Source organism: Bradyrhizobium sp. USDA 4486 (assembly GCF_054057995.1).
The window spans coordinates 2420766-2477588 of sequence record NZ_JBSRZV010000001.1 but is presented as its reverse complement, the minus strand read 5'-3'; the positions used below and the strand labels follow the sequence as shown (position 1 = coordinate 2477588).

Here is a 56823-nt window from a genome sequence, read left to right as displayed (position 1 = left end):
TCAATCTGGCTGAGGAGCCGACTGACGTCGCCGACATCCTGATCGACCTCACCCAGCGAGAAACCCGTACGTTTTCAAACCGTTTCGCTCGCCTGTTGATGGCTGAAATGAAGTCGAGCGTGCGGATGCACAAGCATCCCCTGAAATCAGCCGGTTTCCGGGTCCTGAAGGCGCCTGACGTTCCGTCCGTCCTGGTCGAGATCGGCTACGTCTCCAACAAGGGCGACCTCGAGCACCTCGTATCGGAGGGCTGGCGGTCAAAGGCCGTGGCCTCGATGGCGCAGGCCATTGACGGGTTCCTGGCCAAGCGGATGGCCACCGCCGGCTCCTCGAATTAAAAGGGTTTTTCCGTCCCGCCGCAAAGGCCCTAGTTTGGCCACAGCGGACGCTTTATAAAAAATGCCGCAGGGGGTTCCGGAATCGGAGAGAATCCCGCTCGACAAGCGTCTTTAGGCCCAGCTTGATGTGATTGCGTAGGCCGTTGAATTCGCGACGTGAGGTTGGCGCCAGTTTTGGGTGCCGAGGGGCTGACTGGGCTGATCCAGACTTTTGAACGGATAAACACATAATGCGCTTGCTTGTGCGGTTCATGGGCTTCCTGTTCGCCGCGGGAACGGTGGTGTTCCTTGTCGGTGTCGGAGCCGTGGCAGGCCTGATCTGGCATTTCTCCAAGGACTTGCCCGACTACTCCCAGCTTCAGGACTACGAGCCGCCGGTGATGACGCGTGTGCACGCGGTCGACGGCTCGCTGCTCGGCGAATATGCCAAGGAGCGGCGTCTTTATTTGCCGATCCAGGCGGTGCCGAAGCTCGTGATCAACGCCTTCCTGGCGGCTGAGGACAAGAATTTCTACGAGCATGGCGGCATCGATTACACCGGCATGGCGCGCGCCGGATTGCTTTATCTGCAGAACTACGGCTCCAACCGCCGTCCGCAGGGTGCGTCCACGATCACTCAGCAGGTTGCCAAGAACTTCCTGCTGACCAACGAGGTCTCCTTCGCCCGCAAGATCAAGGAAGCCTTGCTGGCGATGCGTATCGAGAAGACCTATTCGAAGGACAAGATCCTCGAGCTGTACCTGAACGAGATCTATCTCGGCCTCGGCGCCTACGGCATCGCGGCCGCTTCGCTGGTCTATTTCGACAAGTCGGTGAACGAGCTGACGGTGGCGGAAGCCTCCTATCTTGCGGCGCTGCCGAAGATGCCGGCAACGCTGCATCCTGTGCGTAACCGCGACCGCGCCATCGAGCGCCGCAACTACGTGATCGATCGTCTCCTGGAGAACGGCTGGATCAAGCAGGCCGACGCCGACAAGGCGCGCAAGGAGCCGCTGGCCGTCACCAACCGCTCCAACGGCGCCCACACCTTCGCCGGCGAATATTTCGCCGAGGAAGTCCGCCGCGACATCTTCGAGCGTTACGGCGAGAAGAAACTGTATGAGGGCGGCCTCTCGGTCCGCACCACGCTCGATCCCAAGATTCAGGTCATGGCGCGCAAGACCATGGTCGCCGGCCTCGTGAACTACGACGAGCAGCAGGGCTATCGCGGCGCCATGAGCAAGCTCGACATCTCCGGCGATTGGGGCGTGAAGCTCGCCGAGATCAAGTCGCTGTCGGACATCTCGCCGTGGCGCATGGCGGTGGTGCTGGAGACAAGCGACCAGTCGGCGCGCATCGGCTTCCAGCCGAGCCGCGAACTCGGCGGCGCCGTCAGCAAGCAACGCGAGACCGGCCTCGTCACCCTCGACGGTGTGCGCTGGGCGAGAGCGGCCCAGGGCAATGCCAAGGGCAAGACACCGACATCAGTGGCGCAGGTGCTGGCGCCCGGCGACGTGATCTATGCCGATCCGCTCTACACCAAGGAAGGCCAGCCGGTCGAAGGCCAGTACCGCCTGCGCCAGATCCCAGAGGTGTCCGGCGCGATGGTGGTGATGGATCCCTGGACCGGCCGCGTGCTCGCGATGGTTGGCGGCTTCTCGTTCGACCAGAGCCAGTTCAACCGCGCCACACAGGCTTACCGGCAGCCGGGTTCGTCGTTCAAGCCGATCGTCTATTCGGCCGCGCTCGACAACGGCTACACGCCGTCGACCGTCGTGCTCGACGCGCCCATCGAGATCGATCAGGGCCAGGGTGCCGGCGTGTGGCGGCCGGAAAACTTCTCCTCGGGCAAGTTCCAGGGACCGGTGACGCTGCGCAACGCGCTGCGGCAGTCGCTCAACACGGTGACGGTGCGCCTTGCGCAGGATATCGGCATGCCCCTGATCGGCGAATATGCCCGCCGCTTCGGTGTCTATGACGAGCTGCCGAACTATCTCTCCTACGCGCTCGGCGCCGGTGAGACGACGGCAATGCGCATGGTGACCGCCTATTCGATGCTTGCCAATGGCGGCCGCCGCGTGAAGCCGACCCTGATCGACCGTATCCAGGATCGCTATGGCCACACCATCTTCAAGCACGACCAGCGCGAATGCCGCGGCTGCGACGCACCTGGCGGCTGGAAGAACCAGCCCGAGCCGCAGCTGATCGATCGCCGCGAGCAGGTGCTGGACTCCATGACCGCCTATCAGATCACCGAGCTGATGGAAGGCGTGGTGCAGGCCGGTACCGCGACCGTGGTCAAGGAGGTCGGCAAGCCCATCGCCGGCAAGACCGGCACCACCAACGAGGCCAAGGACGCCTGGTTCGTCGGCTTCTCGCCCGACGTCGCGGTCGCGATCTATATGGGCTACGACAAGCCGCGCGCGCTCGGTAAGGGCAACGCTGCGACCGGCGGTCATCTGGCTGCGCCGATCGCACGCGATTTCCTCAAGCTCGCGCTCGCCGACAAGCCCGCCGTTCCGTTCAAGGTGCCGGCCGGCATCAAGCTGGTGCGCGTCGTCGCCAAGACCGGCATGCGTGCCGGTCCCGGCGAGACCGGCGGAACCATCCTCGAAGCCTTCAAGCCCGGCACGGCGCCGCCGGATAATTATTCCGTCATCGGTGTGGCCGACGCCGACGCGCGCGGCGGCATGCCGGCCTCGCAGCAGCAACAGCCGGATTCGGGCTTCCTCATGCGGCCGGGCACCGGCGGGCTGTGGTAGCGGATAACACCTGATGCGGGCGAGGGGGCGGTTGCGCTTTGGCCCCGCCGCCGTTACATCCCCGGCGGGCGCGATGTTCATCGCGCTACGGATTTTGTTTTGCGCATGATCTTGCCGGGAAACCGCTCACACTTTCCCGGATCATGTGCGCCACGCGGACCAATTCCGCGAGACCAGAGAACGACATGCGCGCCGAAATCGAACGGTTGGTAGAAGAGATCAAGCAGTCAGTCGGGCTGCTGAGGAGGCATCTTTGACGTCGAGAAATCGACGGCCCGCCTCGCTGAGCTGAACAAGCTCGCAGAAGATCCCAACCTCTGGAACGATCCCCAGAAAGCCCAGAAGCTGATGCAGGAGCGCACCTCGCTTGAGGACGCGCTCTCCGGCATTGGCAAGGTCGAGCAGGAACTCGAAGACGATATCGGCATGATCGAGGGGCTCGGCGAGGCCGAGGGCGATGACGGCGTGGTGGCCGAGGCCGAAGCTGCGCTCAAGAACCTCAAGAAGGAGGTCGCGCGGCGCGAGCTCGAGGCGCTGCTCTCGGGCGAGGCCGACCGCTTCGATTCCTATCTCGAGGTCCATGCCGGCGCCGGCGGCACCGAGAGCCAGGACTGGGCGCAGATGCTGCTGCGCATGTACACGCGCTGGGCCGAGACCCACGGCTTCAAGGTCGAGGTGCTCGAAGAATCCGAGGGCGAAGAGGCTGGCATCAAGTCCGCGACCATCCAGGTCTCCGGTCACAACGCCTATGGCTGGCTGAAGACGGAAGCTGGCGTGCATCGCCTCGTGCGCATCTCGCCGTTCGATTCCAACGCGCGGCGGCACACCTCGTTTTCGAGCGTGCAGGTGTTTCCCGTCATCGACGACAGCATCAAGATCGACATCAAGGAGTCCGACGTCCGCATCGACACCATGCGCTCGGGCGGCGCCGGGGGCCAGCACGTCAACAAGACCGAATCCGCGGTGCGCCTGACGCATATTCCGACCGGCGTCGCGGTGGTCTGCCAGGCCGGCCGCTCCCAGCACAAGAACCGCGCGCAGGCGTGGGACATGCTGCGCGCGCGCCTTTATGAAATCGAGCTGAAGAAGCGCGAGGAGAAGGCAGCTGCCGACCAGGCCGCCAAGACCGATATCGGTTGGGGCCACCAGATTCGCTCCTATGTGCTGCAGCCCTACCAGATGGTGAAGGATCTGCGTACGGGCGTGCAGACCTCCGACACATCAGGGGTGCTCGGCGGCGATCTCGACGAGTTCATGGCCGCCACCTTGGCGCAGCGCGCCTTCGGCACCACAGCGGGCGACGTCGAGGACGTGGACTAGCGATGATGCGCGTAGCCTTCATCGGGCTTGGGCGGATGGGCCACGGCATGGCCGGCCGCTATCTCGATGCCGGCTTCACGGTGACGCTGTGGAATCGCAGCAAGGCAAAGGCCGAAGATTTGATCGCCCGCGGCGCGCTGTGGGCGACCTCGCCCGAGGATGCCGCGATCGATGCCGACGCGGTCGTGACCATGGTTGCCGACGACGAGGCCTCGCGCACGGTCTGGCTCGGGCCCGAGGGCGCGGCCAAGACGGCCAAGGCCGGCACCATCGCGATCGAATGCTCCACCGTCTCTTATGACCATGCCCGCGAGATGGGCCGTGAGCTCAACGCGCGCGGGCTGATCTATATCGATTGCCCCGTGACGGGCTTGCCGGATGCGGCAGCGGCCGGGAAGCTGACGCTGCTGGTCGGCGCCAATGCAGCCGATCTCGAACGCGCGCGCCCGTTCCTCGAACCGATCGGCTCGACCATCCGCCATTTCGGCGCGGTCGGCTCCGGCACCGTCTACAAGCTCATCAACAATCTCATGGGCGCGATCCAGATCGCAGGGCTCGCCGAGGGTCTCGCGATCGCCGAGCAGGCCGGGCTCGACATGAACCTCGTGCTGGAGTCGATCCAGGCGGGCGTTGCCGCGAGCCCGCAGGTGCAGCGGCATTCGAAGCGCATGGTCGCACGCGATTTCAGCGGCGCGACGTTTACGGCAGCGCTGCGGCACAAGGATGCCGCCTATGCGGTGAGGCTCGCCGAGAGCCTCCTGGCCTGCGAGCCGCTTGTCGCGCGCGCCGCGGTCGAGGCCTACGCGCAGGCGAAAGCGGCGATGCCGGATGACGATGAAGGCAAGATGATCGAGCTGGTGTCGCGGCCGAAGAAGCCGTCTTAGGTGGACGCATCGACATGGGGCAGCCCTGATGAGGACGCGGTCTCGGCGGTAGCGGCGGCTGCGCTCTCGAATTTCATCGGCAGCCTCGTCAGCCTGCCGCTCGCCCACGACATCGCCCATGTCGGCAGCCACGGCCTCGCGATCCTCGCGATGTGATCGGGGCGGTGGTCGCCGACATCGCAGGCGATGCCCGAACACGACGGTCCTCATCACGTTCTCGGAAATCGGGTGGCAAAGTTGGCTGTGACGTCCTAGGCGGCAGGCTTGGCCGCAGAGGCGATACGCATGTCCCCAAACGACCACCGGATCGATGCGCGAGACTGGTCGCTGCTCGCGGTGCTCTCGGTCCTCTGGGGCGGCTCGTTCTTCTTCAATGGTGCGGCGCTGCGGGAATTGCCGCCGCTGACGCTCGTGTTCTTGCGCGTCGCGCTCGGCGCCGCCATTCTGCTCCCGTTGCTCCGGATGCAGGGCATCAGTCTTCCAAAGGGTATCGGAGGCTGGAGGCCGTTCGTCGAGATCGGACTGCTCAACAATGTCATTCCGTTCTCGCTGATCGTGATCGGCCAGACCTTTGTTCCAAGCGGGCTGGCATCTATCCTGAATGCGACCACGCCGCTGTTCACGGTGATGGTGATGGCCACGGCCGGCGAGGAGGCCCTGCAGGTGCGGCGGCTCGCCGGAGTGACCCTGGGCATCGTCGGCGTGGTCATCCTGCGTGGATGGGGCATCGAGACGCGGCCGGGGCAGGGGCTCGGCATCCTGCTTTGCCTCGGCGGCGCGTTCAGCTATGGCCTTGCGGCCCTGGCGGCGCGGCGGCTGCCGAAGGACACAGCTCCACTTGGCACGGCGACCTTTCAGCTGATGGCGTCCACGGTGATGATGGCGATCGTCGCCAGCGCGGCGGAGCAGCCGTGGCGGCTTCCGATGCCAGGTCTTGCGACCTGGCTCGCGGTGCTTGGTCTTGCCGGGCCGTCGACAGCGCTCGCCTACATCGTCTTCTTTCAGATCCTGCGGCGCTCGGGTGCGACCAACGTCATGCTGGTGACGCTGCTCATTCCCGTCACTGGCATCCTGCTGGGTTGGCTGGTGCTGGCCGAGCCGATCTCCGCGCAAGAGATCGCGGGTGCGATCGTCATCGGCAGCGCGCTCTTGGTGATTGACGGACGCATGCTCGGCTTGCTGCGTCGCATCGCTTAAGTTCCGACGCGGCGTTTCATCCCGCGGAAAATCGCGGCGCTTGCCAGTTGCGGGCGTGCTTGCGACAGTGCCTGCAAAACAAGACTACAAAACATAGGGGAGAGACCAATGCCGGGTCGTCGCAAGAATCTCGCTGCCCTCGTCCTGCTTGTCGCCGGAGCGCTCGCCGCGACACCGGCCTTGGCGCAGAAGAAATACGATCCCGGCGCCTCCGACACCGAAATCAAGATCGGCAACATCATGCCCTATAGCGGGCCGGCGTCGTCCTATGGCGTGATCGGCAAGACCGAGGCCGCGTTCTTCAAGATGATCAACGACCAGGGCGGCATCAACGGGCGCAAGATCAACTTCATCAGCTATGACGACGCCTATTCGCCGCCGAAGGCGATCGAGCAGGCGCGCAAGCTGGTCGAGAGCGACGAGGTCCTCCTGATCTTCCAGGCGCTCGGCACGCCCTCGAACTCCGCGATCATGAAATACATGAACGCGAAGAAGGTGCCGCAGCTCTTCGTTGCCTCCGGCGGCACCAAGTTCGGAGACCCCAAGAATTTCCCCTGGACCATGGGCTTTCAGCCCAACTACCAGAGTGAGGGCCGGATTTACGCAAAATACATTCGCGATCGTTTTCCGAACAGCAAGATCGCGGTGTTCTGGCAAAACGACGACGCCGGCAAGGACCAGTTCAAGGGCCTGAAGGACGGCCTCGGCGACAAGGCCAACATGATCATCGCCGACAAATCCTATGAGGTGAGCGATCCTTCGATCGACTCGCAGATCGTGGCCTTGCACGATTCCGGCGCCGACATCTTCTTCTCATGGGCCGCACCGAAAGGTTCGGCGCAGGCGATCCGCAAGGTCGGCGAGCTCGGCTGGAAGCCGAAATTCTTCCTCGCCAACACCGCGACATCCATCGCCTCGGTGCTCAAGCCTGCCGGGCTCGAATATTCCAAGGACATCATCTCGACCGCGTATCTGAAGGATCCGACCGACCCGACCTGGGACAAGGATCCGGCGGTGATCGCGTGGCGTGCGTTCATGGACAAGTACTATCCCGAAGGTGACAAGACCAATGCCAACAACCTCTATGGCTATGTGCAGGCCGAAGCGATGGCGCAGGTCCTGAAGCAGTGCGGCGACAATCTCACGCGCGAGAACGTCATGAAGCAGGCCGCGAACCTGAAGGATTTCCACACCGACCTGATGCTCCCGGGCATCATGGTCAACACCTCGCCGGACGATTATTTCCCGATCGAGCAGATGCAGCTGATGCGCTTCAACGGGCAGGCCTGGGAGCTGTTCGGCGAGGTCATCACCGGCGAGGTCGGCCACGAGCGCAGCCAGTAGTGACGGCCCGGTAGCGTTCAGTCTTTGCCTGCAGCACCATGCTGAGCAGGAAAACCGCTGCGCGCTTTGCGCTCGCGCGGCCCTTCCGGGCCGGATTTAGCCCGCGCTGAGGCGCACGCCGGCGCGCAGGAATTTCTGCGGATCGACCGCTTCGCCGTCGATGCGGGTTTCGTAGTGCAGATGTGGACCAGTGGATCGGCCGGTCGAGCCGACGAGACCGACGACCTGGCCGATCTTGACGATCTCGCCGACCTTGACGCTGATCTCCGAGAGATGGCCGTAGCGGGTCGAAAGCCCGTTGCCGTGGTCGACCTCGACCATGCGGCCGTAGCCGCCTGACCAGCCGGCCGAGACCACCTTGCCATAGGCGGTGGCGCGAACGGGATCGCCTGTCGCGGCGCGGAAGTCGAGCCCGGTATGCATCGCGGGCCGGCCGAGGAAAGGGTCGCTGCGCACGCCGAAGCCGGAGGTGAACTCGACCTCGCCGATGACGGGCTTGCGATAGGGCACCAGCGCCAGCGTGCGATTGAGCCGGTCCATCTCGGCGCGGGTGACGTTGATGCGGTTGAGCTGCTTCTCGAACGGCCCGGCATTCGCTGAGAGTTTGACCGGCACGAACGGGCCGCCCATGGCGCTGCGCGGCACGGCGGCTTCGAGATTGGCGAGGTTCAAGCCGAGATCGCTGACCACGCCGCGCATCCGGCGCATCCGCGAATCCATGCCTTCCTCGACGGCGCTGAGCGCCGCCATCTGCCGACGCTCGACCTGGTCGAGAGAGCTCGTGAGCCGGACCAGGACGTTGTCAAAACCCTGGTTCTTGGCAAACTGGCTGGTCGGCGGAGCTGCCGCAGTCGGTGCGCGCGACTCGAGCCGCGCCTCGCGATCAGGCGGCGCTACGAAGATCACGGTATCGCTGATCGGTGACGGCTTGGGCGTGCCCTGCATCGTGCTCTGACCGGCATCGCCGCGCTGCGGGGCCGAGCGCGGGATCGATCCGGTCACGTCGGGCATGGCGCCGAGCGCCGTCGCCCGAGACTCCAGCGCCGTCTGGCGCTTCATGATCTGGTCGAGCTTCTGTTCGAACTGTTCCTGGTCGAGCAATTGCCGGCTGGTGGTGCGGTCGACCTTGGCACGCAGCTCGGCGATGCGGTCCTCATAGGCGTATTGCATCTCGGCCTGGCGGGCGATCAGCCGCGTCAGGACGTCGTCGCGAAAGGCAAAATAGGTGGCCGTGGCCGCCGACCACAGCCCGAGCAGCACGACGGTCCCGACCACGATCCAGAACACGACGGGGCCAAGGCGAACTTGCTTGCCGTGATGGACAATGGTGTAGGCGTCATCGGCTTCGGGGAGGGGAATCGCAGCAGTCGCTGCGACAGCGACGGGACGCCGGTGAAAAGCCCGTCCGTGATCGTGAGGATGATGTTGGGGGTACTGCGAGTATTGGGCAGAACTTTTCGACATCGGCACTCCCGCGCCGGTCGGATGGGTTCCTTGCGGCTCAATTGCCGCAGCAATCTGGGCTGGTCATGGTTAATTTTCCGGAAACGGAACCATTAGAACTTAACGGGCTGGTTAAAGACTTCTTGCTGCTTCGAGCACCTGCTCGGCGTGGCCGTCGACCCGGACGTTGCGCCAGATCCTGGCGATCTTGCCGTCGCTCCCGATCAAAATCGTGGTCCGAAGAATCCCGGCGAAGCTCTTGCCGTACATGGATTTTTCGCCCCAGGCTCCGTACGCTTCCAGCATCTCGTGTTTCTCATCCGAGATGAGAGGAACGCCGAGCTTGTGCTTATCGCGGAACTTCTCCTGCGCCTTTAACGGATCGGCGGAGATACCGAGCACGGCGGTGCCAGACTTGGCGAAGTCCTCGGCAAGCCGCGTGAAGTCGATCGCCTCCCTGGTGCAGCCGGGCGTGTCGGCGCGGGGATAGAAGAACAGGACGAGCTTACGGCCGGCATAGTCGGACAGCGTGACGACATCGCCGCCGTCGCGGGGCAGGCGGAACGCGGGGGCCTTCTCGCCCTCAGTCAGAGCGGCCTTCGCGGCTGCGCCCGATCTGGAGGAATTTAACTGTTTCGATGCGGCCCCATGTGATGCTGTCTTTGCTATGCTCGCGGGTGATTTGCTGGCCGGTGCCCGCCGGGTTTGGGCGCGCTTTGTTTGACTAGATGCCCGCGTTTTCAGGGTTCTCTTTTTAGCGGTCGGACTGCCGGAGGGCGTTTTGGACGATTTCTTTCGGGATTTCTTGGACATACGCCTTCCTTTCGACGCTTTCCGCGGGTCAACCAAAGCGGTATTGCAGCTCTCGTCCGGCACGCCGGATTCTCGCCCTTGGCTGGGCAAGTCTGACGGCGCCGGAATATGGTTACAAGGATTTCCACGCACCACCCCACTGCTCGTTGAACGCGCTCCCGGGGCGAAATGACGAACAGCAGGAATATTCGAGGTATGGCGGCAATGCCGGGGCGGGGTGCTTCGATCCCTGTCGACGGCTGCGGTCCGGGCGGCGCTCAATCCCATGATGGGCGCCTGTATCGAGAGACAATGGCAAGGAATACGTCGCCCCAGGATCACAATCGGGATTTCGATCGGCGCGGCGGCTATCAGGGGCCGCCGGAGTGGGACGAGGCCGACTGGGATCGGGATCAGGAGGAGGAGGCGGGCCATCGCGCGCGCCGCCTGCTCTCGCGCTCCAGTTCGCGCTTTCGCATCGGTGACAGCTTCTCGTCGTTTCGACGGGCGCTGCCGAGCGGACGCTGGTATCGCCGGATCGCCATCGTCGTAGGCACCCTGGTCGTCATTTTCGTCGGCTGTTTCGGCGCGCTGTGGTGGCGGCTTGGCGCCGGTCCGATCAATCTCGACATCGCAACGCCCTGGTTGGCCGCGGCGATCGAGGACAATATCGGTCACGGCAATACGGTTGAAGTCGGCGGCACCCAGATCGAGCGGGCCGGCCGGGTCCGTATCGCCGTGCGCATCCGCGACATCGTCGTCCGCGACCACGATCATGCCATCGTCGCCACCGCGCCGAAGGCGGAGGTGAAGCTGTCGGGCGCCGGCCTCCTGATGGGCCATTTGCGCGCCGAGAGCCTCAATCTCGTCGACGCCGAGCTCGCGATCCGCATCGCGCCGGACGGCACCGTCACCGTCTCTGCCGGCGACACCGCCAAACCGCTTGCAACCGGTGTTGCGTCCAAGAAGGACGCGGGCCTGCCGCCGACGTTCCCGCGCAATGGCGTCCCGCCGCCGCCGTTTGCGACCGCGCCTGCGACCCCGGATGCCTCGCAAGCCGCCCCTCAGGCAACCGCGCAGAGCGGCATCCTTCAAGGCCTCGACTGGCTCGACAGCCTGAGCATGACCGGTCTCGATGGCCAGAACCTCAACGAGATCGGCCTGAAGAACGGCAATCTGATCGTCGACGATCAGCAGCGCGGCAGCAAATGGACCTTTGAGAACATCACGCTCAGCCTGCGCCGGCCGAGCCGTGGCGGCGTCACGCTCAACCTTGGCGAGGAGGGCGCGCGTCCGTGGATGCTGCGGGCCACGATCGGTCCCGCCGAGAACGGCGTGCGCTCGGTCGACATCAAGGCCGACAAAGTCTCCACCTCCAACATCCTGCTGGCGTTGCGGGTCAAGGACCTCACTTACACTGCCGACCTGCCGCTGACAGGCGAGCTCAAGGGCGAGCTTGGCCGTGACGGTGTGCCGACCTTCTTCCGCGGCAAGATCGCGGTCGGCGCCGGCGACATCATCGACACCGATACGCCGGATTACCCGATGGCGATCGACCAGGCCGAGATCAACATCGAATGGGATGCCAATCGGCGGGTGCTGGTCGCGCCGTTCAAGATCCTCTCGGGCGCGAACCGTCTGACGCTGCTGGCCCATCTCGAGCCGCCGAACGGCACCGTCAATGACTGGCAGCTTGGCTTCAGCGGCGGGTCGATCCTGCTCGGCGGCATCGACAACGAGCCGCCATTGGTCTTCAACCGCATCGCGATCGGCTTTCGCTTCGACACCGACCACAAGCGCATCGTGCTGACGCAGGCCGACATCAGCAATGGCGAGATCGGGGTCGCCGGTACCGGCGCCATCGATTATTCCGGCGAGCCGCGCCTGACGCTGGGCTTTGCCGGCACGCCGATGTCGGCCTCCGCGCTCAAGCGGATGTGGCCGACGCTCGTCGTGCCCGAGCTGCGCGAATGGGTGATCGAGCGGATCGAGCGCGGCACGCTGCAGCGCATCGAGATCGGCATCAATTCGCCGACGAGGAACCTGCCGCGCAAGGGCCCGCCGATTCCCGACGACGGCCTTTCCGTCAACATCGTGGCGAGCGGCGTCGCGGTCCGGCCCGTGGATGGCATGCCCGTCGTGCACGATGCCGATCTGAAGGCGCGCGTCACCGGCCGCACCGCGACGGTGAACATCGGCCAGGGCATTGCCGACACGCCTGCAGGCCGCAAGGTGACGATCTCCGATTTCGTCTTCGAGGTGCCCGACATGGCGCCCAAGCCGTCGCCCTCGCGCACCAGGTTCCGCGTCGAGGGTCCGGTGCCGGCGGCAGCCGAAATGCTCGCCAATGATCGCCTCAGCGATCTGTCCGCGACGGTCGTCGATCCCAACACCAGCAAAGGGACGTTCACGGCGAACATTCAGCTCGGCTTGCCGGTCAAGGGCGAGCTGACCAAGGCCGATACCGTCTATGCCGTCACCGCCGATCTCAACGGCTTCTCAGCCGACAAGCTGGTGATGAACCAGAAGCTGGAGGCCAACAACCTCAAGATCACCGCCAACAATCAGGGCTATCAGGTCAAGGGCGACGTCAAGATCAACGGGCAGGCGGCCTCGCTCGACTACCGCAAGCCGGCCGAGGGCGATGCGGATGTACGGTTGCAGGCGACGCTGGACGATGCGAGCCGGGCGCGTTTCGGCTTCGATCTGAGCCCCGCCGTGAGCGGCTCGCTGCCGATCAAGCTGTCGGGCAAGATCGCCGGCGGTCCCGACCAGACCACCAAGCTCGGCATCGAAGCAGACCTGACCGCGGTCAGGCTCGACAACATCCTGCCCGGTTGGGTCAAGCCGCCGGGCAAGTCGGGCAGGGCCAGCTTCAAGGTGGTGCCGACGGCGCAGTCGACCCGTTTCGAGGACATCGTCATCGAGGGCGCCGGCGCTTCGATCAAGGGCTCGCTCGAGGTCGATCCGAACGGCGACCTCATGAATGCGAACTTCCCGACCTATTCGCCGTCCGACGGCGACAAGGCGTCGTTGAAGGTCGAGCGCAGCCAGGACGGCGTGGTCAAGGGTACGATGCGGGGCGACGTCTTCGACGGCCGCGGCTTCCTGAAATCGGCGATCTCGGGCAATTCCAAGGATGATTCCAAGAACAAGCTGAAGAACGTCGATTTCGACATCGACCTGAAACTTGGTGCCGTCATGGGTTTCAACGGCGAGGCGATGCGCAGCGTCGATGCCAAGATGTCGAAGCGCAGCGGGGCCATCAAGGCATTCACGCTGAGCGGCAAGATCGGCAACGACTCGCCGGTCGCGGCCGACCTGCGCGGCGGCCGGGCCCAGGGCAATCGCGAGGTGATCTACCTCCAGACCAACAATGCCGGCGCGCTGCTGCGCTTCACCGACACCTATACCAAGGCCCTCGGCGGCCAGATGGTGGTGGCGATGGAGCCGCCGACGGCGGAGCCGAACACCTCGCGCGAGGGCCTCATCAACGTGCGCGACTTCACGGTGAAGGGCGAGGCGCAGCTCGAGCGCGTCGCCGCCGGCGCGCCCAACGGCACCGGCAACGGCGTCTCCTTCAGTGCGCTCCGCGCCGAATTCACCCGGCAGAACGGCTCGCTTACCATCCGCGACGGCGTGGTGAAGGGCCCGATGATCGGCGCCACCATCGAAGGCTCGATCGACTATCCCGGCAACCAGGTGTGCATGAGCGGTACCTTCGTGCCGATGTACGGATTGAACAACATGTTCGGGCAGATTCCAGTCCTCGGCTTGTTCCTGGGCGGCGGCAATAACGAGGGACTGATCGGCGTGACCTACGAGGTTGTCGGCACGCCGGCCGCGCCCGTCATGCGCGTCAATCCGATCTCCGCGATCTTTCCCGGCGTGACCCGGAAGATCATGGAGTTCAACACCGGCAAGCAGAACTCGCCGTTCGAGGAATTCCCGTCGCAATCGAACGACGGCTCGACCGGCTCGAGCCGCCAGCTCTCAAACGGTTGCAGCCTCGCGCGGCGGTAGCGGCGAAGCGACTGCGTTGGAGCGCAGAGTTTCCTCAGCGTCATGGCCGGGACAGGTCCCCGCCATCCACATAAAGTTCTTACCAATCATGAATGTAGGCATGCGACGGCGCCGCGCGACACGGCATCTGCAGCCCTCTGCGCAAGTGTGCAACCATGTGTCGCCGTGCACCCGTATCTTTTGCGTGCACGTCATTCCCCAACTTTGGTGCTGATTGGGTTTAGCCGGAGCGACAATGAATCGATTCGTTCATCGCCTCATCATGTCCGTGCTGCTGGTCGCGGCCCTCGTACTGATCTGGAACGTGCTGGGCTCGCGGTAGGCGGCACCGGCGAAGCTGCCGGTGCCGTCGTTTACTTGCGCCGCAACTGCGCGTGCATCAGCGCCGCGCGAATTTGTCGCCGATCGGGCCGTTATTTCTTGCCCATCGCCGCATCGGCGCTGACCGGACCGCCGCCGGCCGACGAGAGATAGAGGCAGGCGAAGCAGAACAGGATCGCCGCGGTGCCGCCATTGAGCAGCGGCAGGAACACCGGCGTCTCGCCCTTGAACATGTGACCAATGAAGTAAGCGAAGGCCATCTCACCCGAGAGGATGAAAGCGCTGAGGCGGGTGAACAGGCCGATCATCAGCAGCGCGCCGAGTACGAGTTCGAGCGTACCGGCTGCATAGATCAGCGGCGGGATGTTCGCGAAGTAGGGAAGCACCGGAAACTTGAACAGCTTGGCGACGCCGTACTGGAACAGCAGCAGCCCGGTGATGAAGCGAAACAGGCTCAAGAGAACCGGTTGAAAGCGAACGAGATAGGGAAAGTCCATTGGTTTGTGCCCTCCATCCAATGCGCGACTTGGACCGCATTCAGTTCCAGCCTGCAAGCCGCTCGAGCCCAATTTGCGCTGACATTTTTGTCATGTCGGACAAAACACCACAGGTCGTGCTTTCAGCCAGGCGCGGCCCGCATTTTTTGCGCTTATTCCGTATCGCATCTGTCCGTAATTTTCCGGTGACGCGAATGCGCGCAGGTTACCCCTGTGAAACCTAGCGCCGCAAGGCGGGCACGATCAGGAACGGGATCATGCCGAGCACGACGCTCGCAAGTGCGAAAGCGAGCAGCGCATTGTAGCCGTGCGTCGCATCGTGGATCAGGCCGCCGCTCCAGGAGCCGAACGCCGAGCCGAGCCCGCTGCCGATCGAGATCGTACCGTAGATGGTGCCGACGCGCTTGCCCTGAAAGATCCGCATCGCGGTCGCGCTGATCAGCGGGCCGCGCGAGCCCATCATGCTGCCGAAGCAGATGACGAAGCCGCTCAGCAGCAGGATGTTCGGCGCATACTGCAACAGCCAGAGCAGCACGATGCCGAGGATCGAAATGGCGTAGCTCAGCAGCACCGACGGCCGGCGTCCGATCAGGCCATCGAGCGCGGACACGCCGAGCATTCCGAACACCAGCACGACGCCCGAAAATCCCCAGGCGGTCGCGGCCTGCAGCGGCGGGAAGCCGGCGTCGATCAGATAGGCCACGATTTGCGCGGCGATCGCATACATGCCGACGGCGGTGAAGAAGAAGGTCGAGAACAGCGCCCAGAAGGCGTGGTGACGCATGGCGCCGAGCAGCGTCCAGCCATTGTCGACAAAGTCCGGATCGGTCTTCTTCACCACATATGGCGAGCCCGCGGCGAACAGCCGCCACGGCAGCAGCAGGAGCGGCACCAGCAGGGCCAAGGCTGCGAATCCGAACAGCTGGTAGGTGTCGCGCCAGCCGATATGGTCGATCAGCAGTTGCGAGGCCGGCAGCAACGCCAGCACACCGCCGCCCATCGCCGAATACACTACCGACATCGCGGTCGGCAGGCGCGGCCCGAACCAGCGGCCGAGCAGGATCGAGTTCGGCACGATGCCGATGAAGGCGACGCCGATGCCGACGCAGAGGCCGATCGAGAGCTGGAACTGCCACAGATGCTGCGCGTGTGCCGCGATCAGGAACGCCACGCCGAGCAGCAGCAGGCCGAGCGCATAGACGATGCGCGGTCCGGAATGGTCGAACAGGCGTCCGACGAAGGGAGCGGTAAGGCCGCTTGCCAGCCAGGTGAGGGAGTAGACCGACACGATCTGCGCGCGGTCCCAGCCGAAGCTTTCGGAGATCGGCTTCAGGAACACGGTAAAGCTGTCGCCGAGGCCGCGGCCGAGAACCGCGAGCGTGAAGCAGAGCGCGAGCACGGTGAGTGCGGTGCGAACGGCGCCCTGCGCCGTCGCCGCGACGTTCTCCTTGCTCGTTTCCGCCGTCGTTTTCTTGGGCGTGTTCTGGTCCATTGCCCGTCAGGGAGCGCGCTTCGGCGCGCCCTGACAAGCATCAAAAGCTCATACGCCTATGCAGGTCTGATCAGGACGTGCTTCTTCTTGCCGAAGGACAGCTTGATCACGCCTTCCGGCGTCAGATTGCCGGCCGACAGCGCCATCTTCTCGTCGGCCACGGGCTCGTCGTTGACGCGCAGGCCGCCGCCCTTGATCTGGCGCCGCGCCTCGCCGTTGGAGGCGACTAGACCCGCCTTGACGAAGGCGTTGAGCACGCCGAGGCCAGCGTCCAATTCGCCGCGCGGAATTTCCACGGTCGGCAGGCTTTGCACCAGCGCGCCTTCCTCGAAGGTGCGGCGCGCGGTTTCGGCGGCCTCGTTCGCGGCGTCGCGGCCGTGCAGCAGCGCCGTTGCTTCGGTCGCGAGCACCTTCTTGGCCTCGTTGATCTCGGAGCCGCCGAGCGCCTCGAGCTTCCTGATCTCAGCTATCGGCAACGTCGTGAACAGCTTCAGGAACTTGCCGACGTCCGCGTCCTCGGTGTTGCGCCAGTACTGCCAGAAATCATACGGCGAGAACTGGTCGGCGTTGAGCCACACCGCGCCTTGCGCGGTCTTGCCCATCTTGGCGCCCGAGGCGGTGGTCAAGAGCGGCGTCGTCAGCGCGAACAGCTGGTGGGTGCCCATGCGGCGGCCGAGATCGACGCCCATGATGATGTTGCCCCACTGGTCCGAGCCGCCCATCTGGAGACGGCAGCCGGTGCGCTTGGCGAGCTCGACGAAATCGTAGGCCTGGCAGACCATGTAGTTGAATTCGATGAAGCTCATCTCCTGCTCGCGCTCGAGGCGCAGCCGTACGGAGTCCATGGTCAGCATGCGGTTGACCGAGAAGTGCCGGCCGACATCGCGCAGCATCTCGATCCAGTTCAGCTTGGTCAGCCACTCCGCATTGTCGAGCATGATGGCGTCGCTGTTGCCGTCGCCATAGCGCAGCACCTTTGCGAACACGCCGCGGATCGATTCCTTGTTGGCCTCGATCTCGGCGACGGTGCGCATCGCGCGCGTCTCGTCCTTGCCGGAGGGATCGCCGACCATAGTGGTACCGCCGCCCATCAGCGTGATCGGCTTGTTGCCGGACTGCTGGAGCCAGTACAGCATCATCATGGTCAGGTAGTTGCCGATGTGCAGCGAGCGGGCGGTGCAATCGTAGCCGACATAGGTGGTCGCCTCGCCCTTGGCGGCGAGCGCATCCAGCCCCTCGAAATCGGAGCATTGGTGGATGAATCCACGCTCTTGCAGGGTGTTGAGGAAATCCGATTTAAATGCAGTCATCTGTCGGCGTGCCTGATCATTCTTATTTTACGATCATTGCGGCAAGTTGCGGAACCAGCGCCAGCCGGGCTGCCGCAAAAATGCGCGCTGTGGCATTATAAGATGTACTTGTTTGATACAAGTCAGGCGTCGGGTAGGGGACGTCGAGGCCCGCTTGAGATGATGTTGACGGCACTCGGTTTGATGAGCGGCACCTCGCTGGACGGGGTGGATGTCGCGCTGATCGAGACCGATGGAAAACAGGTGAAGGCATTCGGACCGTCCGGCTACCGGCCCTATAACCCGGCGGAGCGCAATCTGCTGCGCCAGGCGCTCTCCGAGGCCGTGCACCTGCCGCGGCGCGATGCCCGCCCGGGCCTCCTGGCCGAGGCCGAGCGCGCGGTGACGCAGGCGCACGCCGAAGCGGTCGCCGCCTTCATCGCCCAGAACCGGATGCGGCCGGAGGACATCGACATCGTCGGCTTCCATGGCCAGACTGTGCTGCACCGTCCGGAGAAGCGGATGACGGTGCAGATCGGCGATGGCCCGGCGCTCGCCAGGGCGATCCATATCCCCGTGATGCATGATTTCCGCGCCGCCGACGTCGAGGCCGGCGGGCAGGGCGCGCCGTTCGTGCCGGTCTACCACCGCGCGCTCGCCAATTCGCTGGAGCGCGAAGGGCCGATCGTCGTGGTCAATATCGGCGGCGTCTCCAACATCACCTATATCGACGGCAACGACACGCTGATCGCCTGCGACACCGGGCCCGGCAATGCGCTGCTCGACGATTTCATGTACCGGACCATGAACCAGGCGTTCGATGCGGAGGGCAAGTTCGCCGCGCTCGGCAAGGTGGACGAAGCCTGGATCGCGCGGGCGCTGGAGCTGCCGTTCTTCGCAAGCCCCCCGCCGAAGTCGCTCGATCGCAACGATTTCGCCGCGCTCAAGCTCGGCGAGGTCGCGCCGGCCGACGGCGCGGCGACGCTGACCGCTTTCACCGCTGCGGCGATCGCCCGCGTCATTCCACTCTTGCCGCGGCGTCCGCGGAGCTGGATCGTCTGCGGCGGCGGCGCCCGCAACCTCACCGTGCTCCGTATGCTGCGCGAGCGGGTGGGCTCGGCCACCGTCGAGGCCGCCGAGACGCTGGGCTGGGCCTCCGACGCCATCGAGGCGCAGGCCTTCGGCTTCCTCGCCGCCCGCGGCCTGAAGGGCCTGCCGCTGTCCTATCCGGCCACCACGGGCGTGCCGATGCCGATGACGGGCGGGGTGATCGCGCGGCCTTGAGGCTGCCCGAGGTCACAGCCGGTTAATGCATATGCATCGATCTTGACGGATATATGCAAATGCATCTATCTTGGATGCAGTTGCATCTAACCACCAGGATCGCTGCCATGACATCATCGCTCAAGCTCATCAGCCACAAGCTTTGCCCCTATGTGCAACGCGCCGTGATCGCGCTGAAGGAGAAAGGCGTTCCATTCGAGCGGATCGATATTGATCTTGCTGACAAGCCGGACTGGTTTCTGAAACTCTCGCCGCTGGGCAAGGTGCCGGTGCTGGTGGTGACGACGGATCAGGGCGAGGTGGCCTTGTTCGAGAGCAACGTGATCTGCGAGTACATCGAGGAGACGCAAGCCGGCGCCAAGCTGCATCCGGCCGATGCCTTGAAGCGTGCCGAGCATCGCGCCTGGATGGAATTCGGCTCGGCGATCTTAGGCGATCTCTGGGGCTTGGAGACCACGACGGATCCGGCGACCTTCGAAAGCAAGCGTCAGGCGCTTGTCGCGAAATTCGCGCGGGTGGAGGCCGCGCTCGGCGTCGGGCCTTATTTCGCCGGCGAGGCGTTCAGCCTGGTCGATGCGGTGTTCGCGCCGGTCTTCCGCTATTTCGATCTGTTCGACGAGCTGGCTGAGCATGGCATCTTCAAGGATGTGCCGAAGGTCCGCGCCTGGCGCGTCGAGCTCGCGAAGCGGCCGAGCGTCCGCGCCGCGGTCGGAGCGGATTATCCGGAATTGCTCCGCGCCTTCCTCGTCCGGCACGATGCGCATCTGCTCAAGCTCGCGGCTTGAGCCGATGTCGTCATCCGTCGCTTGGCTCATGCTGGTGATCGCCGGCGCGCTCGATGTGGCCTGGGCGATCTCGATGAAGTACGCGGAAGGCTATACGCGCGTCGGCTGGAGCATCGCCTCGCTGGTGCTGCTCGCAGCCTTCGTGTTCCTGCTCGGGCGCGCCCTGAAGGTGCTCGAAGTCGGCGTCGCCTATTCGGTGTGGACCGGCATTGGAGCTGCCGGCACATTCCTGATGGGCCTCGTGCTGTTCGGCGAGACCTTGAGCGCGATGAAGCTCCTGGGCATCGTGCTCGTCTTGATGGGGATCGCGGCGCTGAAGCTCGCCTAAAGCGCGATGAGATCAGGATGAATCGTCATCGCGCTTTAGGTTATTGTTTGAGCATGATCTCTTCGAAAAACCGCTGCGCACTTTTCCGGATCATGCTCTAGCGCACGTTGGCGAGACGCATGTCCAAGTACGCCGTGATCGTCTCCATCAGCGGCTCGAGCTTGGCGTCGAAGAAGTGGTTGGCGCCGGGGATGATCTGCTGGTCGATCACGATGCCCTTCTGCGTCTTCAGCTTCTCGACCAGCGTGTTGACGTCCTTCGGCGGCACCACCGCGTCCTTCTCGCCATGCACGATCAGGCCGGACGAGGGGCAGGGCGCGAGGAAGGAGAAGTCATAGAGATTGGCCGGCGGCGCGATCGAGATGAAGCCTTCGACCTCAGGGCGGCGCATCAACAGCTGCATGCCGATCCAGGCGCCGAACGAGAAGCCGGCGACCCAGCAGGCACGCGCTTCGGGATTGATGGTCTGCGCCCAGTCGAGCGCCGCTGCGGCATCGGACAGTTCACCGGTGCCGTGATCGAACGAGCCCTGGCTGCGACCGACGCCGCGGAAATTGAAGCGCAGCACCGAGAAGCCGCGATGCGCGAAGGCGTAGTAGCACTGGTACACGATCTGATGGTTCATCGTGCCGTGAAACTGCGGATGCGGATGCAGGATCATCGCGATCGGCGCGTTCTTCTGCTTGGCCGGATGATAGCGGCCTTCGAGACGGCCCGCGGGGCCGGCAAAAATGACTTCAGGCATCGATGATCTCTTGATTGATGTGCTGGAGCGAGGTTCCTCGGCAATCAACCGATTGTGGCCTCATCGACTTTGATGTCGACGAAAGCGCGAATGAAGGATGACAAGGCGTGCGCCTGGCGGTGATGGCGCGCGGTGACTTGACGGGCGCGTTCTAACATAGGCTGCGGGGCAAAAAGCAAGCATCTTGAACATCACTCAATGGCCTCAAGACGTTAGCGTGTCATGGCGGCGTTATCGCCGGGCGCGGTTTCGGAATCATGGTTGCCAACGGCACGGCGGCGGCCCATGTCGGACGGCGAGGCCCGCCGACCGGGCTGCGCAATCCAAGGTAACATGATACTCAATGCAGCGCCGCGTTTATCTCGACTGGAATGCGACCACGCCGCTCCGCGCTGAAGCGCGGAACGCGATGCTCGCTGCCTGGGACCTGGTCGGCAATCCGTCCTCGGTGCATGCCGAGGGGCGCGAGGCGCGACGGCTGGTCGAGGAGGCACGTAACACGCTCGCGGCGGCCACCGGCGCGCTGCCACGGAACGTCGTCTTCACGTCCGCTGGAACCGAAGCCAATGTGCTGGCGCTGTCGCCCGGCCTGCGGGGCCCGTCCGGCGGCCCTGTCGAACGGCTGCTGGTGTCTTCTATCGAACATGCCTCGGTGCTGGCAGGCGGCCGGTTCCCGGCCGACAGGATCGATCAGATCCGGGTGACGCGCTCGGGCGTGATCGACCTCGATCACCTGAAGGCACTGCTCGGCGAGGGCCCAGCGGCGCTGGTCTCGATCATGGCGGCCAATAACGAGACCGGCACGCTCCAGCCGGTCAGCGAAGCCGCGCGGATCGTCCACGAGGCCGGCGGGCTCGTGCACGTCGACGCGATCCAGGCGCTCGGCAAAATTGCTTTCTATATTAACGCGGTAGGCGCGGACCTTGCGACCTTTTCTGCGCACAAGATCGGCGGCCCCAAGGGCGTCGGCGCATTGGTCGTCGCCGAGGGAATCGCCGGGCTGGAGCCAGTGCTGCGGGGCGGCGGGCAGGAGTTGAACCGCCGCGCGGGAACCGAGAATGTCGCAGGCATCGCCGGCTTCGGTGCGGCGGTGAAGGCAGCGCTTCAGACTCTTCCGCAAGATGTGGAGCGGGTGACAACCCTCAGGAATCGCTTGGAAAGCGGACTTCGCGGTATCGCCGGAGGCACCATCTTTGCGGACGACGTGGAGCGGTTGCCGAACACGGTTCTTTTCACCGCGCCCCGCCTGAAGGCCGAGACCGCCGTGATCGGCTTCGACCTCGAAGGAATCGCTGTGTCCTCCGGCTCGGCCTGCTCCTCGGGCAAGGTCCAGCCATCCCACGTGCTGTCGGCGATGGGGTATGATGCCACCGTCGCCCAGGGAGCGGTGCGTCTCAGTCTGGGCTGGTCCACCGAACCAGATGACATCAATAGGGCGTTAGAGGCTTGGCGAAAGCTGGGTAATACCCTACTTAAGGGCTAAGCGACGAAACACGGCTTGAACGGTTCTAAGCACGTGCTTTCGGCCAGAAAACATCGTAGTACTCGTCCGAGTTTGATCCACCGCGGTCCTTGAAACCGCGAGCGGAGGATGGAATGCCAGCCGTACAAGAGACGGTCGAGCGCGTGAAGCGCATCGACGTCGACCAGTATCGTTATGGGTTTGAGACCCTGATCGACTCCGAGAAGGCTCCCAAGGGGCTATCGGAAGAGATCGTAAAGTTCATCTCGCAGAAAAAGAATGAGCCCGCCTGGATGCTCCAGTGGCGGCTGGAAGCCTATCGGCGCTGGCTAACCATGACCGAGCCGACCTGGGCGCGCGTCGACTATCCCAAGATCGACTTCCAGGACATCTACTATTACGCGGCGCCGAAGCCGAAGAAGACGGTCTCATCGCTCGACGAGATCGATCCGGAGATCCTGAAGACCTACGAGAAGCTCGGTATTCCCTTGCGGGAAGTCGCCATGCTCGAAGGGGTCGAGCCCAAGGTGGGCGAGGAAGATCCCGCCCGTCGCAAGATCGCAGTCGATGCTGTGTTCGATTCGGTGTCGGTTGCGACCACCTTCAAGGCGGAGCTGAAGAAGGCCGGCGTGATCTTCATGCCGATCTCGGAGGCGATCCGCGAGCATCCCGAGCTGGTGCAGAAATATCTGGGGTCGGTGGTGCCGACCTCCGACAATTTCTACGCGACGCTGAACTCGGCAGTGTTCTCCGACGGCTCGTTCGTCTACGTGCCGCCGGGTGTGCGTTGCCCGATGGAGCTGTCGACCTATTTCCGCATCAACGAGCGCAACACCGGCCAGTTCGAGCGCACGCTGATCATCGCCGACAAGGGCTCCTACGTCTCCTATCTCGAAGGCTGTACCGCGCCGCAGCGCGACGAGAACCAGCTGCACGCGGCCGTGGTCGAGCTCGTTGCGCTCGACGAGGCCGAGATCAAATATTCGACGGTGCAGAACTGGTATCCGGGCAATTCGGAAGGCAAGGGCGGCATCTACAACTTCGTCACCAAGCGTGGCGACTGCCGCGGCAACAACTCCAAGATCTCCTGGACTCAGGTCGAGACCGGTTCGGCGATCACCTGGAAATATCCGAGCTGCATCCTGCGTGGTGACAATTCCCGCGGCGAGTTCTACTCGATCGCGATCTCGAACGGCTTTCAGCAGGTCGATTCGGGCACCAAGATGATCCATCTCGGCAAGAACACGTCGAGCCGGATCATCTCCAAAGGCATCGCCGCCGGCAAATCGCAGAACACGTATCGCGGTCTCGTCACCGCGCACCGTAAAGCGACCGGCGCGCGCAACTTCACCGCCTGCGATTCGCTGTTGATCGGCGACAAATGCGGCGCGCACACCGTGCCGTATATCGAGGCCAAGAACTCCTCGGCGACGTTCGAGCACGAGGCGACGACCTCGAAGATCTCCGAGGACGTGCTGTTCTACTGCACCCAGCGCGGGCTTTCGCAGGAAGAAGCCGTCGGACTCGTCGTCAACGGCTTCGTCAAGGATGTGCTGCAGCAACTGCCGATGGAATTCGCGGTGGAAGCGCAGAAGCTGATCTCGATCTCGCTTGAAGGATCGGTCGGCTAGCTCGGACCTCATCCTGAGGAGGCCGCGAAAGCGGCCGTCTCGAAGGGTGGATACCGGAAAGATTGGTGGCCTCAATCCTTCGAGACGCGCCTTGGGCGCTCCTCAGGATGAGGGGATAGATGGAAAAACATTATGGCTTTGCTTGAAGTGAAAGACCTCAAGGTTCGTGTGGAGGAGCGTGAGATCCTTCACGGGCTGACGCTGACCGTGAACGAGGGCGAGGTGCACGCGATCATGGGGCCGAACGGCTCCGGCAAGTCGACGCTCTCGCACGTCATCGCCGGCAAGCCCGGTTACGAGGTCACCGATGGCCAGATCCTGTTCAAGGGCGAGGACCTCCTCGAGATGGACCCGGATGAGCGCGCCGCCAAGGGCGTGTTCCTGGCGTTCCAGTATCCGGTCGAGATTCCCGGCGTCACCACGATGAACTTCCTCCGGACCGCGCTGAATGCGCAGCGCAAGGCGCGCGGCGAGAGCGAGCTGATGGTGCCGGACTTCCTGAAGAAGGTGCGCGAGGTCTCGAAGTCGCTCAACATTCCGCAGGACATGCTCAAGCGCGGCGTCAATGTCGGCTTCTCCGGCGGCGAGAAGAAGCGCAACGAGGTGCTGCAGATGGCGCTGTTCGAGCCGAGCCTGTGCATCCTCGACGAGATGGATTCCGGCCTCGACATCGACGCGCTGCGCATCGCGGCCGACGGGGTCAACGCGCTGCGCTCGCCGGGGCGCGCGATGGTCGTCATCACCCACTATCAGCGGCTGCTGAACTACATCGTGCCCGATTTCGTGCACGTGATGTCGAAGGGTCGCGTCGTGAAGAGCGGCGGCAAGGATCTGGCGCTGGAGCTGGAAGCCTCCGGCTACGCCCAGTTCGAGGATGCCGCGTAAGGAATTTTGCGATGAACGTTGCTGTGGCAAAGACCGGGAGCGGCCGCGCGGTGAGCAATCTCTTCGCCAGCGCCGAAGGCCGGCTGCCGGGTTCACCGTCCGTGATCGCTGCACGCCGCGAGGCGTTCGAGACCTATGAGCGTCTCGGTCTGCCGCATCGCCGGATCGAGGAATGGAAATACACTGACCTGCGCGCGCTGGTGGGCGAGATGCTGCCGCTGGCGGCCAGCCCCGATGCGGCGACGCTCAAGCGCGCCGCGGACGCGGTGAAGGCGCATGCGTTTGAAGGCGCCCGCAAGCTGGTGCTGGTCGATGGCGTGTTCGCGGCCGATCTCTCCGACGTCAAGGCGCTCGCGTCCGAAGTGAGCCTCAAGACGCTGCGCGAGATGCTGGCGAACGAGACGAATCCTGCCGCCGGCGATCTCCTCCAGACCGCCGCGACCGATGCCGTGATCTCGCTCAATGCGGCCATGGCGACGGATGGCGTGGTCGTCTCGGTGGCCGACGGAACGCAATTGTCCGCGCCTATCCAGGTCATTCACGTCGCGAGCGCGGCTGGCGCATCCGCGTTCACCCGTTCGCATCTGCGGATCGGCAAGGGCGCGCGCGCCACGATCATCGAGAGCTTCGTCGCGGCCGGGAAGGCGAGCGGCTACCAGGTCAACGATGCGGTGATCCTCTGGATCGGCGACAATGCCGACGTTGCCCATATCCGCCTGATGGACGATGCGCCTGATGCGGTGAACATCACCTCGCAGTTCGTCACCGTCGGCGCCAACACCAAGCTGAACTTCTTCAACATGACCAGCGGCGCGGCCGTCAGCCGGCTGCAAGGTTTGATCACGCTGGCCGGAGAGGGCAGCGAGCTCTCGGTCAACGGCGTGAATCTTCTCAAGAAGACCGAGCATGGCGACACCACGCTGGTGGTCGATCATGCCGTGCCGAACTGTGTCAGCCGCGAGACCTTCCGCGCCGTGATCGACGACCGCGCCCACTCGGTGTTCCAGGGCCGCATCATCGTCCGTCCCGACGCGCAGAAGACCGACGGCAAGATGATGACCCGGGCGCTCTTGCTCTCGGACGAGGCTGAGGCCGACAACAAGCCGGAGCTCGAGATCTTTGCCGATGACGTCTCCTGCGGCCACGGCGCCACCGCCGGCGCCCTCGACGAGAGCCTGCTGTTCTATCTGAAGGCGCGCGGCCTGCCGGAAAAGCAGGCGCAAGCGCTCCTGATCCAGGCTTTCGTCGGCGAAGCGATCGAGCAGATCGCCGATGACGGCTTGCGCGAGCACGTGATCGGCATCGCCGAGCGCTGGCTGGAGCGGCGGTCATGAGCACGCATCCGGCGGTCAAGAACGGCGCCTATGACGTCGCCCGCGTGCGCGAGGATTTTCCGGCGCTCGCCATGCAGGTCTATGGCAAGAAGCTGGTCTATCTCGACAACGCCGCCTCGGCGCAGAAGCCGAAGTCCGTGCTCGACCGCATGACGCAGGCCTATACCAGCGAATACGCCAACGTGCATCGCGGCCTGCATTACCTCGCCAACGCTGCGACCGAAGCTTATGAGGGCGGCCGCGCCAAGGTGGCACAGTTCATCAACGCGCCCCGTACGGAAGAAGTGATCTTCACCCGCAACGCGACGGAAGCGATCAATCTGGTCGCGTCGTCTTGGGGCGGGCCGAACATCAAGGACGGCGACGAGATCGTCCTCTCGATCATGGAGCACCACTCCAACATCGTGCCGTGGCACTTCCTCAGGGAACGCCAGGGGGCGGTGATCAAATGGGCGCCGGTCGACGACGAGGGGAATTTCCTCATCGAAGAGTTCGAGAAGCTCTTGAGCCCGAAGACCAAGCTGGTCGCGATCACGCAGATGTCGAATGCGCTCGGCACCATCGTGCCGGTCAAGGAGGTCGTCAGAATCGCCCACGCGCGCGGCATCCCCGTGCTGGTCGACGGCAGCCAGGGCGCGGTGCATCTGCCTGTTGACGTCCAGGATCTCGGCTGCGATTTCTACGTCTTCACCGGCCACAAGGTGTACGGGCCGACCGGCATCGGCGTGCTCTGGGCCAAGTATGACCATCTCGTCGCGATGCGCCCCTATAACGGCGGCGGCGAGATGATCCGCGAGGTCTCGCGCGATGTCGTCACCTATGGCGATCCGCCGCACAAGTTCGAGGCGGGCACGCCCGCGATCGTCGAGGCCGTCGGTCTTGGCGCGGCCATCGACTACGTCAATTCCATCGGCAAGGAGCGCATCGCCACGCATGAGCACGATCTCACCAATTATGCCCAGGAGCGGCTGCGCGAGATCAACTCGCTGCGGCTGATCGGCACGGCCCGCGGCAAGGGGCCAGTGATCTCGTTCGAGCTCAAAGGTGCGCATGCCCATGACGTCGCCACGGTGATCGACCGCCAGGGGATCGCAGTCCGCGCCGGCACCCATTGCGTGATGCCGCTTTTAGAGCGGTTCAACGTGACGGCCACCTGCCGGGCGTCGTTCGGCATGTATAATACGCGGGAAGAAGTCGACCATCTGGCACAGGCGCTGCTCAAGGCGCGGGATTTGTTCGCATGAGTGACACGGCAGAAATCAAGGCCAATCCGATGGAGACCCTCTCGGCGCTGCCGCCGGAGGAGACCGAGCGTCTGACCCGTGAGATCATCGCCGGCCTCAAGACGGTGTTCGATCCGGAAATCCCGGCCGACATCTACGAGCTTGGCCTGATCTACAAGGTCGAGATCAAGGACGACCGCTCGGTCGACGTGCTGATGACCTTGACGACGCCGAACTGTCCCGCCGCGGGCGAGCTGCCGACCATGGTCGAGAATGCGGTCGCCAGTGTCCCCGGCGTCGGCGTGGTCGACGTCAAGGTCGTCTGGGAACCCGCATGGTCACCGGAACGTATGAGCGACGAGGCCCGCCTCGTGCTCAACATGTGGTGACGGTCTCGGCCCGCATTGAATTCGTTCCGCAACGGACCACATAAATAACATGACCCAGGCGACAACAGCTTCGACACCAAAGCCCCGGCGGCCCCGCCCGCAGGTGATGCGGCTGACCGATGCCGCTGCCCAGCGCATCACCGAGCTGACCCAGCGCGCCGATTCCGAGATCGTGGGCTTGCGCGTCGGCGTGAAGAACGGCGGCTGCGCCGGCCAGTCCTACACGGTCGAATACGCGCACGAGATCCGTCCGACCGACGAGGTCGTGGAGGACAAGGGCGTCAAGATCCTGGTCGACCCCAAGGCCGTGCTATTCCTGCTCGGCACCGAGATGGACTACAAGGCCGACAAGATGCAGGCCCAGTTCGTCTTCAACAATCCCAATCAGGTCTCCGCCTGCGGCTGCGGCGAGTCGGTCGAGTTGCGTCCCGCGAAGATCGACGGGTAAGCTCCACACACGGCTCTCGTGTCCCGGACGCGGTGCAGCGCGCTTGCGCTGCTGCGCAGAGCCGGGACCCACGCTATACTTTTAGCTATAGAGCGACTGGGCCCCGGCTCGGCAGCGCATCGTTGTACGCTGCGCTGCGTCCGGGGCACGAGAGAGCGTGCGCATGGACCGCGAATTCCTGATGGACCTGTTCGCCGATTTCGGCCCCGTCACCATCCGAAAGATGTTTTCCGGCTACGGCATCTCCGCCGACGGCACCAATTTCGCGCTGTCCTTGCGCGCCGGCCTGTTCTTCCGCGCCGACGAGGTGACCATTCCGGAGTTTGAGGCCGAGGGGTCAAAGCCGTTCCAGTACTCGACCCGCGCCAAGACCGTGACGGTCAACTCCTACTGGGAGCTGCCGGCACGGCTGTTCGACGATTCCGCGGAGCTAGCGCAATGGGCGCGAGCGGCGCTTGCCGCGGCCCAGCGCGCCAAGGTGAAGAAGCGGCCGAAGGGGAAGAAGACGGCGGTGAAGAGGGCGGAGCCAAGAAAGGCTGTTGCGAAGAAACAGCCGGCCAAGAAAGCGGTTCGTAGGATGGGCAAAGCGAAGCGTGCCCACCTGTAGGGGTGGGAACGGGGCTATACGGCTTTGCCGCCGCCGTCCAGGCCGATCTCGGTGATGCGGTCCATCATCAGCATCGGCGGCGCCGGCAGTTGCGCGTTGCCCGGGCCGAAATAGCCGCCTTCGCTCGATCTCAGCAGCTCGCCCTTGGTGTAGGACGGCTGTGGCGTGTGAAAGTCATGCGGGTTGTTGGGCACAACGACGAATCCTCGATGCTCAGGCCGCGAGGAAGATGTCGTCCGCCAGAATGGAAGGTCAAGCGCGGCAACCAGCCGCTCAGGCCACGCGGCTGTGGCTCTCGACGGCGAATTCCGGATCGGCTTCGCAGATCACGCGATTGCGGCCGTTACGCTTGGCGGCGTAGAGGCAGGCATCCGCGCGCTCGATCAGCGCGTCGGTGTCGTCGCCTTCCTTGAGCATGGAGACGCCGACGGAGATGGTGACGCGGCCGAGGATCTCGCCGGTGGACTTCTTCTTCAATTCCTTCGCCATCACCGCGCGGCGGATATGATCTGCGACGGTGAGGGCCTGGCGCAGCGCCGTGTTGGGCAGCACGACCGCGAATTCCTCGCCACCATAGCGCGCCGTGATGTCCTGGCCCTTGATGGTCTGCTTCAGCGACAGGCCGACGAGCCGCAACACCTGGTCTCCGGTGAGATGGCCGTAGGAATCGTTGAACGACTTGAAATGGTCGATGTCGAACAGCAGCAGCGACAGCGGCTCGCCGCTCGCCAGCGCGCTCTGCACGGCCATGCCGATCATGCGGTCGAAATATTTGCGGTTGCCGAGGCCCGTGAGCGGGTCGGTCAGGCTCTCGGCGCGGATCGCCTCCAGACTCTGCTGGAGGTTGCTGATCTCGTTCTTCGACAGCGTCAGCCGATCTTCCAGCGCCTTGTTGGTCTCGCGCATCTCGCCGGTCGAGCGCAGCAGCGTTTCGACGATCGCCTTGATCTGGTCGCGGTTCTTGGCCGAAGCCAGCTTCCCGGTCGCGGCCGACAGGCTGGCGTCGTAGGAGCCGGTCATTCCGAGCGCCTCGCCAAGGACCTTCATCACGCCGTCGATCTCGCCGATGACGCGCGCGCCGACCTTGTCGATGCGGTCGGTGGTCTTGATGTGGGAGAGATAGGTCTCGTAGATCTGCTCGAGATCGGCTTCGGTCAGCTTGCCGTTGCGCGCCAGCGTCTCGTTGATGATCTTGTTGAGCGGCGCGTTGTAGCCGGTGGCGTACACGTACCAGATCTCGTAATTGCGGGGGATTGCCGTCTGCCGAAGCGATCGGATCTGACCGAGCGCTACCTCGGCGAACGCCATCGTGCGTTCGTGTTCGTCGAGCACCTTGACCACGGAACATTCCCCACGGCGATCGGTACGCGGCCGATCGCTGCAATCCTTAAATTATGTTCGTAGGCTAACGGACGATCGTGAACGACCCGTAAATATACGTTCTCGAATGCGTCTGAAAAAGTGTATGGACGTCTGTTTCAACCAAACTGAAGCATCGCGCTTCAAGCGCCCGCGGGCGAGCGAACCGGCCGCAACAGGAATGCGGGAAGATGCGAGTGATCGCCCGGCTCGGTGTCGACATCGCGCTGGCGGCGCGGCTCGGGCCGGCCAATCGACGGCACATGCGAGGTCGGGGCCTGTTGGCGCGAGCCGCGGCGCTGCTCGGGCGCATGTCTCGGCTCGGATGTGGTTTTGGGTTCGGGTGAAGGCCGTGCTTCGCCACGTGTCTCGCGCGGCTCCTGGCTGCGCTCGCGGTCGCGGCCCCGCTGCTTGCCGCGTCCGCCGCGTGAACGCTCACGACCGCGCTGCTCGCGCGGACGCTCGGTCGCATCCGTGGCTTCAGCGTGGACTTCGTAGTCGCCTTCGGCGCGCGGAATGCTCTGGCCGATCAGCTTCTCGATCGCCGCCATCGACTTCTGGTCGAGCGGCGTCACGATCGAGATCGCGGTGCCGGTGCGGCCGGCGCGCCCGGTGCGGCCGATGCGGTGGACATAGTCGTCGGCGTGATGGGGGACGTCGAAATTGAAGACGTGGCTGACCTCGGGGATGTCGAGGCCGCGCGCGGCGACGTCCGAGGCGACGAGCAGGGGCAGCTCGCCCTTGCGGAATTGGTCGAGCGCGGCCATGCGGGCCGGCTGGTCCATGTCGCCGTGCAGCGCGCCGACACTGAAGCCGTGCTTTTGAAGCGACTTGTGAACGATCGCGACCTCGCGCTTGCGGTTGCAGAAGATGATCGCGTTCTTGAGGTTCTTGGCCTCGCGCAGCAGGCGGCGAAGCAGCTCGCGCTTCTCATGCGCCTCGCGTCCGGCGGGCACCTGGGCCTGCGTCACGGTCACGGCGGTGGTGGCGGGTCGGGAGACTTCGACCTTCTGCGGATTGTGCAGGAAGGTTTCGGTGATGCGCCGGATCTCCGGCGGCATGGTCGCGGTGAAGAACAGGGTCTGCCGCGTGAAGGGGACGAGCTTGCAGATGCGCTCGATGTCGGGAATGAAGCCCATGTCCAGCATGCGGTCGGCTTCGTCAATGACCAACAACTCGACGCCGGTGAGCAAGAGGCCGCCTCGCTCCGTGTGGTCGAGCAGGCGGCCCGGGGTGGCGATCAGCACGTCGACGCCGCGCATCAGCTTGGCGTCCTGGTCGCCGAACGAGACGCCTCCGATCAGCAGCGCGACGTTGAGTTTCTGGCCGGCGCCGTAACGGTCGAAGTTTTCCTTCACCTGGGCCGCGAGCTCGCGGGTCGGCTCTAGGATCAGCGTGCGCGGCATGCGCGCCCGGGCACGACCCTTTTCGAGGATGGTGAGCATCGGCAGCACGAAAGCCGCGGTCTTGCCGGTGCCGGTCTGGGCGATGCCGAGCACGTCCTTGCGTGCGAGGACGTGGGGGATCGCCTGTTCCTGAATGGGGGTGGGGGTGGTGTAACCGGTGGCCGCCACTGCGGCGAGGACTTTTTCGGACAGTCCGAGATTTGAAAAGGACATTGAGCCTCTGGTCGAAACCGCCGTTCGGAATCGAGGGTAATAAGGCTGTCGCGTTCCACCCCGAAACGGCGCGCTCTCAAAGAAGCTGGGGGTGCTGACTCACGCGAACAAAGCGCCAGGCTCAGGAATCGGTCTCCGACCTGAGCCGCGTCGCTCCGGAACATAGGCAGGAATTGGCCAAAGTCAATGGAGCGGGCGCGGGAAGACCCTAAAAAACCTGAGGTTTTTAGCCAAATACCGGGTGCGTCTGGGGTTTTCCGCGAGGCCGGAACCGCCAAGACCCATGCTTAACGCCCCTCCTGCCCCTGAGCCCGGAAGTCGCCTGGAGCCATGCCGTAGGCGGCGTTGAAGACCCGGTAGTAGGTCGCAAGGCTCTCGAAGCCGCAGGAGATCGCGATGTCGGCGATCAGCCGTTCCGGCGCCTCGCGCATCAGACGGCGGCTCTGTTTCAGGCGCTCGTTGGTCACCGTCTGCGAGAAGCTCTTCTCGGCGGCCTCGAACAGCATGTGCAGGTGGCGCACGGACACGCCAAGCTGGTCGGACACCATGGCCGGTACCAGCTGCGGGTTTTGCAGATGGCGCAGGATCAGGTGCCGCGCCTGGGAGAGGCGGGCGGTCCGCAGCGCGGCTTGTCCGCGACGGCTGCCGGCCCGCACGATGCCGCGCTCGATCAGCGCGAGATGGGCGAGCGCCTGGACGAGCGACGTCGTGTCCGGTCGCGCCCTCGTCCGTGGCGGCCTCGACGAGATCGGTGAAGCAGGCCGCGAGCAAGGGCGCCAGAGCGTGGTCGTTGAAGGTCTTCGGCGCGAGCTCGCGCATCCGCTTGTCCCGGACCGGGATGCTGCTCATCGGGATCTTCACGATTCGCAGGTGGAAGCCTGCGGCGCCGAGCGGTGCGGTGCGGTAGGGCAGGTCGGTATGGCTGGTGGCGAAGCTGCCGTTGGCAATCGCGAAATCGCTTGTACGCATGCCACCGAACCAGCCGCCGCTGCCGAGCTGCTGGTAGACGCAGATGGCATCGCTAGGGGCGTAAGCGATGTCGCATGTGCTACGCTCGACCGTGTAGGGCGAGGCCTTCAGCTCGACAAGGCCGGCGCCGCCGAGCTGGCGCAGCGAGAACTCGCCGAAGAAGTCGGCGCGCCGTTCGCGCTCGAGCTCGGCGGTGACGCCGAACAATCCCTTGGCCCGCACCTCGCGCCAATAGTCGAAGCGGTCATGCGGTTCGACTTCGTCAGTACACCAGCGATACACGGCAGCCCCCGCTTGCAGCGCGACGCCCCAAAAGCGCGATGAGATTGGGATGAATCGTCATCGCGCTTTAGGTTGTTGTTTGAGCATGATCTTTCGGAAAACCGCTTCGCGCTTTTCCGGATCATGCTTTAGAAAAAGCAGATTCCGCCGGAATCTGCCATAGGCCAGATAAGCCCGGCGACCTTGAACCGCCGATATGGCTCGGCCGACTATCACATCAGCGGCGGAGGCTTCCAATGAACGACGTTCCAGGGAGCCCGGGGGGCCGGCCGTTCTGCAACGGGATTTATTTCGATGACGCGTCGGCTTTTCAGAATTCTGGCAGCCCTTGGTCTGGCGGTGAGCCTTGGCGGCTTCGCGCTGCCCGCATATGCCGAGAAGCGCGTCGCGCTCGTCGTCGGCAACAACGACTACCGCAACGTCCCGAAGCTGCTCAAGGCTGTCAACGACGCCCGCACCATGGGCGACACGCTGAAGCAGCTCGGCTTCCAGGTGATGATCGCCGAGAACCAGAACCGTCAGCAATTCTCTGAGACGCTGCTCGCTTTCGACCGGGTGATCGAGCCCGGCGACACCACGTTCTTCTTTTATGCCGGCCACGGCTTCGAGATCGCGGGCCAGAATTATCTGCTGCCGACCGATGTGCCGTCGGCGACCGAAGGTCAAGAAGAGCTGGTGCGCGACGCCTCCATTCTCGCGGACCGGATCGTCGAGCGGCTCCAGAACAAGAAGGCGCGCACCTCGATCTTGGTGTTCGACGCCTGCCGCAACAATCCGTTCGAGCGCGCCGGCACGCGCGCGGTCGCTGGCGGTGGCGGCCTCGCGCCGATGACGCAGCTGCCCGAAGGCGTGTTCTCGGTGTTCTCGGCCGGTCCCCGGCAGACCGCGCTCGACCGTTTGTCCAACGACGACGCCAACCCCAATTCGGTGTTCACGCGCACCTTCGCCAAGGAGCTGCTCCAGCCCGGCGAGAACCTCGTGCAGGTGGCGCAGCGCACGCGCCGCCTGGTCAGCGAGATGGCCGACACCGTCCGGCACAAGCAGGTGCCAGTTTATTTCGATCAGATGGTCGACGATGTCTTCCTCAGCGGCATGGCCAAGGACGCCGCCGCGCGTCCCGCCGAGCCGCCGCAGAAGATCGCCGCGCTGCCGCCGGTCGCGGTGCCGCGCCCGCCGAAGGAGGAAATCGCCAACGCGCCGATCGCGAGCTTCTCGCGCCATAATGGCGGCTGGAGCGTGGTGTTCTCGTTCGCCGATCCGACGCTCGGGATTTCCTGGCGCATGGCCGGCAAGGGTGAGTTCCGCGAGACCGGCTTCATCGACACGCTCGATCCGCGCACTCGCAAGCGGATGCCGAACCCGTCGATCGAATTGCCGCCGGATGCGCAGGCCGGCACCATCGAGGTCCGCTATGTCGACCAGTCCGGCGACATGCAGGGGCCGTTCCCGATCAGATTCGATCCCGAGGCCGCGCTCATCCGCGACCAGCGCAAGATCCTCGACATGACCGCGACCAGCTGGCTGTCATTCCGCGAGTTCAACGGGCTGCTGGTCTATTACACGCATCTCGTGTCCTACCGCTGCGCCATCCGCGAGGTGCGCATCGGCATCGACACCGCTGTCCCAAATCAGGTGCTGAAGATGCCGAATTGCGACATGCGCGATCCCAGTGCAATCACCGCCGGCATGCCGCTCTACATGAAGCTCGCCCCCGGCACACAATTCGTTTCGGTGGAGCTGACTTATCGTGACGGCAGCGTGTCGGAGATCAAGAGTTTCCGCACGGCAAACCGCAGCAACAATTAACGCGGCTCTGTAATCAGCCGTCGTCACGCTCTGAACCGTCGAACACCCCGCGAGCGTGAACCATGATCTACACAACGGCCGCCGCCGTGAGCACAGGCTGCTCAGACGATACGCAACCTTAGAATGACGGCTACGCTGGGGAAAACCTGCAAAGCTATGCTTTTTGCAAGTTCCGGTAGCGGAATGTGCGCCAGATATTTCAGGCCTTTTCGTCATTGCCAGGCTGCCGCCCGGCGCTTTCCTGGCTGTCGGCTGGACGCAACATTCCTGCGCCATACTCCGTCACCGGAGGTGAGACATGTCGAACATGGCTAGTCAGCCCAGCTTGGGTGCGGACATCGATGCCGAGAAAATCGCTGGCAACAAGACGCCGATCCGCGAGCGTGCCTTTGCTGGCACCTATTTTGCCGCTGTTGGCGTCGAGATGATCTGTTGGCTCTACGTCATCACCCGCGCTGCAATCGCCGCGATCAGCTGGATGGTGTTCGGCTAACCTGCCGCCAGAAACTGACTGATCTTGATCGCCGCGCAGACGATCATACCCCACAGTGCGAAATTGATCTGCAACGCCTCGGCCATTGGCTTTCCCCACTTGGTTCCCTCGAGAGCCGCGTTCTTGAGTGACGCGATCTTTTATGGCGATACAACTTTTGACCCCGCCAATATTGAGTCGGATCTTAGGCAAGTCCGGATGGCGGGAAAATCCGTATGGCTACGGTTCGAGCAAGTTCCTTGTGGAGCGGGCCGAACGCTATAGCTGTGAAACCGGAACTTTCTGCGGAAGCCGGTTTTTCCGTTGCATTCAATGGTTGAGAAGGGACTCCCCAATCTCCAGGCGGCGGCGCATGTTGTGGCGACAATGACATCCGATCAAGCACCGAGCCGGACTACAAAAGTCCGATGCGGCATCGTCGGCGGCGGGCCGGCCGGCATGATGCTGGGCTATCTGCTCGGGCGCGCCGGCATCGACGTCGCGGTGCTGGAGAAGCACGCGGATTTCTTCCGCGACTTTCGCGGTGACACGGTGCATCCCTCGACGTTGCAGGTGATGGATGAACTCGGCCTGATCGACGAATTCCTGAAGCTGCCGCATCAGCGTTTGCAGAAAATGGACGGCCTGTTCGGCGGCATAAAGGTGCGCATCGCCGATCTCAGCCGGCTCGACACGAAATATCCCTTCATCGCCTTCATGCCGCAATGGGACTTCCTCAATTTCCTGCGCTCGGCCGGCAAGCGGTTCGCATCCCTCAAGGTGATGATGAACACGGAAGCCGTCGACCTGATCCGCCGTGGCGACATCATTGCGGGCGTGCGCGCGAATACGCCGGATGGGCCGATCGACATCGAGGCCGATCTCATCATCGCATGCGATGGCCGGCATTCGACCGTGCGCGAGCGCGCGGGTCTTGCGGTCGAGGAGATCGGCGCGCCGATGGACGTGCTGTGGTTCCGCGCCGGTCGCAAGGCGGACGAGACCGAGAACCTGTTCGCGCGCATCGAGCCCGGCAAGATGATGGTCACCTTCGACCGAGGCGACTATTGGCAATGCGCCTATGTCATCGCCAAAGGGCAATACGATGCGGTGAAGGCGAGGGGATTGCAGGCGCTGCTCGATGACGTCGTGCGCATGGCGCCGATCCTCAGCTCCGGCATCGCCGACGTGAAGAGTTTTGACGATGTCAAGCTGCTCACCGTCGCGATCAACCGCCTGAGCCGCTGGACACGGCCGGGCCTGCTGCTCATTGGCGATGCCGCGCATGCGATGTCGCCGGTCGGCGGCGTCGGCGTTAATCTCGCGGTGCAGGATGCGGTCGCGACCGCAAACCTGCTCGCCGACAAGCTTCAGCGCGGCTGCCCCGCCGAGGATGAACTCGATGCGGTGCGGCGCCGGCGCGCATTTCCGGTGCGGATGACGCAGGCGATGCAGGTGATCGTGCAGAACAACATCATCAGCGGCGCGTTGCAGAGCGGCGATCGGCCGCTGAAGGTGCCGCTGGTCCTGCGCCTCCTCACCGCCTTGCCGTGGCTGCAAGGCATCCCCGCGCGCTTCCTCGCCATCGGCGTGCGGCCCGAGCATGTGCAGTCGAAGGCCGCTCCGGCACGGTAATGCGTGGGCGGCAGGGATAATGCCGCGTTAAATCGCGCGCGGCGCGTTGCGCACGTGCAACAGCGCAGACGGATTCACGGTGCGCGATGTGCCAATCCGGCGTCTTAACTTTCTTGATTCAAATTTGAGTAAGACCTGCGTGTGAGCGTGCGCCCATCAAAGGACACGGGGTGTACCATGCGTAACAAACTGATTGCTGCCTTCGCCTGCACGACCGCTCTGGTTTCGACCGGCGCTGCCTCCGCCGCCGATCTCGGTGCGCGCTACACGAAGGCGCCCGCCTATGTCGAGCCGCTGTTCAACTGGACGGGTTTCTATGTCGGCGGCCATATCGGTGGCGCCTGGACCAACGAGCAGTTCATCAACAACGGCAACGGCGGCGGCTTCGGCGATCTGACGCCGGGACAGGGCTATCGTCAGCGTAACTCGGGCGTCATGGGCGGCGCTCAGATCGGCTACAACTGGCAGGCCAACAACTACGTGTTTGGCATCGAAGGCACGATCTCCGGCCTCGACAACAAGGGTTCATTCAGGAACACCGCGTTCGGCCCGGCCAACGATGTGTTCTCCTGGCGCGCCAACGTTCTCGCGACTGTCGTCGGTCGCGCCGGCTTCGCGGTTCAGAACAACCTGTTCTACGTCAAGGGCGGCTACGCCGGCGTCAATAATCGGCTCTCGGTCGCCGATCCGGTCGTGACGAGTACGGGTGGTCAGACCCACTGGGCCAACGGCTGGACCGTCGGCGCCGGCTGGGAGTACGGTATCACCCGCAACTGGATCGTCGGCCTCGAATACAATTATGCGGCGTTCGGCGGCCAAACCTATCAGCTCGGCGGCACTGCGGCGAACTACACTTTTGATGCCAAGCCACGCGACATCCAGTGGGCCGTCGTGCGCGCGAGCTACAAGTTCGACGCGCCGGTCATCGCGCGCTACTGAGCAACGAACGACCGATCAGCAAAAGAAGACGATCACTGCCAAATTCAAAAGCCCCGGCCTGGTCCGGGGCTTCTTTTTTGCACGCAGGTCTTCGCGTGCGAGGCAGCCTCACGCCATCACCGAGAACCCGCCGTCGACAGGGATCGCCGTGCCCGTGACGAAGTTCGAGGCGGGGGAGGCGAGGAATACGGCGATGCCGGCGAAGTCGTCGATGTCGCCCCAGCGGCCCGCAGGCGTGCGCGCAAGCACCCGCTCGTGCAGACCTGCGACCTGCTGCCGCGCGCTGCGCGTGAGGTCGGTGTCGATCCAGCCCGGGAGGATGGCGTTGACCTGGATATTGTCGGGCGCCCACGCATTGGCGCAGGCGCGCGTGTACTGCACGATGCCGCCCTTGCTCGCCGCATAGGCGGTCGCGAAGCTCGCGCCGAAGATCGACATCATCGAGCCGATGTTGATCACCTTGCCGTTGCCGGACGCCTTCAGCGCGGGATAGGCGAGCTTCGAGCACACGAAGGCGCTGGTGAGGTTGGTGTCGATCACCTTGTTCCACTCGTCGAGTTCGAGCTCGTGCGGCGGCTTGCGGATGCTCATCCCGGCGTTGTTGACGAGGATGTCGATACGGCCGAACTCCTTGACGACACCATCGATCATGGCAGTGACCGCCGCCTTGTCGGTCACGTCGGCGGCGACGGCAATCGCCTTCACACCGCGCGCTTTGAGGTCGGCCACGGCGGCGGCGGATTTGGCTTCGTTGCGTCCGACTACGGCGATGTCGGCGCCGGCGTCGGCCAATCCGTGGGCGAGGCCTAGGCCAATGCCGCCATTGCCTCCCGTCACGATCGCGACCTTGCCGCGGAGATCGAACCGGCTGGATGTCATATGCTTGTATTCCCTGGTTTCTTCTATCGGTTGCTCTGCCAGATCAGCACCAGCCCGAAGCCGGCCATGGCGGCGCCATAGCCGGCCCACTGCAGCTGGTTGACCATGAAGCTCGATCGTGGCCAGGGGACGGTGCCCGTGCCCTGGCCGATCCAGAGCAGCCCGAGGGCGAGGGCGAACAGGCCTGCGACAAGCAGAAATCTGCGCATGCATTCCTCCCGTCGGTCCGCTTCTGTCGTGGCCTGCGGGATCAAGATCGCCGCCAGCCGCGAAAACTTACCGCCAGACTAGCCGTAGCTTCGGTTCGGATACAATGGCCGCAGACGCAAGACGGCTGCGAGGGAGCAAGCATGTCCCAACGGAAGATGGCGCTTGGTGCCGCGGCCGGGCTTGCGCTAGTCGCGGCCTATGCCGCCGTTCCGCGCCAGGCGGATCTGCGCGCTTTCGATCCGGCCGAGATGGCGCGGCTGGAGACCGCAATGTGGCGCGACTATTATGACAAGCGTTATGGCGCCCTGTTCTACCACCTCTATGAATCGACCCGGACGCAGTTTGGCTTCTCCCCGCTGAAGAGCCTGCACATCGCCTTCAGCGCCGCCGAAGCCGCCAGGACGTTCCAGCCGACGCGCTCGCGCCGCGAGGCCGATGCGGCGCTGCCGGCCCTCATGGCGTATTATGGCGATTTTGCGCAAGCCGCGCCCGCCGCATTCGACATGGCCGAGGCCGCCCGTCTCGAGCTCGACTGGTGGCAGGCGCGCCGCGAGGCGGTGGCGCCGCGCGACTACGGTCTCACCATCGCTCGCGTCACCGCGCTAACCTACGGCAAAAGCGCGGACGATTCCGGCATCCAGCAGTTCGGCATCGCCCGGGCGGAGGCAATGGCGTTTCGCGATTCGCGCGGTGAGAGGATCTCGGAGGCCGATTGGGCCACGATCGAAGCCCGGCTTGGAGAGGCCTACCGATCGCTCAAGGCCAGCATCAGCCGCTAAAGCACGCGCAACGAAAAAGCCCCGGGCGATGCCGGGGCTTTGACGCCTGAACTTGCGTTCGGATCAGTATTTGGTCGCTCAGTACTTCGCGACGACCGGACCGGTCCAGTTGAAGCGGTAGACCAGCGAGGTCGAGATCGTCTGGTTCCAGCTGTTGGCGCGGATGCTCTGACCACCGACCGGAAGATTGGTGGCGTCCGACAGGATGTCCTGGGTCTTGGCGTTGTAGAAGGCCGAACGGTACTCGGTCTTCATGAACCAGCCGGGCGACGAGATGCCGAAGAAGTTCAGGCTGTTCTCGACGCCGCCGCCGACGAACCAGCCGTTGCGGTTGTAACCATTGAGATGAACGCCCGCGGGGACACCGGCCAGGGTCAGGAAGTTCGTGCTGCCGAAGTGAGCGCCGGAGTAGCCGCCGTTGACGTAGGTGAGAACGTTCGGAGCAACCAGCCAGCCGAGGCGCACGCCAGCGGCCCAGGAGTCTTCCAGCTTCTGGCTGCCGGTGATGCCACCGAAGAGGAGCGGATCCTGCACCGTTCCGCGGATGCTGCCGAACTGACCATCGGCGAACACGCCGGCGACCCAGGTGCTGTTGAACTGCCAGTCGTAGCCGAGGCCGACGGTGCCGAACCAGCCCGAGCCGCCCTGGCGCTGATCGATCGTCAGCGGAATAGCGCCAACCGTGGTCTGGACGCGCTGGTCCGAGTTCGAGAGGCCGCCGCCGCCGCCGCCGAAGATGTAGAAGCCGGTCCAGTTGGCGACGGGCGCCGCAACCGGGGCCTTGACGTAGGGGCGAGCAGCCAGATCGGCCGCCGAGGCCGAACCCGTCATTGCCGCAACAGCGGTCAGAGCCAGCAAAATCTTCTTCATGTCAAAATCCCCAACCTTTTTCTGTCGCAGCAGGCGCGAGCGCACCGAAGTCCGTGTCATCTGATGACGGGACTATAGACGGTTCTCCTGGAAATGCTGTTGCTGCGCAGGCACAGTCGCCGGAAAACGCCCTCCGGCCGGGTTTCGAAACGCGGTTGGTTGAAATCTAGAAATAGAAGTAATCACAATGCTTTACATCGGGCGTTAGCCTTCGCGCCCGGAGTAGGTTTTCGTTAGCACCATCGCCTTTGTCCGGAACGGAGGCAGTCCTGCCTCAGCCTTTGGCGCCCTGAGTCGTTGGCCGAGTCGCCCTCTCGCGGGCCACGCTGAGGCCTGGCCGCAACAAAAAGCCCCGGCCGATGGCCGGGGCTTCATGCAAGGCATTGGAGCCTGCTTCAGACGTCCAGCAGCTCGTCGCTCGCGAACTCGGCCTTGTCGGAGATGAAGGCGAAGCGAGCTTCAGCCTTGGTTCCCATCAGGCGCTCCACCGAATCGGCGGTGGTGTCGCGATCGTCGGCGAGCAGCACCACTTTCAGCAGCGTCCGCTTGTTCGGATCCATCGTGGTCTCCTTGAGTTGCGCCGGCATCATCTCGCCGAGACCTTTGAAGCGGTTCACCTCGACCTTGGCGTTGGCGTTGAACTCGCTCTTGAGCAGCGCCTCCTTGTGCGCGTCGTCGCGGGCGTAGACCGACTTCGAGCCGTGCGTCAGCTTATAGAGCGGCGGCACCGCGAGGAAGAGGTGCCCCTCGTCGATCAGCCGCGGCATCTGCCGGTAGAAGAACGTGATCAGCAGCGAAGCGATGTGCGCGCCGTCGACGTCGGCGTCGGTCATGATGATGATGCGCTGATAGCGTAGATCCTCTTCGCGGTAATGCGCGAGCTGGCCGCAGCCGATCGCCTGCACGAGATCGGAGAGCTGGGCGTTCGCCGTCAGCTTGTCCTTACCGGCGGAGGCAACGTTGAGGATCTTGCCGCGCAGCGGCAGCACCGCTTGCGTCTTGCGATCACGTGCCTGCTTGGCGCTGCCGCCTGCCGAGTCACCCTCGACGATGAAGAGCTCGGAGCCTTCGGTGCCGGCATCGGTGCAGTCGGCGAGCTTGCCGGGCAGGCGCAGCTTCTTGCCGGCAGTTTTCCGCGCGGTCTCTTTCTCCTGTCGCCGGCGCAGCCGCTCCTCGGCGCGGTCGATCACGAAGTCGAGCAGCCGGTTGGCCATGTTCGGATTGCCCGACAGCCAATGGTCGAACGGATCCTTCATCGCCTGCTCGACGATGCGCTGCGCCTCGGCGGTGGCGAGGCGATCCTTGGTCTGGCCCTGGAATTCCGGCTCGCGCACGAACACCGAGAGCATCACGGCCGCGCCCACCATCACGTCCTCCGACGTGATCGACGAGGCGCGCTTGCCCTGGCCGACGCGCTCGGCGTGATCCTTCAGGCCGCGCAGCAGCGCGCTGCGCAGGCCGGATTCGTGGGTGCCCCCATCCGGCGTCGGCACCGTGTTGGTGTAGGACGACAGGAAGCCGTCGGCATCCGCGGTCCAGGCGACGGCCCATTCGCAGGCGCCATGCGAGCCGTTGCGGCCCGATTTGCCGGAGAAGATGTCGGGATGCACCAGCGTGTCGGCGTGGATCGCCGCGGCGAGATAGTCCTTGAGACCGCCGGGGAAGTGGAATGTGGCTTCCGCCGGAACATCCTCGATACCCTTGAGCAGCTCGGGCGCGCAGTTCCAGCGGATCTCGACGCCGCCGAACAGATACGCCTTGGAGCGCGTCATCTTGAACAGGCGCTGCGGCTTGAATGCTGCCTTGGCGCCGAAGATATCGGTGTCGGGCTTAAAGCGCGTGCGCGTGCCGCGGCGATTGTTGACCTTGCCGAGGTCCTCGAGCTTGCCCTTCGGGTGCCCGCGCTCGAACGTCATGCGGTAGAGCTTCTGGCCGCGCGCGACCTCGACCTCGAGATGCGACGAGAGGGCGTTCACCACGGAGATGCCGACGCCGTGCAGACCGCCCGAGGTCTCGTAGACCTTGGAGTCGAACTTGCCGCCCGAATGCAGCGTGCACATGATGACTTCGAGCGCCGACTTCTTCGGGAATTTCGGATGCGGATCGACCGGGATGCCGCGGCCGTTGTCGGTGACCGTCAGGAACCCGTCAGCGCTGAGCTCGACGCCGATGAAGGTCGCGTGTCCCGCCAGCGCCTCGTCCATCGAGTTGTCGATGACTTCGGCGAACAGGTGATGCAGCGCCTTCTCGTCGGTGCCGCCGATATACATGCCGGGCCGGCGCCGCACCGGCTCCAGGCCCTCGAGCACCTCGATGTCGGCGGCGGTGTAATCCGCCTCGCCACCGCCCGTGCGCGGAGCTGCCTTCGCGGCGCTCGCACGTGCTTTCGGCTCATTGCCGCCGAACAAATCGTCTTTGCTTTTTGTTTTCAACTGCTTGGACATATATCTTGATGCGTTTTGAGGGCCGCGCAGGCGGCGAATCGGTTCGCGCGACTATGCCACGGCTCACCTGTCGAGGTCACCGCATGCCGGCCTGGTGGGCGTGGGTGGGAGCCAATCCCGGCGATTTTACGCCGCAGGCCCCGCCAATTCCCGGCAATTTGACGCGCCGGTCCGGTTTGGCGTCGGTTTTGTGACTTGATGTCACACAAGTCCTTGGCTTACCAGTCGTTTTCATCGAGCAGCACCTTGAGGCAGGGCGGGAAGGCTATTTCTGAATGGAGCAGTTTGCGCACGCACTGGCCGACTTCGTGCGCGCTCACCAGGCCTGGGCTGCCCCGATCGTGTTCCTGCTGGCCTTTGGCGAGTCGCTCGCATTCATCTCCCTGCTGATCCCCGCCTGGGGCGCGCTGGTGGCGATCGGCGCGCTGATCGGGGCGAGCGGGATCAGCTTCTATCCGGTCTGGATCGCCGGCGGCCTCGGGGCCGCGCTCGGTGACTGGGTCTCGTACTGGTTCGGTTATCGCTACAAGGAGCAAGTCGCCCAGATGTGGCCGCTCTCGCGCTATCCGGAACTCTTGCCCAAGGGTGAGGCCTTCGTGCGCAGCTGGGGCGTACCCAGCATCTTCATCGGCCGCTTCTTCGGGCCCCTGCGTGCCTCGGTGCCGCTCGCAGCCGGCATCTTCGAGATGCCGTATTGGAGCTTTCAGGCCGCCAATTTCATCTCCGCGCTGATTTGGGCGGCGGCGTTGCTGCTGTTCGGCGATGTCATGGCGAAGCTGATGGAATGGATCTGGCGCCTGATCTGACCGGGCAGCTGGGCCGCCTGGTCCTCATGCGCCACGTATTTGGACTTGACCTTGGAACCTTGCGGCCTTATAGCCGCGCGCCATGATCAACGCCGCGACCATCCTGTTCGCCCGTCGCCGCCGCCGCGCTTTAGCGGTTTGGGCGGTTGATCGCGTTTGAGATCATCGTCTTTGCCGCTGGACCCGATCCGCGGCATCCTTTCTCCTGTCAGCGCGATCTGATCCGGCGGCTCCCCCAAGGAGACCCAGCAGGAGACCATGATGTACACGCCACCCTTTTTTAGGCAGGACCGCGCCGCCAGCCTGAAGTTCGCCGAGGAGCGCGGCTTCGGCACCATGTGCGCATTTGACGGACAGAAGCCGGTGGCCTCGCCGCTGCCGTTCTATCTGACCTATGGCGCCGACGGCACGCCGCAGGCCGCCTTTCATGTCGCCCGTCACAATCCGCTGCTAAAGCTTGCGGGCGGTGATGCGTCCTGGCTGCTCGCGGTCAACGGCCCCGATGCCTATGTGTCGCCGGACTGGTACGTCTCGCCGGACCAGGTGCCGACCTGGCTCTACCAGTCGGTGCATCTGAGCGGACCGGTGCGGCTGATGTCGGACCACGAGCTGGCGGTGCAGATCGATACGCTCAGCGCCAAGTTCGAGAACTGGCTGCTGCCGAAGAAGCCCTGGACATCGGCCAAGATGACGGCGGGCCGGCTTGAGGCGCTGAAGAAGGGGATCGTGGGTCTGGTCATGACGGTTGAAGAGGTTGAAGGCAGCTTCAAGCTCAACCAGCACAAGTCGGACGCCGACTATACTGCGATCGCCAATGCGCTCGGGGCACAGCCGGATGCCGATGCCAGAGAGATCGCACAATTGATGCAGGACGTGAGGCCGGAGGCCTTCGTGAACGAAACCAATATGCTCGAAAGGAGCGCGCCATGAGCCTCACGGAAACCACCAAAGTCCCGACCACCGGCGCACCGAAAAAGCCGGCCACCGTCTTCGTCGACGGCGGCTCCGGCACCACCGGCCTCGGCATCAACGAGCGGCTGAAGCTCCAGAGCGACGTCGTGGTGAGGACCATTGCCGACGACAAGCGCAAGGATCCCGCGGCCAAGAAGGCACTGATGGAAGAGGTGGACCTCGTCATCCTCTGCCTGCCGGACGATGCCGCGAAGGAAACGGTCGCGCTGGTCGACAGTATGGGCAATTCCGCGCCCAAGGTGCTGGACGCTTCGACCGCGTACCGGGTTGCGCCCGATTGGACCTATGGCTTTCCCGAATTGACGCCGGACCAGGCCGGCAAGATCAAGGCCGCGAGCAAGGTATCCAATCCCGGCTGCTATCCGACCGGCGGCATCGCGCTGCTGCGGCCGATCGTCGATGCCGGCCTTTTGCCGCGCGATTATCCCGTCACCGTCAACGCGGTGAGCGGTTATTCCGGCGGCGGCAAGTCGATGATCGCGAGCTTCGAGGATGGCAGCGCGCCGTCATTCGAGCTTTACGGCCTCGGCTTCGAGCACAAGCATCTGCCGGAGCTGCAGCTCTATTCGAACCTGACGCGGCGGCCGATCTTCATTCCCTCGGTCGGCAATTACCGGCAGGGCATGCTGGTCTCGATCCCACTCCAGCTCGATACGCTGCCGGGCAAGCCTGGTGGTGCCGACCTCCAGGCCGCGATGGCCAAGCGCTATGCCGGTTCGAAATACGTCAAGGTGATGCCGCTTCAGAACGAGGCGACCAAGGGCGGCCGGCTCGAGCCGGAGGCCCTCAACGAGACCAACATGCTCGAGCTCTACGTCTTCGCCAGCGACAAATATCACCAAGCGGTGCTGGTCGCCCGGCTCGACAATCTCGGCAAGGGTGCCTCGGGTGCCGCCGTGCAGAACATGCGGCTGATGCTGGGATTGCCGGAGGAGTAGCGGCGCACTTGCGCGCATGGCCGGGCTTGGTCGTTTGACCCGGCCATCCACACGTTGGCTACGCGGCACGAAGAACGTGGATGCCCGGGCCTTCGCCGCGCCGAAGCGGCTTCGGCCGCACAGGCGGGACAGCCCGGGCATGACGGCTGCGGGGTTGGTGCGCTCAGTACTTCGCGATGAGCGGGCCGCCGAACCGGTCGTTAATGCGGGCGGTGATCAGGTCGACGTTCTGGCCGATGCGCTCGGTGCGCGAGAACGTGCCGACAGGGGCGAGCGCACCGTTGGCGGTGGACGTCGCGGCGGCCCATGAACAGGGGCTCGTGTTCGATCCCGGTTGGCGTCGTGATGCATTGCGACGCGTTGCCGCGCGATCAGAACACCCTGAAGATCGCCAGCGCCAGCACGGCCTGCGCCAGGAAGCCGACGGTAAAGGCAAGGGTGCGGAACACCGGGATGCCCAGCGTATAGACAATCAGATGCGCGACGCGCGACCAGAAATAGACCGCGCAGGCGAGCACAGTCCATTTCGAGGAATAGTCGATCGCGTTCAGGATCAACACCAGCGGTGCGAACAGCACGAGGTTCTCGACCGCGTTGTCATGGGCGAACATCAGGCGGTTCGCCCATTCGGCTTGCGGCTTGTCGCCGCGCGAGGGGTTGGCCAAGGCGCCGCTAAGCCCCCGAACCTGGCAGCGGTTGATGGTGTAAGGAATCCAGAGGATCCCGGTCAGGATCACCGTACAGGTCAGCCAGAACAATTCGCGCGTCATAACCCGGTCCCCTCCAAAGCGATGTCGTGAGTTTATACGAAAGTGCGCGCCATTGCGCTATGCGCGAACCCTGACATAGCTGCCGGGCGCGTCCTCGATCGGGGGCAGGGCATCGCTGCCCACGCTGCGCGCCGGCACTTCCTCCGGATCGAGGCTGCCCAGCCATTCGCGCCAGTCCGGCCACCACGAGCCCTTGTGCTCGACCGCGCCCTTCATCCAGTCCGCGACCGTGACGTCCTTGATGTTGTCGTTGGTCCAGTACTGGTACTTGTTCGAGGCGGGCGGGTTGACCACGCCGGCGATATGCCCGGAGCCTGACAGCACAAACTTCACCGGACCGCCGAAGAACTGCGAGCCGTACAGCACCGATTCCGCCGGTGCGATGTGGTCCTCGCGGGTGGCGAGGTTGTAGACCGGCACCTTGACCTTGGAGAGATCGAGCAAGGTGTTGTCGAGCACCATGGTGCCGGTCGACAGCCGGTTCTCCAGATAGCAATTGCGCAAGTAGTAGGAATGGTTCGCCTGCGTCATCCGCGTTGCGTCGGAATTCCAGTGCAACAGGTCGAACGCGCTCGGCTGCTGGCCCTTCAGATAGTTGCTGACGACATAGGACCAGATCAGGTCGTTGGAGCGCAGCATGTTGAAGGCCATCGCCATCTTCGAGCCTTCGAGCACGCCGGCCGCCTTCATGTCCTGCTCGAGCGCTGCGATCTGCTCCTCGTCGACGAAGACGAGGAGATCGCCGGCATGGGTGAAGTCGACCTGGGCGGCGAAGAACGTTGCCGACGCGACGCGCTGGCGGCGCTTCTCGGCGAGCCAGGCCAGCGTGGTCGCGAGCATGGTGCCGCCGACGCAATAGCCGGCGGTGTGCACCTTCATCTCGCCGGTGACCTTCTCGATCACGTCCATCGCCGTGAGCGGGCCTTCCTTCATGTAGTCTTCCCAGCCCTTGTTGCCGAGCCGCTTGTCGGGATTGACCCATGAGATCACGAACACGGTGATGCCCTGGTCGACGCACCACTTGATGTAGGATTTCTCCGGCTTGAGATCGAGGATGTAGAACTTGTTGATCCAGGGCGGCACGATCAGGAGTGGGGTGCGCAGCACCTTCTCCGTGGTCGGCGAATACTGGATCAGCTGCATCATCTCGTTCTGGTAGATCACCTTGCCCGGCGTCGTCGCCATGTTGACACCGACGACGAGGTTGTCCGGATTGGACTGGCGGATCTTCAACATGCCCTTGCCGGCGGCGATGTCCTCGGCCAGCATCTTCAGGCCGCGCGCGAGATTTTCGCCGCTGCTCGCCACCGTCTCGCGCAGCACCTCCGGATTCGTCAGCACGAAGTTCGACGGCGAGATCGCGTTGGTGACCTGCTGGACGTAGAACTCCGCCTTGCGGCGGGTCGCCGGGTCGAGTTCGGCGTCGCGCACCAGCTCCTGCGCCCATTTGCTGGTGAGCAGATAGAGCTGCATCATGAAGTCGAAGAACTGGTTCGACTTCCATTCCGGATCGGCAAAGCGCTTGTCGCGCGGCGAGGGCGCGATCGCGGGCGGGGCGTCCTGGCCGGCCATGCGGCGCGCCGCCGAGCCCCAGAGGTCGAGATAGTCCTTGGCGAGCTTGGTCTGGAGGTCGGAGGAGCGGGACGAATCCGACAGCCAGTATTCCGCGACTGAGGTGAAGGTCTTGACCACTTCCGTCAGCTCGGCTGGCGGACGGTCCTGCACCTCGCCGCTCTCGCGCGGCTTGAGGTAGGCCGCGAGCGCCTTGCCGCCGCTCTCCATCGCCCGCGCGACATTCATCGCGAAGGCTTCCGCATCGAACTTGGTCTCGGGTTTGGGCGTGTCGGTCGTGACGGTGCTCATGACCAGAACAGTAACGATTCATTCCGTATTCGTCACCGCGAAGCTCGCATCTTTCGCGTCAAACAATCTCGAAGATGTGTTGCGATGCGACAAATTTTCTTGGTTCCGTCACAATCGAGCCGCACCGCTCGTCTTGGTAGTTCCTGGCTGTTTTCTCGCTCGCACCATTTCGGGCAGCAATGGTTTGAGCTTGGGCGCGGTGTCGGGTAGGTTTGCCCGGGGCCGTGCTTTGGGACGAGTAGGGGATTTCCCAAGTGTTGGCGTTTAGGGACCTGCAAAAGTCGCTGCTGATCTGTGGCGCACTGAGCGTGGCGATTGTGCTTTGCGGCTGCTCCAGCCAGCTTGCCGATTTGACGCCTGCGGACGCGCAGGCGCATGCCAAGGAGCCCGGCAGCTATCTGCCGGTGCACGACCTGCCGCCGGATCGCGACCAGGCGGTCATCCCGCCGGAGCAGCGCGCCAAGATCGAGGCCGAGCTCGCCGCCGCTCGCGAACGGCAGGCGATTGCCGCCAAGGATGCGAAATAGCGCAGCGCAAGGTAATCGCTGGCGCCCCCGTCCTGCCGTGCTAAAAGACCTCAGTTCAGCCGAGAGTCAGGGCGAACGACTTCAGCCGCTGTCGCCGAAGATTGCTCTAAGTATTTGATTTTGAGCGGTTTGTGCGAGACGGCGGGGCGCCTTACGAAGGCGGCCGTCATGGTCTGTCGATTCTCTCCTGACCGGTTGCCCGGAGCCCAGAGAGCCATGGAAGAATTTTACCGCATCCGCCGCCTTCCGCCTTACGTGTTCGAGCAGGTCAACCGGGCCAAGGCGGCCGCGCGGAATGCCGGCGCCGACATCATCGACCTTGGCATGGGCAACCCGGATCTGCCGGCGCCGCCGCATGTGCTGGAGAAGCTCAAGGAGACGCTCGGCAAGCCGCGCACCGACCGTTACTCGGCCTCGCGCGGCATCCCCGGCCTGCGCCGGGCCCAGGCCGCCTATTACGCCCGCCGTTTCGGCGTGAAGCTCAACCCCGACACCCAGATCGTGGCAACGCTCGGCTCCAAGGAGGGGTTTGCCAATGTGGCGCAGGCCATCACCGCGCCGGGCGACGTCATCCTGTGTCCGAACCCAAGCTATCCGATTCACGCCTTCGGCTTTTTGATGGCGGGCGGTGTGATCCGCTCGGTGCCCTCGGAGCCGACGCCGCAATTCTTCGAAGCCGTGGAGCGGGCGATCGTGCATTCGATCCCGAAGCCGCTGGCGCTCGTGGTCTGCTATCCCTCGAACCCGACCGCCTATGTCGCGAGCCTCGACTTCTACAAGGACCTCGTCGCGTTCGCGAAGAAGCACGAGATCCTGATCCTGTCCGACCTCGCTTATGCCGAGGTCTATTTCGACGAGAACAACCCGCCACCGTCGGTGCTCCAGGTGCCCGGTGCGATCGACGTCGCCGTCGAATTCACTTCGATGTCGAAGACCTATTCGATGGCCGGCTGGCGTATGGGCTTTGCGGTCGGCAATGACCGTGTGATCGCGGCGCTCGCCCGCGTCAAATCCTACCTCGACTACGGCGCCTTTACGCCGGTGCAGGTCGCCGCGACTGCGGCGCTGAACGGTCCCCGACGATTGCATCAAGGAGATGCGCGATACCTACCGCAAGCGCCGCGATGCGCTGGTGGAATCGTTCGGCCGGGCGGGGTGGGAAATCCCGCCTCCGGAAGCCTCGATGTTCGCCTGGGTGCCGCTGCCGGAGGCCTTCCGCGGTATCGGCAGCATGCAGTTCGCGACACTGATGGTGGAGAAAAGCGGCGTCGCCGTCTCGCCTGGCGTCGGCTTCGGCGAGCATGGCGAAGGATACGTCCGCATCGCCATGGTGGAAAACGAGCAACGGATCAGACAGGCCGCGCGCGGCGTGCGCCGCTTCCTTGAAAGCGGCATCGAAACGTTGCACAACGTGGTTCCACTCGCCAATCGGCGCTAAGCTTCTCTTCGGCAGGTTTTCTAAGACATCATGGTTGCACCCCTGAAAGTGGGCATAGCGGGGCTCGGCACCGTGGGCGCCGAAGTTGTCCGTTTGATTGAGACACAGGCACGCCTGCTCGCGGGCCGCAGCGGCCGCGGCATTCGCGTCGTCGCCGTCACCGCGCGCTCGAAGGCGAAGAAGCGCGGCATCGAGCTGCGTGATGTCGAATGGGCCAGGGATCCGATGGCGCTTGCGACGCATCCCGAGGTCGATTGCTTCGTCGAGCTGATGGGCGGCGCCGGCGATCCCGCGCTCTCCGCGGTCGAGGCTGCGCTCAATGCCGGCAAGTCGGTCGTCACCGCCAACAAGGCGCTGCTCGCCAAGCACGGCATCAAGCTGGCGAAAGCCGCTGAAGCGCGCGGCGGTGCGCTGAATTTCGAGGCAGCGGTCGGCGCTGCGATCCCTGTCATCAAGACGTTGCGCGAAGGTCTTGCCGGAACCGGCATCAACCGCGTCTACGGCATCCTCAACGGCACCTGCAATTACATCCTGACCCGGATGGAGCAGGAAGGCCTGTCTTTCGCCGAATGCCTCAAAGACGCGCAGCGGCTCGGCTATGCCGAGGCCGATCCGTCCTTCGATGTCGATGGCCACGACACCGCGCAGAAGCTCGCGATCCTCGCCAGCCTCGCTTTCGGCACGAAAGTTGCTCAAAGCGCGGTGTATGTCGAAGGCATCTCCTCCATCGCTCCGGAAGACTTACGCGCCGCCGCCGATCTCGGCTACCGCGTCAAGCTGCTCGGCGTTGCCGTTCGCACCGCCAAGGGCATCGAGCAGCGCGTGCATCCGACCATGGTTCCCAAATCGTCCTCGATCGCGCAGGTCATGGGTGTCACCAATGCGGTCACGATCGATGGCGAGGGCATTCCGCCGATCACGCTGGTCGGCCCCGGTGCGGGCGGTGCTGCCACCGCATCCGCCGTGGTCGCCGACATCGCCGACGTTGCGCGTGGCATCCGCGCCAACCCGTTCGGCCGTCCGATCGCGCAGCTCCACGACACCAAGAAGGCGCCGATGGAGCGGCACGAAGGCGGCTATTACATCCGCCTCCTGGCGCGCGATTTCCCTGGCACAGCGGCTGCGATCGCGACCCGGCTCGCAGAGCAGAAGATTTCGATCGAGTCGATCGTGCAGCGTCATCCCAATGGCGGCGCCGCATCGAGCGACGGCAAGGCGGTCCCCGTGCCCGTCATCCTGATCACCTATGCCACGCATGAGGACGCCGTGCGTCGCGCGCTCGCCGCCGTGCAGAAGGACAAGGTGATCAGCGGACGGCCGCAGGTCATACGGATCGAGAAGAACTGAGGCGGTTCGAACGAACTGCGGGCGTTGCGAGTTGATGCGGACAGAGATCTCTGTCCAAAACTGTTTCGAAGGAGTGAGCCGATGTCGACCCATATTTCAGTCCCGCCGCATGCGTTGCTTGAGCGCATCCTCACGCTGGAGATCGTGCGGGTGACGGAGCGGGCAGCGGTGTCTTCGGCGCGGCTGCGCGGGCACGGTAACGAGAAGGCGGCCGACCAGGCCGCCGTCGACGCGATGCGGCGCGAGCTCAACAAGCTGCCGATCCAGGGCACCATTGTGATCGGCGAGGGCGAGCGCGACGAGGCGCCGATGCTCTACATCGGCGAGCAGGTCGGCCTCAAGGCCGGGCCCGAGGTCGACATCGCGGTCGACCCGCTCGAAGGCACCACGCTGTGCGCCAAGAACATGCCGGGCTCGATCGCCACCATGGCGATGGCCGATGGCGGCACGTTGCTGCACGCCCCCGACGTCTACATGCAGAAGCTCGCGATCGGTCCCGGCTACGACAAGGGCGTCGTCGATCTCGATGCCTCGCCCGCCGACAACGTGCTCCGTCTCGCCAAGGCCAAGGGCGTCAAGCCGGAAGGCATCACCGTTCTCGTGCTCGATCGTCCGCGCCATGCCGACATCATCGCGAGCGTGCGCTCGACCGGCGCTGCGGTGCGCCTGATCACCGACGGCGACGTCGCCGGCGTGATCCACTGCGCCGATCCTGATAACACCGGCGTCGACATGTATCTCGGCACCGGCGGTGCGCCGGAAGGCGTGCTCGCGGCCGTGGCGCTGCGCTGCATCGGCGGCCAGATGCAGTGCCGCCTGATCCTCGATTCCGACGAGAAGCGCGAGCGCGCCGCCAAGATGGGCGTCAACGATCCCAAGATGATCTACGGTATCGAGGACATGGCGCGCGGCGACTGCCTGTTCGCCGCCACCGGCGTCACCACGGGCTCGCTGCTGTCAGGCGTGAAATTCCGCAAGGACGGCGTGATCGAGACCGAGACGGTGGTGATGCGCTCCGTCACCGGCACCGTGCGCTACATCAAGGCCGAGCACCGCGAGCTCGCGAAGTTCCATCTGGATTGACGCGGTCTGTCATTCCGGGGCTCGCGAAGCGAGAACCGGAATCTCGCGCCACAACTTCCGGATTCCGGGCTCGCGACTTCGTCGCGTCCCGGAATGACAACGATAAAAAAGGGAGCGCGCATGTCCGATCTCACCGCCGTCAAAGCCCTGGTCTTCGACGTGTTCGGCACGGTCGTGGACTGGCGCACCAGCCTCATCACCGACTTCATGCGGTGGGCGAAAGGCCGCGGCATCAGCGCCGATTGGACCGCGCTGGTCGACGGCTGGCGTGGCATGTACGTCGCCTCGATGGACGATGTGCGCAAGCATCCCGAGCGCGGTTATGTCATGCTCGATGACCTGCATCGCCGCTCGCTGGAGAAGCTGGTCGAGAAGTTCGGGATAAAGGGCCTCACCGACGCCGATCTCGATTACCTCACCAAGGGCTGGCATCGCCTCAATCCCTGGCCGGACAGCGTCGCCGGCCTGACGCGTCTGAAGACCAAGTTCGTGATCTCGCCGCTGTCGAACGGCAACGTCGCGCTGCTCACGAACATGGCGAAGTATGCCGGCCTGCCGTGGGACCTCATCATGTCGGCCGAGCTGTTCGAGCATTACAAGCCCGACCCCGAGACCTATCTCGGCGCCGCAAAGCTGCTCTGCCTCAAGCCGCAAGAGGTGATGATGGTTGCAGCTCACAACGGCGACCTCGCCGCCGCGCAGAAGAACGGGCTCAAAACGGCGTTCGTGGCCCGGCCGACCGAGTATGGCCCGCTTCAGAAGATCGATTTCGAGGCCACCGGCAATTGGGACATCGTCGCCAAGGATTTTGGCGGAGTCGCCGACAGGCTGGGGTGCTGACCTAGTTCAGCGCGAGCTCGCCGTTTCGCCGGCGCCCGCGGAATAGCCGCGCGCTTTACTTCGTGATCGGCGTTGTCAGCTCGGTCTCGGCGGTGTCGACCACGAAGACGGCCAGCAGCTTCGCAGGCTCGGTGTCGCTGGCATTGCTGCTGACGGCATGGCGGTCACCGGGCTTCTCGAAGAAGTTCTCGCCCTTCTGATAGACCTTGGCGGGCTCGTCATTGACCTGGCTTCGGATCGCGCCTTCCAGCACCGTGGCATAGATGAACGCGGAGCGCGCATGCGTATGCGCCGGCGAGGCGCCTCCGGGTCCATATTCGACCAGCACGCCCTTCATGCTCTTGCCCGGCGCATTCGGCAGTGCGTGGTCGAACACCACCGTCACCTTGGCCGACTTCGCTGCAGACTGCGCCTCCGCCGCGTGCGCCGTCAGCACCAACGCGGCGAAAGCCGCCGCTGCGATCATGAGTCTGCGCATGGAATGTCCCTCATTGCCGTGGTTGCGTGCGATCACGGATCCTCAGGCCGTTGCCAGCCATGTGGCGAGCGGCGTCTTCCCGAGACGCGCCTCGCCGAGTGGGACCAGCGAAGTGTCCACGATAGGCGAGCCGTAATATCCCGCCTTCGCGTCACCCACCACGGGACGGCTGTCCCCGGCCGCTTTCAAGCGGCGCGCTACGAATTCGTTGAATGGCGCCTTCTCGGGCCCCGCGATATCGATCGTGCCGTTCAGCGGCCGGCCCGTCGCGACCTCGGCGAGGACAGTGGCCACGTCGTCCGATGCGATCGGCTGAAACGCCGCTGACGGGACGACGATCCGCCCCTCGGCCGCGCCCGACTCCGCGATCGCGCCGAGGAATTCGAAGAACTGCGTGGCGCGCACGATCGAGTAGGGCACCGATGACGCCTTGACGATGGTCTCCTGCGCGAGCTTGGCACGGAAATACGCGATGTCCGGCGAGCGATCGGTGCCGACGATCGACAGCGCGACGTGATGTTTGACGCCCGCTCCCGCTTCTGTCGCCGCGAGGTTATTGCTCGACCGCTGGAAGAAATCGAGCACCGCGGCCGGCTCCCAGGACGGTGCATTGGCGACGTCGACGACGACGTCGGCGCCCGCCAGCGCCGCGGCGAGGCCTTCCCCGGTCACCGCGTTCACGCCCGATTTCGGCGAGGCTGCGACGGCCTCATGGCCCTTCTGCCTGAGCTTCGCCACGAGCTTGGATCCGATCAATCCGGTCCCACCGATCACGACGATCTTCATGGCATGTCTCCCTGGCATTCGTGCGCGAGAGAATCATCAGGTCAGCTGGCCTGACGCTCTCAAGAAATGATGCGAGGGGTACTTTACGCCTGATCCGGCGGGAGCTCTTGCCTGGAACGGGCCAGACTTACCGAAAAATGCTCCAGACCGATCATCAGCCGGACGGGCCGATCGTCTGATCATCTCCAATCCGAACGCGATCTCGGACTGAATTCCTGGAGCCGGCGATGTCCACGATCCGTCTTCATCGAACCACCTCGGGACCATCGGCAGAAGCGTTCTCGACCAAGCGTTCGAAAACTCCGTCCAGGAGATCGAAAGCCGGAACGTCATTTCCTTTCGCTTCGGAAGAGTCGCCGCTTAATCGAAAAGCCGCGACCGAATTGTACCGAGAGCAATGTTCTTATTGTACCGAGATGTGTATCGGCTCATAGTCAGATCAATCTGAACATTGCACCGGGTTCGCCCGGGACTTCGGAGCTCACGAAAATGACCGTCAGTTATCTCGACCTCTTTCTCGGATTTCTGGGCTTGGTGTTTGGCGTGCCCTCGGCGCTGCCCGGCCTGTTCTTCCGGCGCGGGGAGAGCTCACGCCGACGGGCTTCGTAGAGAAAGCGAGCGGTGGGCAGCCCAAATCGTGTCGGAGATGCCGATATGGAATTGACGATCACCACCGTCCTCATCGCCTTCGCCGGCGTCTTCCTGATCTGCTTCATGAAAGGCGCGTTCGGCGGCGGCTTCTCCATCGTCGGCATTCCGCTGCTGTCCTTCGTGATGGATCCGGTAACCGCCGGCGGCCTGCTCGCCCCCTTGTTCATTGCGATGGACCTGTTCGCGCTGCGCTACTGGAAGCCCTCGACCTGGTCGAAGCCGGATCTCGCGCTGCTGCTGCCGGGGCTGCTTGTCGGAATCGGGCTCGGCTATGGCCTGTTCCGCGTGCTCGACCATCGCGCCGTCGCGATCGTGATGGCGCTCGTCACCCTGATCTTCGTCGGGCTGTGGTTCTTCAGCGATCCGAAGGTGATCATCCGTCCGCGCTCGAAGCCCAAGGCGGTCGCCGCCGGTCTTGCTTCGGGTGTCACCACCATGGTGGCGCATTCAGGCGGACCGCCGCTCGCAATGTATCTGCTGCCGCTCGGCCTCAGTAAGGAAGTCTATGCGGGGACGACGAGCCTGTTCTTCACCATCGGCAACGCCACCAAGGCGGTGCCGTGGCTGCTGCTGGTTCGTCCCAGCGGCAACGTCTGGACCGTGATGGCGATCTGCCTGTTCGCCATTCCCGCCGGCGTCTGGCTCGGCTGGCGTCTGCACGGAAAGCTCGATCAGCAACAGATCTACCGCGCCTGCTACGGATTGCTCGTGGTCACTGCGCTCAAGCTGTTGTGGGATGGCGTCTCCGGCTATCTCGCGTGAGACGGAGAGGGCGTCTCACGCGATCTTCAGCGTGAGCTCGCTACCTTCGGTTTCGGCAAAGCCGGCCTGCAACACCTCCTCGCGCTTGTGGCGCAGATGCGCGCGCAGGATGTGGGAGAGGCCGGCGCCGTCCCGCCGCTGCAGCGCGTTCAGGATCGCTTCGTGCTCCTTCACCGCGAGCGCCCAGCGCTGCGGCGTCATCGGCGTGACATAGCGCGCACGGCGGATGCGCGCGGTCACGGAGGCATAGACCGCCGTAAGCGCGGGATTTCCCGCCGCGTTGACGATGGCCTCGTGAATGGCCCGGTTGCCGCGATAGTACTGGATCAAATCACCCTCGCGATAATGCCGTGCCATCTCCTCATGCGCGGCCGCGATCTCCTCGATCCCGGCTTCGCTGATGCGCTCGCAGGCGAGCTCGCCGGCGAGCGCCTCCAGGCCCTGACAGACCTCGAACAGGTCGCGCATGTCCTTGTCAGTCAGCTTTGCCGCGCGCG

49 protein-coding genes and 3 pseudogenes (2 of these 52 running past the window's edge) are annotated in these 56823 nt (G+C 64.2%); 33 read left to right on the top strand and 19 right to left on the bottom strand.

Translation table 11 applies throughout. The annotated features are described in order from the left end of the window. The 7 genes from ACVWY3_RS12170 to ACVWY3_RS12140 all read left to right on the top strand — a co-directional run. Window positions 1-338, top strand: partial view of an N-acetylmuramoyl-L-alanine amidase gene (locus ACVWY3_RS12170; RefSeq protein WP_456838657.1) — the 3' portion only. It extends 958 nt beyond the left edge of the window; 338 of the gene's 1296 nt are visible here — the last part of the coding sequence; the start codon falls outside the window, past its left edge; its stop codon occupies window positions 336-338. Window positions 339-568: 230 nt separating this feature from the next. Further along, a complete protein-coding gene (locus ACVWY3_RS12165; RefSeq protein ID WP_456838656.1) occupies window positions 569-3079 on the top strand; it encodes a penicillin-binding protein 1A in 2511 nt (836 codons plus the stop codon). A 185-nt stretch (window positions 3080-3264) separates the two neighbouring features. Further along, window positions 3265-4399 (top strand): peptide chain release factor 2 gene (gene prfB / locus ACVWY3_RS12160; RefSeq protein ID WP_456838655.1). Its coding sequence is split into 2 segments (ribosomal slippage): window positions 3265-3333 and window positions 3335-4399, totalling 1134 coding nucleotides; the frame shifts between segments, so codons are not numbered across the junction. Beyond that, on the top strand, window positions 4300-5283 hold the full coding sequence (locus ACVWY3_RS12155; protein ID WP_456843343.1) for an NAD(P)-dependent oxidoreductase: 984 nt from the start codon (window positions 4300-4302) through the stop codon (window positions 5281-5283). The genes prfB and ACVWY3_RS12155 overlap by 100 nt, the downstream gene beginning before the upstream one ends. Continuing rightward, complete coding sequence (locus ACVWY3_RS12150; protein ID WP_456838654.1) at window positions 5284-5439, top strand: hypothetical protein; 156 nt, start codon at window positions 5284-5286, stop codon at window positions 5437-5439. It begins immediately after the preceding gene. A gap of 129 nt (window positions 5440-5568) precedes the next feature. Beyond that, window positions 5569-6480, top strand: a complete 912-nt coding sequence (locus tag ACVWY3_RS12145) for a DMT family transporter (protein WP_456838653.1) — start codon at window positions 5569-5571, stop codon at window positions 6478-6480. 108 nt (window positions 6481-6588) lie between these two features. Beyond that, window positions 6589-7824, top strand: a complete 1236-nt coding sequence (locus ACVWY3_RS12140) for an ABC transporter substrate-binding protein (RefSeq protein WP_456838652.1) — start codon at window positions 6589-6591, stop codon at window positions 7822-7824. A 96-nt stretch (window positions 7825-7920) separates the two neighbouring features. Here ACVWY3_RS12140 and ACVWY3_RS12135 read toward each other — a convergent pair whose 3' ends face one another. Together ACVWY3_RS12135 and ACVWY3_RS12130 are read right to left on the bottom strand one after the other, a co-directional pair. Further along, the gene (locus ACVWY3_RS12135; protein WP_456838651.1) at window positions 7921-9288 is read right to left on the bottom strand and encodes a peptidoglycan DD-metalloendopeptidase family protein; all 1368 of its coding nucleotides are present in this window, start codon (window positions 9286-9288) and stop codon (window positions 7921-7923) included. Between the two features lie 111 nt (window positions 9289-9399). Further along, complete coding sequence (locus ACVWY3_RS12130; protein ID WP_456838650.1) at window positions 9400-10080, bottom strand: peroxiredoxin; 681 nt, start codon at window positions 10078-10080, stop codon at window positions 9400-9402. Between the two features lie 204 nt (window positions 10081-10284). Between ACVWY3_RS12130 and ACVWY3_RS12125 the strand changes: the two genes are divergently transcribed. Further along, window positions 10285-14082 (top strand): YhdP family protein, encoded by a 3798-nt coding sequence (locus tag ACVWY3_RS12125; RefSeq protein WP_456843342.1) that lies wholly within the window; start codon window positions 10285-10287, stop codon window positions 14080-14082. 413 nt (window positions 14083-14495) lie between these two features. Here ACVWY3_RS12125 and ACVWY3_RS12120 read toward each other — a convergent pair whose 3' ends face one another. From ACVWY3_RS12120 to tyrS, 3 genes are all read right to left on the bottom strand, one after another. Next, window positions 14496-14900: a DoxX family protein gene (locus tag ACVWY3_RS12120; protein ID WP_456838649.1), complete on the bottom strand. Its 405-nt coding sequence runs from the start codon at window positions 14898-14900 to the stop codon at window positions 14496-14498. 220 nt (window positions 14901-15120) lie between these two features. Then, the gene (locus ACVWY3_RS12115) at window positions 15121-16392 is read right to left on the bottom strand and encodes an MFS transporter (RefSeq protein WP_456838648.1); all 1272 of its coding nucleotides are present in this window, start codon (window positions 16390-16392) and stop codon (window positions 15121-15123) included. 56 nt (window positions 16393-16448) lie between these two features. Next, complete coding sequence (gene tyrS, locus ACVWY3_RS12110) at window positions 16449-17702, bottom strand: tyrosine--tRNA ligase (protein WP_456838647.1); 1254 nt, start codon at window positions 17700-17702, stop codon at window positions 16449-16451. Between the two features lie 159 nt (window positions 17703-17861). Between tyrS and ACVWY3_RS12105 the strand changes: the two genes are divergently transcribed. The 3 genes from ACVWY3_RS12105 (at window position 17862) to ACVWY3_RS12095 (ending at window position 20078) form a co-directional block, all read left to right on the top strand. Beyond that, on the top strand, window positions 17862-18965 hold the full coding sequence (locus ACVWY3_RS12105; RefSeq protein WP_456838646.1) for an anhydro-N-acetylmuramic acid kinase: 1104 nt from the start codon (window positions 17862-17864) through the stop codon (window positions 18963-18965). Between the two features lie 107 nt (window positions 18966-19072). Next, window positions 19073-19750, top strand: coding sequence for a glutathione S-transferase family protein (locus ACVWY3_RS12100; protein WP_456838645.1), 678 nt, complete (start codon window positions 19073-19075; stop codon window positions 19748-19750). Window positions 19751-19754: 4 nt separating this feature from the next. Next, window positions 19755-20078 (top strand): DMT family transporter, encoded by a 324-nt coding sequence (locus ACVWY3_RS12095; RefSeq protein WP_456838644.1) that lies wholly within the window; start codon window positions 19755-19757, stop codon window positions 20076-20078. Window positions 20079-20175: 97 nt separating this feature from the next. On the opposite strand, the gene ACVWY3_RS12090 is transcribed toward ACVWY3_RS12095, so the two are convergent. Further along, entirely contained in the window at window positions 20176-20823 is a 648-nt protein-coding gene (locus ACVWY3_RS12090; RefSeq protein ID WP_018641706.1) for an alpha/beta hydrolase, read from the bottom strand. A 343-nt stretch (window positions 20824-21166) separates the two neighbouring features. On the opposite strand from ACVWY3_RS12090, the gene ACVWY3_RS12085 reads away from it, so the two are divergent. The 8 genes from ACVWY3_RS12085 to ACVWY3_RS12050 all read left to right on the top strand — a co-directional run bounded on the left by ACVWY3_RS12085 (window position 21167) and on the right by ACVWY3_RS12050 (window position 28802). Beyond that, entirely contained in the window at window positions 21167-22306 is a 1140-nt protein-coding gene (locus ACVWY3_RS12085) for a cysteine desulfurase family protein (protein ID WP_456838643.1), read from the top strand. Window positions 22307-22419: 113 nt separating this feature from the next. Further along, on the top strand, window positions 22420-23916 hold the full coding sequence (gene sufB, locus ACVWY3_RS12080) for a Fe-S cluster assembly protein SufB (protein ID WP_456838642.1): 1497 nt from the start codon (window positions 22420-22422) through the stop codon (window positions 23914-23916). Between the two features lie 132 nt (window positions 23917-24048). Then, on the top strand, window positions 24049-24801 hold the full coding sequence (sufC, locus tag ACVWY3_RS12075; protein WP_456838641.1) for a Fe-S cluster assembly ATPase SufC: 753 nt from the start codon (window positions 24049-24051) through the stop codon (window positions 24799-24801). An 11-nt stretch (window positions 24802-24812) separates the two neighbouring features. Next, window positions 24813-26135, top strand: coding sequence for a Fe-S cluster assembly protein SufD (gene sufD / locus ACVWY3_RS12070; RefSeq protein ID WP_456838640.1), 1323 nt, complete (start codon window positions 24813-24815; stop codon window positions 26133-26135). Next, window positions 26132-27379 carry a cysteine desulfurase gene (locus tag ACVWY3_RS12065; RefSeq protein ID WP_456838639.1) on the top strand — a complete coding sequence of 416 codons (1248 nt, stop codon included), beginning with the start codon at window positions 26132-26134 and terminating at the stop codon, window positions 27377-27379. Before sufD ends, ACVWY3_RS12065 begins: the two co-directional genes overlap by 4 nt. Then, complete coding sequence (locus tag ACVWY3_RS12060; protein WP_456838638.1) at window positions 27376-27747, top strand: SUF system Fe-S cluster assembly protein; 372 nt, start codon at window positions 27376-27378, stop codon at window positions 27745-27747. Before ACVWY3_RS12065 ends, ACVWY3_RS12060 begins: the two co-directional genes overlap by 4 nt. Window positions 27748-27796: 49 nt before the next feature. Beyond that, the gene (locus tag ACVWY3_RS12055; RefSeq protein ID WP_456838637.1) at window positions 27797-28195 is read left to right on the top strand and encodes a HesB/IscA family protein; all 399 of its coding nucleotides are present in this window, start codon (window positions 27797-27799) and stop codon (window positions 28193-28195) included. Window positions 28196-28358: 163 nt separating this feature from the next. Next, on the top strand, window positions 28359-28802 hold the full coding sequence (locus ACVWY3_RS12050) for a TfoX/Sxy family protein (RefSeq protein ID WP_456838636.1): 444 nt from the start codon (window positions 28359-28361) through the stop codon (window positions 28800-28802). Between the two features lie 29 nt (window positions 28803-28831). Here ACVWY3_RS12050 and ACVWY3_RS12045 read toward each other — a convergent pair. The 4 genes and pseudogenes from ACVWY3_RS12045 to ACVWY3_RS12030 form a co-directional block, all read right to left on the bottom strand. Continuing rightward, window positions 28832-28996 (bottom strand): annotated as a pseudogene (locus ACVWY3_RS12045) (beta-hydroxydecanoyl-ACP dehydratase); the annotation flags it as partial. A gap of 79 nt (window positions 28997-29075) precedes the next feature. After that, window positions 29076-30143 (bottom strand): GGDEF domain-containing protein, encoded by a 1068-nt coding sequence (locus ACVWY3_RS12040; RefSeq protein WP_456838635.1) that lies wholly within the window; start codon window positions 30141-30143, stop codon window positions 29076-29078. Between the two features lie 161 nt (window positions 30144-30304). Further along, window positions 30305-31780 carry a DEAD/DEAH box helicase gene (locus ACVWY3_RS12035; protein WP_456838634.1) on the bottom strand — a complete coding sequence of 492 codons (1476 nt, stop codon included), beginning with the start codon at window positions 31778-31780 and terminating at the stop codon, window positions 30305-30307. Between the two features lie 287 nt (window positions 31781-32067). Beyond that, a pseudogene (locus tag ACVWY3_RS12030) lies at window positions 32068-33031 on the bottom strand (helix-turn-helix domain-containing protein). A 294-nt stretch (window positions 33032-33325) separates the two neighbouring features. Here ACVWY3_RS12030 and ACVWY3_RS12025 point away from each other — a divergent pair. The 4 genes from ACVWY3_RS12025 to ACVWY3_RS12010 all read left to right on the top strand — a co-directional run bounded on the left by ACVWY3_RS12025 (window position 33326) and on the right by ACVWY3_RS12010 (window position 37883). Continuing rightward, window positions 33326-34837, top strand: a complete 1512-nt coding sequence (locus tag ACVWY3_RS12025) for a caspase family protein (protein ID WP_456838633.1) — start codon at window positions 33326-33328, stop codon at window positions 34835-34837. Window positions 34838-35135: 298 nt separating this feature from the next. After that, window positions 35136-35330, top strand: a complete 195-nt coding sequence (locus ACVWY3_RS12020) for a hypothetical protein (protein WP_456838632.1) — start codon at window positions 35136-35138, stop codon at window positions 35328-35330. A 366-nt stretch (window positions 35331-35696) separates the two neighbouring features. Continuing rightward, on the top strand, window positions 35697-36944 hold the full coding sequence (locus tag ACVWY3_RS12015) for an FAD-dependent oxidoreductase (protein ID WP_456838631.1): 1248 nt from the start codon (window positions 35697-35699) through the stop codon (window positions 36942-36944). A gap of 177 nt (window positions 36945-37121) precedes the next feature. Continuing rightward, window positions 37122-37883, top strand: a complete 762-nt coding sequence (locus tag ACVWY3_RS12010) for an outer membrane protein (RefSeq protein ID WP_456838630.1) — start codon at window positions 37122-37124, stop codon at window positions 37881-37883. A gap of 108 nt (window positions 37884-37991) precedes the next feature. Here the strand turns inward: ACVWY3_RS12010 and ACVWY3_RS12005 are convergent, their stop codons facing one another. After that, a complete protein-coding gene (locus ACVWY3_RS12005; RefSeq protein WP_456838629.1) occupies window positions 37992-38762 on the bottom strand; it encodes an SDR family NAD(P)-dependent oxidoreductase in 771 nt (256 codons plus the stop codon). A gap of 23 nt (window positions 38763-38785) precedes the next feature. Then, window positions 38786-38971: a hypothetical protein gene (locus ACVWY3_RS12000; protein ID WP_456838628.1), complete on the bottom strand. Its 186-nt coding sequence runs from the start codon at window positions 38969-38971 to the stop codon at window positions 38786-38788. Between the two features lie 141 nt (window positions 38972-39112). On the opposite strand from ACVWY3_RS12000, the gene ACVWY3_RS11995 reads away from it, so the two are divergent. Further along, entirely contained in the window at window positions 39113-39751 is a 639-nt protein-coding gene (locus ACVWY3_RS11995) for a hypothetical protein (RefSeq protein ID WP_456838627.1), read from the top strand. Between the two features lie 78 nt (window positions 39752-39829). On the opposite strand, the gene ACVWY3_RS11990 is transcribed toward ACVWY3_RS11995, so the two are convergent. Beyond that, a complete protein-coding gene (locus tag ACVWY3_RS11990; protein WP_456838626.1) occupies window positions 39830-40621 on the bottom strand; it encodes an outer membrane protein in 792 nt (263 codons plus the stop codon). A gap of 395 nt (window positions 40622-41016) precedes the next feature. Beyond that, on the bottom strand, window positions 41017-43065 hold the full coding sequence (gene parE / locus ACVWY3_RS11985; RefSeq protein WP_456838625.1) for a DNA topoisomerase IV subunit B: 2049 nt from the start codon (window positions 43063-43065) through the stop codon (window positions 41017-41019). Window positions 43066-43340: 275 nt separating this feature from the next. Between parE and ACVWY3_RS11980 the strand changes: the two genes are divergently transcribed. From ACVWY3_RS11980 to argC, 3 genes are all read left to right on the top strand, one after another. Continuing rightward, complete coding sequence (locus tag ACVWY3_RS11980; protein ID WP_456838624.1) at window positions 43341-43871, top strand: DedA family protein; 531 nt, start codon at window positions 43341-43343, stop codon at window positions 43869-43871. Between the two features lie 261 nt (window positions 43872-44132). Further along, window positions 44133-44801: an FMN-binding negative transcriptional regulator gene (locus ACVWY3_RS11975; protein ID WP_456838623.1), complete on the top strand. Its 669-nt coding sequence runs from the start codon at window positions 44133-44135 to the stop codon at window positions 44799-44801. Then, window positions 44798-45781 carry an N-acetyl-gamma-glutamyl-phosphate reductase gene (gene argC, locus ACVWY3_RS11970; RefSeq protein ID WP_456838622.1) on the top strand — a complete coding sequence of 328 codons (984 nt, stop codon included), beginning with the start codon at window positions 44798-44800 and terminating at the stop codon, window positions 45779-45781. Before ACVWY3_RS11975 ends, argC begins: the two co-directional genes overlap by 4 nt. Before the next feature lie 371 nt (window positions 45782-46152). Here argC and ACVWY3_RS11965 read toward each other — a convergent pair whose 3' ends face one another. Next, the gene (locus tag ACVWY3_RS11965; protein WP_456838621.1) at window positions 46153-46551 is read right to left on the bottom strand and encodes an MAPEG family protein; all 399 of its coding nucleotides are present in this window, start codon (window positions 46549-46551) and stop codon (window positions 46153-46155) included. 57 nt (window positions 46552-46608) lie between these two features. Continuing rightward, a complete protein-coding gene (locus ACVWY3_RS11960; RefSeq protein ID WP_456838620.1) occupies window positions 46609-48414 on the bottom strand; it encodes a PHA/PHB synthase family protein in 1806 nt (601 codons plus the stop codon). 254 nt (window positions 48415-48668) lie between these two features. Here ACVWY3_RS11960 and ACVWY3_RS11955 point away from each other — a divergent pair, with 254 nt between their 5' ends. From ACVWY3_RS11955 to ACVWY3_RS11935, 5 genes and pseudogenes are all read left to right on the top strand, one after another. Next, entirely contained in the window at window positions 48669-48941 is a 273-nt protein-coding gene (locus tag ACVWY3_RS11955) for a hypothetical protein (protein WP_456838619.1), read from the top strand. Window positions 48942-49157: 216 nt separating this feature from the next. After that, window positions 49158-50379, top strand: a pseudogene (locus ACVWY3_RS11950) (LL-diaminopimelate aminotransferase). Between the two features lie 30 nt (window positions 50380-50409). Then, a complete protein-coding gene (locus tag ACVWY3_RS11945) occupies window positions 50410-51726 on the top strand; it encodes a homoserine dehydrogenase (RefSeq protein ID WP_456838618.1) in 1317 nt (438 codons plus the stop codon). A gap of 81 nt (window positions 51727-51807) precedes the next feature. Continuing rightward, entirely contained in the window at window positions 51808-52809 is a 1002-nt protein-coding gene (gene glpX / locus ACVWY3_RS11940; protein WP_456838617.1) for a class II fructose-bisphosphatase, read from the top strand. A gap of 120 nt (window positions 52810-52929) precedes the next feature. Further along, window positions 52930-53649, top strand: coding sequence for a haloacid dehalogenase type II (locus ACVWY3_RS11935; RefSeq protein WP_456838616.1), 720 nt, complete (start codon window positions 52930-52932; stop codon window positions 53647-53649). A 55-nt stretch (window positions 53650-53704) separates the two neighbouring features. On the opposite strand, the gene ACVWY3_RS11930 is transcribed toward ACVWY3_RS11935, so the two are convergent. Both ACVWY3_RS11930 and ACVWY3_RS11925 read right to left on the bottom strand, forming a co-directional pair. Beyond that, window positions 53705-54127, bottom strand: coding sequence for a cupin domain-containing protein (locus tag ACVWY3_RS11930; RefSeq protein ID WP_456838615.1), 423 nt, complete (start codon window positions 54125-54127; stop codon window positions 53705-53707). 42 nt (window positions 54128-54169) lie between these two features. Further along, on the bottom strand, window positions 54170-54913 hold the full coding sequence (locus tag ACVWY3_RS11925) for an SDR family oxidoreductase (protein WP_456838614.1): 744 nt from the start codon (window positions 54911-54913) through the stop codon (window positions 54170-54172). 654 nt (window positions 54914-55567) lie between these two features. Between ACVWY3_RS11925 and ACVWY3_RS11920 the strand changes: the two genes are divergently transcribed. Beyond that, window positions 55568-56326, top strand: a complete 759-nt coding sequence (locus ACVWY3_RS11920; RefSeq protein WP_456838613.1) for a sulfite exporter TauE/SafE family protein — start codon at window positions 55568-55570, stop codon at window positions 56324-56326. 15 nt (window positions 56327-56341) lie between these two features. Here the strand turns inward: ACVWY3_RS11920 and ACVWY3_RS11915 are convergent, their stop codons facing one another. Next, on the bottom strand, window positions 56342-56823 hold the 3' portion of the coding sequence (locus ACVWY3_RS11915; RefSeq protein ID WP_456838612.1) for a GntR family transcriptional regulator. It continues 184 nt past the right edge of the window; the window shows 482 of its 666 coding nt (coding positions 185-666); its start codon lies beyond the right edge, outside the window; its stop codon occupies window positions 56342-56344.

Excerpts from the sequence above, each read along its gene's own strand:
- ACVWY3_RS12165 (WP_456838656.1), top strand. The coding sequence starts at position 569 with ATGCGCTTGCTTGTGCGGTTCATGGGCTTCCTGTTCGCCGCGGGAACG.
- ACVWY3_RS12145 (WP_456838653.1), top strand. The coding sequence starts at position 5,569 with ATGTCCCCAAACGACCACCGGATCGATGCGCGAGACTGGTCGCTGCTC.
- ACVWY3_RS12140 (WP_456838652.1), top strand. The coding sequence starts at position 6,589 with ATGCCGGGTCGTCGCAAGAATCTCGCTGCCCTCGTCCTGCTTGTCGCC.
- ACVWY3_RS12135 (WP_456838651.1), bottom strand. The coding sequence starts at position 9,288 with ATGTCGAAAAGTTCTGCCCAATACTCGCAGTACCCCCAACATCATCCT.
- ACVWY3_RS12130 (WP_456838650.1), bottom strand. The coding sequence starts at position 10,080 with ATGTCCAAGAAATCCCGAAAGAAATCGTCCAAAACGCCCTCCGGCAGT.
- ACVWY3_RS12125 (WP_456843342.1), top strand. The coding sequence starts at position 10,285 with ATGCCGGGGCGGGGTGCTTCGATCCCTGTCGACGGCTGCGGTCCGGGC.
- ACVWY3_RS12120 (WP_456838649.1), bottom strand. The coding sequence starts at position 14,900 with ATGGACTTTCCCTATCTCGTTCGCTTTCAACCGGTTCTCTTGAGCCTG.
- ACVWY3_RS12115 (WP_456838648.1), bottom strand. The coding sequence starts at position 16,392 with ATGGACCAGAACACGCCCAAGAAAACGACGGCGGAAACGAGCAAGGAG.
- tyrS (WP_456838647.1), bottom strand. The coding sequence starts at position 17,702 with ATGACTGCATTTAAATCGGATTTCCTCAACACCCTGCAAGAGCGTGGA.
- ACVWY3_RS12105 (WP_456838646.1), top strand. The coding sequence starts at position 17,862 with ATGATGTTGACGGCACTCGGTTTGATGAGCGGCACCTCGCTGGACGGG.
- ACVWY3_RS12100 (WP_456838645.1), top strand. The coding sequence starts at position 19,073 with ATGACATCATCGCTCAAGCTCATCAGCCACAAGCTTTGCCCCTATGTG.
- ACVWY3_RS12095 (WP_456838644.1), top strand. The coding sequence starts at position 19,755 with ATGTCGTCATCCGTCGCTTGGCTCATGCTGGTGATCGCCGGCGCGCTC.
- ACVWY3_RS12090 (WP_018641706.1), bottom strand. The coding sequence starts at position 20,823 with ATGCCTGAAGTCATTTTTGCCGGCCCCGCGGGCCGTCTCGAAGGCCGC.
- ACVWY3_RS12085 (WP_456838643.1), top strand. The coding sequence starts at position 21,167 with ATGCAGCGCCGCGTTTATCTCGACTGGAATGCGACCACGCCGCTCCGC.
- sufB (WP_456838642.1), top strand. The coding sequence starts at position 22,420 with ATGCCAGCCGTACAAGAGACGGTCGAGCGCGTGAAGCGCATCGACGTC.
- sufC (WP_456838641.1), top strand. The coding sequence starts at position 24,049 with ATGGCTTTGCTTGAAGTGAAAGACCTCAAGGTTCGTGTGGAGGAGCGT.
- sufD (WP_456838640.1), top strand. The coding sequence starts at position 24,813 with ATGAACGTTGCTGTGGCAAAGACCGGGAGCGGCCGCGCGGTGAGCAAT.
- ACVWY3_RS12065 (WP_456838639.1), top strand. The coding sequence starts at position 26,132 with ATGAGCACGCATCCGGCGGTCAAGAACGGCGCCTATGACGTCGCCCGC.
- ACVWY3_RS12060 (WP_456838638.1), top strand. The coding sequence starts at position 27,376 with ATGAGTGACACGGCAGAAATCAAGGCCAATCCGATGGAGACCCTCTCG.
- ACVWY3_RS12055 (WP_456838637.1), top strand. The coding sequence starts at position 27,797 with ATGACCCAGGCGACAACAGCTTCGACACCAAAGCCCCGGCGGCCCCGC.
- ACVWY3_RS12050 (WP_456838636.1), top strand. The coding sequence starts at position 28,359 with ATGGACCGCGAATTCCTGATGGACCTGTTCGCCGATTTCGGCCCCGTC.
- ACVWY3_RS12035 (WP_456838634.1), bottom strand. The coding sequence starts at position 31,780 with ATGTCCTTTTCAAATCTCGGACTGTCCGAAAAAGTCCTCGCCGCAGTG.
- ACVWY3_RS12025 (WP_456838633.1), top strand. The coding sequence starts at position 33,326 with ATGACGCGTCGGCTTTTCAGAATTCTGGCAGCCCTTGGTCTGGCGGTG.
- ACVWY3_RS12020 (WP_456838632.1), top strand. The coding sequence starts at position 35,136 with ATGTCGAACATGGCTAGTCAGCCCAGCTTGGGTGCGGACATCGATGCC.
- ACVWY3_RS12015 (WP_456838631.1), top strand. The coding sequence starts at position 35,697 with ATGACATCCGATCAAGCACCGAGCCGGACTACAAAAGTCCGATGCGGC.
- ACVWY3_RS12010 (WP_456838630.1), top strand. The coding sequence starts at position 37,122 with ATGCGTAACAAACTGATTGCTGCCTTCGCCTGCACGACCGCTCTGGTT.
- ACVWY3_RS12005 (WP_456838629.1), bottom strand. The coding sequence starts at position 38,762 with ATGACATCCAGCCGGTTCGATCTCCGCGGCAAGGTCGCGATCGTGACG.
- ACVWY3_RS12000 (WP_456838628.1), bottom strand. The coding sequence starts at position 38,971 with ATGCGCAGATTTCTGCTTGTCGCAGGCCTGTTCGCCCTCGCCCTCGGG.
- ACVWY3_RS11995 (WP_456838627.1), top strand. The coding sequence starts at position 39,113 with ATGTCCCAACGGAAGATGGCGCTTGGTGCCGCGGCCGGGCTTGCGCTA.
- ACVWY3_RS11990 (WP_456838626.1), bottom strand. The coding sequence starts at position 40,621 with ATGAAGAAGATTTTGCTGGCTCTGACCGCTGTTGCGGCAATGACGGGT.
- parE (WP_456838625.1), bottom strand. The coding sequence starts at position 43,065 with ATGTCCAAGCAGTTGAAAACAAAAAGCAAAGACGATTTGTTCGGCGGC.
- ACVWY3_RS11980 (WP_456838624.1), top strand. The coding sequence starts at position 43,341 with ATGGAGCAGTTTGCGCACGCACTGGCCGACTTCGTGCGCGCTCACCAG.
- ACVWY3_RS11975 (WP_456838623.1), top strand. The coding sequence starts at position 44,133 with ATGTACACGCCACCCTTTTTTAGGCAGGACCGCGCCGCCAGCCTGAAG.
- argC (WP_456838622.1), top strand. The coding sequence starts at position 44,798 with ATGAGCCTCACGGAAACCACCAAAGTCCCGACCACCGGCGCACCGAAA.
- ACVWY3_RS11965 (WP_456838621.1), bottom strand. The coding sequence starts at position 46,551 with ATGACGCGCGAATTGTTCTGGCTGACCTGTACGGTGATCCTGACCGGG.
- ACVWY3_RS11960 (WP_456838620.1), bottom strand. The coding sequence starts at position 48,414 with ATGAGCACCGTCACGACCGACACGCCCAAACCCGAGACCAAGTTCGAT.
- ACVWY3_RS11945 (WP_456838618.1), top strand. The coding sequence starts at position 50,410 with ATGGTTGCACCCCTGAAAGTGGGCATAGCGGGGCTCGGCACCGTGGGC.
- glpX (WP_456838617.1), top strand. The coding sequence starts at position 51,808 with ATGTCGACCCATATTTCAGTCCCGCCGCATGCGTTGCTTGAGCGCATC.
- ACVWY3_RS11935 (WP_456838616.1), top strand. The coding sequence starts at position 52,930 with ATGTCCGATCTCACCGCCGTCAAAGCCCTGGTCTTCGACGTGTTCGGC.
- ACVWY3_RS11930 (WP_456838615.1), bottom strand. The coding sequence starts at position 54,127 with ATGCGCAGACTCATGATCGCAGCGGCGGCTTTCGCCGCGTTGGTGCTG.
- ACVWY3_RS11925 (WP_456838614.1), bottom strand. The coding sequence starts at position 54,913 with ATGAAGATCGTCGTGATCGGTGGGACCGGATTGATCGGATCCAAGCTC.
- ACVWY3_RS11920 (WP_456838613.1), top strand. The coding sequence starts at position 55,568 with ATGGAATTGACGATCACCACCGTCCTCATCGCCTTCGCCGGCGTCTTC.